This is a genomic window from Citrobacter sp. BIDMC107 (genome assembly GCF_001037575.1).
Taxonomy (GTDB): domain Bacteria; phylum Pseudomonadota; class Gammaproteobacteria; order Enterobacterales; family Enterobacteriaceae; genus Citrobacter; species Citrobacter freundii.
This window is the reverse complement of the sequence record NZ_KQ089848.1, coordinates 2,132,964-2,189,878: the sequence shown is the minus strand read 5'-3', so window position 1 is coordinate 2,189,878 and position 56,915 is coordinate 2,132,964. Positions and strand designations below refer to the sequence as shown.

Annotated in this window: 54 protein-coding genes and 2 pseudogenes (2 of these 56 cut by a window edge); 31 read left to right on the top strand and 25 right to left on the bottom strand. The window is 52.7% G+C overall.

The window, feature by feature from the left end; all coding sequences use genetic code 11:
* Both aceA and aceK read left to right on the top strand, forming a co-directional pair.
* Positions 1 to 1,100 carry the 3' portion of an isocitrate lyase gene (aceA, locus tag SK39_RS10125; protein ID WP_048216974.1) on the top strand. The gene continues 205 nt to the left of window position 1, outside the view, so only the last 1,100 of its 1,305 coding nucleotides appear in the window; the start codon falls outside the window, past its left edge; it ends in the stop codon at positions 1,098 to 1,100.
* 102 nt (positions 1,101 to 1,202) lie between these two features.
* The gene (gene aceK / locus SK39_RS10120; protein ID WP_032938236.1) at positions 1,203 to 2,951 is read left to right on the top strand and encodes a bifunctional isocitrate dehydrogenase kinase/phosphatase; all 1,749 of its coding nucleotides are present in this window, start codon (positions 1,203 to 1,205) and stop codon (positions 2,949 to 2,951) included.
* Between the two features lie 21 nt (positions 2,952 to 2,972).
* On the opposite strand, the gene iclR is transcribed toward aceK, so the two are convergent.
* Positions 2,973 to 3,797, bottom strand: a complete 825-nt coding sequence (gene iclR, locus SK39_RS10115; protein ID WP_003844677.1) for a glyoxylate bypass operon transcriptional repressor IclR — start codon at positions 3,795 to 3,797, stop codon at positions 2,973 to 2,975.
* A gap of 195 nt (positions 3,798 to 3,992) precedes the next feature.
* Between iclR and metH the strand changes: the two genes are divergently transcribed.
* A complete protein-coding gene (metH, locus tag SK39_RS10110; RefSeq protein WP_032938232.1) occupies positions 3,993 to 7,676 on the top strand; it encodes a methionine synthase in 3,684 nt (1,227 codons plus the stop codon).
* A gap of 238 nt (positions 7,677 to 7,914) precedes the next feature.
* On the top strand, positions 7,915 to 9,546 hold the full coding sequence (locus SK39_RS10105) for a Na/Pi cotransporter family protein (RefSeq protein ID WP_003031618.1): 1,632 nt from the start codon (positions 7,915 to 7,917) through the stop codon (positions 9,544 to 9,546).
* Between the two features lie 65 nt (positions 9,547 to 9,611).
* Here SK39_RS10105 and pepE read toward each other — a convergent pair whose 3' ends face one another.
* Positions 9,612 to 10,301, bottom strand: coding sequence for a dipeptidase PepE (pepE, locus tag SK39_RS10100; protein WP_003841421.1), 690 nt, complete (start codon positions 10,299 to 10,301; stop codon positions 9,612 to 9,614).
* Positions 10,302 to 10,514: 213 nt separating this feature from the next.
* On the opposite strand from pepE, the gene SK39_RS10095 reads away from it, so the two are divergent.
* Positions 10,515 to 10,874: a type II toxin-antitoxin system RelE/ParE family toxin gene (locus SK39_RS10095; RefSeq protein WP_048216973.1), complete on the top strand. Its 360-nt coding sequence runs from the start codon at positions 10,515 to 10,517 to the stop codon at positions 10,872 to 10,874.
* Positions 10,864 to 11,181, top strand: coding sequence for a helix-turn-helix domain-containing protein (locus SK39_RS10090; RefSeq protein WP_032938223.1), 318 nt, complete (start codon positions 10,864 to 10,866; stop codon positions 11,179 to 11,181). The genes SK39_RS10095 and SK39_RS10090 overlap by 11 nt, the downstream gene beginning before the upstream one ends.
* A 9-nt stretch (positions 11,182 to 11,190) precedes the next feature.
* Here the strand turns inward: SK39_RS10090 and SK39_RS27825 are convergent.
* The 3 genes and pseudogenes from SK39_RS27825 to SK39_RS27390 all read right to left on the bottom strand — a co-directional run.
* Positions 11,191 to 11,298 (bottom strand): annotated as a pseudogene (locus tag SK39_RS27825) (helix-turn-helix domain-containing transcriptional regulator); the annotation flags it as partial.
* Positions 11,299 to 11,320: 22 nt separating this feature from the next.
* Positions 11,321 to 11,482 (bottom strand): phage protein, encoded by a 162-nt coding sequence (locus tag SK39_RS27105; protein ID WP_003841416.1) that lies wholly within the window; start codon positions 11,480 to 11,482, stop codon positions 11,321 to 11,323.
* Between the two features lie 70 nt (positions 11,483 to 11,552).
* Complete coding sequence (locus tag SK39_RS27390; protein ID WP_032938222.1) at positions 11,553 to 11,726, bottom strand: hypothetical protein; 174 nt, start codon at positions 11,724 to 11,726, stop codon at positions 11,553 to 11,555.
* A gap of 131 nt (positions 11,727 to 11,857) precedes the next feature.
* Between SK39_RS27390 and SK39_RS10075 the strand changes: the two genes are divergently transcribed.
* The gene (locus SK39_RS10075) at positions 11,858 to 12,214 is read left to right on the top strand and encodes a hypothetical protein (RefSeq protein WP_032938220.1); all 357 of its coding nucleotides are present in this window, start codon (positions 11,858 to 11,860) and stop codon (positions 12,212 to 12,214) included.
* A gap of 49 nt (positions 12,215 to 12,263) precedes the next feature.
* Here SK39_RS10075 and SK39_RS10070 read toward each other — a convergent pair whose 3' ends face one another.
* From SK39_RS10070 to SK39_RS10035, 8 genes are all read right to left on the bottom strand, one after another.
* Positions 12,264 to 13,076, bottom strand: coding sequence for a shikimate 5-dehydrogenase (locus SK39_RS10070; protein WP_048216972.1), 813 nt, complete (start codon positions 13,074 to 13,076; stop codon positions 12,264 to 12,266).
* 1 nt (position 13,077) lies between these two features.
* Positions 13,078 to 14,301 (bottom strand): L-sorbose 1-phosphate reductase, encoded by a 1,224-nt coding sequence (gene sorE, locus SK39_RS10065; RefSeq protein ID WP_003031639.1) that lies wholly within the window; start codon positions 14,299 to 14,301, stop codon positions 13,078 to 13,080.
* Between the two features lie 67 nt (positions 14,302 to 14,368).
* Positions 14,369 to 15,193 carry a PTS system mannose/fructose/sorbose family transporter subunit IID gene (locus SK39_RS10060; protein ID WP_048216971.1) on the bottom strand — a complete coding sequence of 275 codons (825 nt, stop codon included), beginning with the start codon at positions 15,191 to 15,193 and terminating at the stop codon, positions 14,369 to 14,371.
* 11 nt (positions 15,194 to 15,204) lie between these two features.
* Entirely contained in the window at positions 15,205 to 16,002 is a 798-nt protein-coding gene (locus tag SK39_RS10055) for a PTS mannose/fructose/sorbose transporter subunit IIC (RefSeq protein ID WP_003841402.1), read from the bottom strand.
* Between the two features lie 65 nt (positions 16,003 to 16,067).
* Entirely contained in the window at positions 16,068 to 16,562 is a 495-nt protein-coding gene (locus tag SK39_RS10050) for a PTS sugar transporter subunit IIB (protein ID WP_003031646.1), read from the bottom strand.
* Entirely contained in the window at positions 16,562 to 16,969 is a 408-nt protein-coding gene (locus SK39_RS10045; RefSeq protein WP_048216970.1) for a mannose/fructose/sorbose PTS transporter subunit IIA, read from the bottom strand. Before SK39_RS10045 ends, SK39_RS10050 begins: the two co-directional genes overlap by 1 nt.
* A gap of 9 nt (positions 16,970 to 16,978) precedes the next feature.
* A complete protein-coding gene (locus SK39_RS10040; protein WP_003031649.1) occupies positions 16,979 to 17,785 on the bottom strand; it encodes an SDR family oxidoreductase in 807 nt (268 codons plus the stop codon).
* A gap of 70 nt (positions 17,786 to 17,855) precedes the next feature.
* Positions 17,856 to 18,809, bottom strand: coding sequence for a sugar-binding transcriptional regulator (locus SK39_RS10035; protein ID WP_003844696.1), 954 nt, complete (start codon positions 18,807 to 18,809; stop codon positions 17,856 to 17,858).
* Positions 18,810 to 19,278: 469 nt separating this feature from the next.
* Between SK39_RS10035 and rluF the strand changes: the two genes are divergently transcribed.
* A complete protein-coding gene (gene rluF, locus SK39_RS10030; RefSeq protein WP_003841400.1) occupies positions 19,279 to 20,154 on the top strand; it encodes a 23S rRNA pseudouridine(2604) synthase RluF in 876 nt (291 codons plus the stop codon).
* On the opposite strand, the gene SK39_RS10025 is transcribed toward rluF, so the two are convergent.
* Positions 20,151 to 20,423, bottom strand: a complete 273-nt coding sequence (locus SK39_RS10025; protein ID WP_003031655.1) for a YjbD family protein — start codon at positions 20,421 to 20,423, stop codon at positions 20,151 to 20,153. The genes rluF and SK39_RS10025 overlap by 4 nt on opposite strands.
* A 191-nt stretch (positions 20,424 to 20,614) precedes the next feature.
* Between SK39_RS10025 and SK39_RS25720 the strand changes: the two are divergent.
* Both SK39_RS25720 and SK39_RS10020 read left to right on the top strand, forming a co-directional pair.
* Positions 20,615 to 20,946, top strand: a pseudogene (locus tag SK39_RS25720) (type II toxin-antitoxin system RelE/ParE family toxin).
* A gap of 17 nt (positions 20,947 to 20,963) precedes the next feature.
* Positions 20,964 to 21,302, top strand: coding sequence for a helix-turn-helix domain-containing protein (locus SK39_RS10020; protein ID WP_003841397.1), 339 nt, complete (start codon positions 20,964 to 20,966; stop codon positions 21,300 to 21,302).
* A gap of 20 nt (positions 21,303 to 21,322) precedes the next feature.
* Here SK39_RS10020 and rtcR read toward each other — a convergent pair whose 3' ends face one another.
* Positions 21,323 to 22,909 carry an RNA repair transcriptional activator RtcR gene (gene rtcR, locus SK39_RS10015; protein ID WP_048216969.1) on the bottom strand — a complete coding sequence of 529 codons (1,587 nt, stop codon included), beginning with the start codon at positions 22,907 to 22,909 and terminating at the stop codon, positions 21,323 to 21,325.
* 448 nt (positions 22,910 to 23,357) lie between these two features.
* Between rtcR and SK39_RS10010 the strand changes: the two genes are divergently transcribed.
* Positions 23,358 to 24,485, top strand: a complete 1,128-nt coding sequence (locus tag SK39_RS10010; protein ID WP_048216968.1) for a slipin family protein — start codon at positions 23,358 to 23,360, stop codon at positions 24,483 to 24,485.
* Positions 24,486 to 24,490: 5 nt separating this feature from the next.
* Entirely contained in the window at positions 24,491 to 25,276 is a 786-nt protein-coding gene (locus tag SK39_RS10005) for a nucleotidyltransferase domain-containing protein (RefSeq protein ID WP_032938213.1), read from the top strand.
* Positions 25,277 to 25,318: 42 nt separating this feature from the next.
* Here SK39_RS10005 and lysC read toward each other — a convergent pair whose 3' ends face one another.
* Positions 25,319 to 26,668 (bottom strand): lysine-sensitive aspartokinase 3, encoded by a 1,350-nt coding sequence (gene lysC, locus SK39_RS10000; RefSeq protein ID WP_003031667.1) that lies wholly within the window; start codon positions 26,666 to 26,668, stop codon positions 25,319 to 25,321.
* Positions 26,669 to 26,982: 314 nt separating this feature from the next.
* Between lysC and pgi the strand changes: the two genes are divergently transcribed.
* The 5 genes from pgi (at position 26,983) to SK39_RS09975 (ending at position 32,882) form a co-directional block, all read left to right on the top strand.
* The gene (gene pgi, locus SK39_RS09995) at positions 26,983 to 28,632 is read left to right on the top strand and encodes a glucose-6-phosphate isomerase (protein ID WP_003031668.1); all 1,650 of its coding nucleotides are present in this window, start codon (positions 26,983 to 26,985) and stop codon (positions 28,630 to 28,632) included.
* 419 nt (positions 28,633 to 29,051) lie between these two features.
* Positions 29,052 to 29,294, top strand: a complete 243-nt coding sequence (gene yjbE, locus SK39_RS09990) for an exopolysaccharide production protein YjbE (protein ID WP_003826562.1) — start codon at positions 29,052 to 29,054, stop codon at positions 29,292 to 29,294.
* Positions 29,295 to 29,413: 119 nt separating this feature from the next.
* Positions 29,414 to 30,052 (top strand): YjbF family lipoprotein, encoded by a 639-nt coding sequence (locus tag SK39_RS09985; protein WP_032938210.1) that lies wholly within the window; start codon positions 29,414 to 29,416, stop codon positions 30,050 to 30,052.
* Complete coding sequence (locus SK39_RS09980) at positions 30,049 to 30,786, top strand: capsule biosynthesis GfcC family protein (protein WP_032938208.1); 738 nt, start codon at positions 30,049 to 30,051, stop codon at positions 30,784 to 30,786. The genes SK39_RS09985 and SK39_RS09980 overlap by 4 nt, the downstream gene beginning before the upstream one ends.
* Complete coding sequence (locus tag SK39_RS09975; protein WP_048216967.1) at positions 30,786 to 32,882, top strand: YjbH domain-containing protein; 2,097 nt, start codon at positions 30,786 to 30,788, stop codon at positions 32,880 to 32,882. The genes SK39_RS09980 and SK39_RS09975 overlap by 1 nt, the downstream gene beginning before the upstream one ends.
* Before the next feature lie 97 nt (positions 32,883 to 32,979).
* Here the strand turns inward: SK39_RS09975 and SK39_RS09970 are convergent, their stop codons facing one another.
* Positions 32,980 to 33,432: an acyltransferase gene (locus SK39_RS09970; RefSeq protein ID WP_032938205.1), complete on the bottom strand. Its 453-nt coding sequence runs from the start codon at positions 33,430 to 33,432 to the stop codon at positions 32,980 to 32,982.
* A 138-nt stretch (positions 33,433 to 33,570) separates the two neighbouring features.
* Here SK39_RS09970 and psiE point away from each other — a divergent pair, with 138 nt between their 5' ends.
* Positions 33,571 to 33,981, top strand: a complete 411-nt coding sequence (gene psiE / locus SK39_RS09965) for a phosphate-starvation-inducible protein PsiE (protein ID WP_003031674.1) — start codon at positions 33,571 to 33,573, stop codon at positions 33,979 to 33,981.
* Positions 33,982 to 34,056: 75 nt separating this feature from the next.
* Here psiE and nhaC read toward each other — a convergent pair whose 3' ends face one another.
* The 5 genes from nhaC to malE form a co-directional block, all read right to left on the bottom strand.
* Positions 34,057 to 35,508: a Na+/H+ antiporter NhaC gene (gene nhaC / locus SK39_RS09960; protein ID WP_032938203.1), complete on the bottom strand. Its 1,452-nt coding sequence runs from the start codon at positions 35,506 to 35,508 to the stop codon at positions 34,057 to 34,059.
* Positions 35,501 to 36,679 carry a MalY/PatB family protein gene (locus SK39_RS09955; protein WP_032948311.1) on the bottom strand — a complete coding sequence of 393 codons (1,179 nt, stop codon included), beginning with the start codon at positions 36,677 to 36,679 and terminating at the stop codon, positions 35,501 to 35,503. The genes nhaC and SK39_RS09955 overlap by 8 nt, the downstream gene beginning before the upstream one ends.
* Before the next feature lie 302 nt (positions 36,680 to 36,981).
* Positions 36,982 to 37,872, bottom strand: a complete 891-nt coding sequence (gene malG / locus SK39_RS09950; protein WP_003031677.1) for a maltose ABC transporter permease MalG — start codon at positions 37,870 to 37,872, stop codon at positions 36,982 to 36,984.
* A gap of 14 nt (positions 37,873 to 37,886) precedes the next feature.
* A complete protein-coding gene (malF, locus tag SK39_RS09945) occupies positions 37,887 to 39,431 on the bottom strand; it encodes a maltose ABC transporter permease MalF (protein ID WP_003031679.1) in 1,545 nt (514 codons plus the stop codon).
* Positions 39,432 to 39,562: 131 nt separating this feature from the next.
* A complete protein-coding gene (gene malE / locus SK39_RS09940; RefSeq protein WP_003031680.1) occupies positions 39,563 to 40,753 on the bottom strand; it encodes a maltose/maltodextrin ABC transporter substrate-binding protein MalE in 1,191 nt (396 codons plus the stop codon).
* Positions 40,754 to 41,113: 360 nt separating this feature from the next.
* Between malE and malK the strand changes: the two genes are divergently transcribed.
* The 5 genes from malK to ubiA all read left to right on the top strand — a co-directional run bounded on the left by malK (position 41,114) and on the right by ubiA (position 46,282).
* Positions 41,114 to 42,223, top strand: a complete 1,110-nt coding sequence (gene malK / locus SK39_RS09935; protein ID WP_003031682.1) for a maltose/maltodextrin ABC transporter ATP-binding protein MalK — start codon at positions 41,114 to 41,116, stop codon at positions 42,221 to 42,223.
* A 78-nt stretch (positions 42,224 to 42,301) separates the two neighbouring features.
* A complete protein-coding gene (locus SK39_RS09930) occupies positions 42,302 to 43,657 on the top strand; it encodes a maltoporin (protein WP_003031683.1) in 1,356 nt (451 codons plus the stop codon).
* Between the two features lie 113 nt (positions 43,658 to 43,770).
* On the top strand, positions 43,771 to 44,718 hold the full coding sequence (gene malM / locus SK39_RS09925) for a maltose operon protein MalM (RefSeq protein ID WP_003841372.1): 948 nt from the start codon (positions 43,771 to 43,773) through the stop codon (positions 44,716 to 44,718).
* Positions 44,719 to 44,898: 180 nt separating this feature from the next.
* Positions 44,899 to 45,396, top strand: a complete 498-nt coding sequence (gene ubiC / locus SK39_RS09920; RefSeq protein WP_003031688.1) for a chorismate lyase — start codon at positions 44,899 to 44,901, stop codon at positions 45,394 to 45,396.
* A gap of 13 nt (positions 45,397 to 45,409) precedes the next feature.
* The gene (gene ubiA, locus SK39_RS09915; RefSeq protein WP_016149402.1) at positions 45,410 to 46,282 is read left to right on the top strand and encodes a 4-hydroxybenzoate octaprenyltransferase; all 873 of its coding nucleotides are present in this window, start codon (positions 45,410 to 45,412) and stop codon (positions 46,280 to 46,282) included.
* A 54-nt stretch (positions 46,283 to 46,336) separates the two neighbouring features.
* On the opposite strand, the gene plsB is transcribed toward ubiA, so the two are convergent.
* Complete coding sequence (plsB, locus tag SK39_RS09910; RefSeq protein ID WP_003841366.1) at positions 46,337 to 48,757, bottom strand: glycerol-3-phosphate 1-O-acyltransferase PlsB; 2,421 nt, start codon at positions 48,755 to 48,757, stop codon at positions 46,337 to 46,339.
* A 171-nt stretch (positions 48,758 to 48,928) separates the two neighbouring features.
* On the opposite strand from plsB, the gene SK39_RS09905 reads away from it, so the two are divergent.
* The 4 genes from SK39_RS09905 (at position 48,929) to SK39_RS09890 (ending at position 51,751) form a co-directional block, all read left to right on the top strand.
* Positions 48,929 to 49,297, top strand: a complete 369-nt coding sequence (locus SK39_RS09905; RefSeq protein WP_003826594.1) for a diacylglycerol kinase — start codon at positions 48,929 to 48,931, stop codon at positions 49,295 to 49,297.
* 109 nt (positions 49,298 to 49,406) lie between these two features.
* Positions 49,407 to 50,015: a transcriptional repressor LexA gene (gene lexA / locus SK39_RS09900; RefSeq protein ID WP_003031703.1), complete on the top strand. Its 609-nt coding sequence runs from the start codon at positions 49,407 to 49,409 to the stop codon at positions 50,013 to 50,015.
* A 70-nt stretch (positions 50,016 to 50,085) separates the two neighbouring features.
* The gene (gene dinF, locus SK39_RS09895; RefSeq protein ID WP_046671363.1) at positions 50,086 to 51,405 is read left to right on the top strand and encodes an MATE family efflux transporter DinF; all 1,320 of its coding nucleotides are present in this window, start codon (positions 50,086 to 50,088) and stop codon (positions 51,403 to 51,405) included.
* Positions 51,406 to 51,541: 136 nt separating this feature from the next.
* Positions 51,542 to 51,751 (top strand): CsbD family protein, encoded by a 210-nt coding sequence (locus SK39_RS09890; protein ID WP_003031706.1) that lies wholly within the window; start codon positions 51,542 to 51,544, stop codon positions 51,749 to 51,751.
* 48 nt (positions 51,752 to 51,799) lie between these two features.
* On the opposite strand, the gene zur is transcribed toward SK39_RS09890, so the two are convergent.
* Positions 51,800 to 52,318 carry a zinc uptake transcriptional repressor Zur gene (gene zur / locus SK39_RS09885; protein ID WP_003031709.1) on the bottom strand — a complete coding sequence of 173 codons (519 nt, stop codon included), beginning with the start codon at positions 52,316 to 52,318 and terminating at the stop codon, positions 51,800 to 51,802.
* Between the two features lie 115 nt (positions 52,319 to 52,433).
* Between zur and SK39_RS09880 the strand changes: the two genes are divergently transcribed.
* The 3 genes from SK39_RS09880 (at position 52,434) to pspG (ending at position 54,404) form a co-directional block, all read left to right on the top strand.
* Entirely contained in the window at positions 52,434 to 52,922 is a 489-nt protein-coding gene (locus SK39_RS09880; RefSeq protein WP_003031710.1) for a cupin domain-containing protein, read from the top strand.
* 107 nt (positions 52,923 to 53,029) lie between these two features.
* On the top strand, positions 53,030 to 54,028 hold the full coding sequence (dusA, locus tag SK39_RS09875; RefSeq protein ID WP_003031712.1) for a tRNA dihydrouridine(20/20a) synthase DusA: 999 nt from the start codon (positions 53,030 to 53,032) through the stop codon (positions 54,026 to 54,028).
* 133 nt (positions 54,029 to 54,161) lie between these two features.
* Entirely contained in the window at positions 54,162 to 54,404 is a 243-nt protein-coding gene (pspG, locus tag SK39_RS09870; RefSeq protein ID WP_003031713.1) for an envelope stress response protein PspG, read from the top strand.
* A 301-nt stretch (positions 54,405 to 54,705) separates the two neighbouring features.
* Here pspG and SK39_RS09865 read toward each other — a convergent pair whose 3' ends face one another.
* Positions 54,706 to 55,689: a quinone oxidoreductase gene (locus SK39_RS09865; protein WP_048217410.1), complete on the bottom strand. Its 984-nt coding sequence runs from the start codon at positions 55,687 to 55,689 to the stop codon at positions 54,706 to 54,708.
* Positions 55,690 to 55,753: 64 nt separating this feature from the next.
* Between SK39_RS09865 and dnaB the strand changes: the two genes are divergently transcribed.
* Positions 55,754 to 56,915, top strand: partial view of a replicative DNA helicase gene (gene dnaB / locus SK39_RS09860; RefSeq protein ID WP_003826610.1) — the 5' portion only. The gene runs 254 nt beyond the window's last position; the window shows 1,162 of its 1,416 coding nt (coding positions 1–1,162); its start codon is at positions 55,754 to 55,756; the stop codon falls past the right edge of the window.

Here is a 56,915-nt window from a genome sequence, read left to right as displayed (position 1 = left end):
TCGGCGCGCTGACTGGCGGTCAGGCGCTGCAGCAGGCGAAAGCCGGTATTGAAGCGGTCTACCTTTCAGGCTGGCAGGTGGCGGCAGATGCCAACCTGGCATCCAGCATGTACCCGGACCAATCGCTGTATCCGGCGAACTCCGTCCCGGCAGTGGTGGATCGGATCAACAACACATTCCGTCGCGCCGATCAGATCCAATGGTCAACCGGTATTGAACCGAACGATCCGCGCTATGTGGATTACTTCCTGCCGATCGTTGCCGATGCGGAAGCGGGTTTTGGCGGCGTACTGAACGCGTTTGAACTGATGAAATCGATGATTGAGGCTGGTGCAGCGGCCGTTCACTTCGAAGATCAGCTCGCATCGGTAAAAAAATGTGGTCACATGGGCGGCAAAGTTCTGGTGCCGACTCAGGAAGCTATCCAGAAACTGGTGGCCGCCCGTCTGGCAGCCGACGTCATGGGTGTTCCGACGCTGGTTATTGCGCGTACTGATGCTGACGCAGCCGATCTGATAACGTCTGACTGCGACCCATACGACAGCGAGTTCATCACCGGCGAACGTACCAGCGAAGGGTTCTACCGTACGCATGCGGGTATTGAGCAGGCGATCAGCCGTGGTCTGGCCTATGCACCTTATGCGGATCTGGTGTGGTGTGAAACCTCCACGCCGGATCTCGAACTGGCGAAGCGCTTTGCCGATGCGATTCACGCGAAATTCCCCGGCAAACTGCTGGCCTACAACTGTTCGCCGTCATTTAACTGGCAGAAAAACCTGGACGACAAAACTATTGCCAGCTTCCAGCAGCAACTGTCGGATATGGGTTACAAATACCAGTTCATTACCCTGGCGGGCATCCACAGCATGTGGTTCAACATGTTCGACCTCGCACACTCCTATGCGCAGGGTGAAGGCATGCGCCACTATGTTGAGAAGGTTCAGCAGCCAGAATTTGCGGCGGCTAAAGACGGTTACACCTTCGTGTCCCATCAGCAGGAAGTGGGTACAGGCTACTTCGACAAAGTAACTACTATCATTCAGGGCGGCGCTTCCTCGGTGACCGCGCTGACCGGCTCGACCGAAGAATCGCAGTTTTGATTAATGCCCGGTGGCGCTGTGCTTACCGGGCCTACGAAGGGATGTAGGCCGGATAAGCGAACGCGCCATCCGGCCTGACGTTGTGCCGGATGGGAGAAGTCGATGACGCGTGGCCTGGAATTACTGATTGCTCAGACGATTTTGCAAGGTTTCGACGCCCAGTACGGGCGTTTTCTGGAAGTCACCTCCGGCGCGCAGCAGCGTTTTGAACATGCCGACTGGCATGCGGTTCAGCAGGCGATGAAAAGCCGTATTCACCTTTACGATCATCACGTAGGTCTGGTGGTGGAGCAGTTGCGCTGCATTACAGACGGCAAAAGTACCGACGCGGATTTTTTACTTCGCGTGAAAGAGCATTACACCCGGCTACTGCCGGATTACCCGCGCTTCGAGATTGCGGAGAGCTTTTTTAACTCCGTTTACTGTCGGTTATTTGACCACCGCTCGCTGACTCCCGAGCGGCTGTTTATTTTCAGTTCTCAGCCAGAGCGTCGTTTCCGCACGATCCCACGCCCGTTGGCGAAAGACTTTTTTCCTGATACCGGCTGGGAGTGGCTGCTAACTCGCGTCCTTAGCGATCTTCCTCTACGTCTTCCATGGCAGAATAAACATCGTGATATCCACTACATCATCGAGCACCTGACCGAAACCTTGGGAGCGGATGTGTTGGCAGGCTGCCATTTACAGGTGGCGAATGAACTGTTTTATCGTAACAAGGCCGCCTGGCTGGTCGGGAAGCTGATTACCCCTTCCGGGACGCTGCCGTTTTTACTGCCAATCCACCGGACAGACGAAGGTGAGTTGTTTGTCGATACCTGCCTGACCACGACGGCGGAGGCGAGCATTGTGTTTGGCTTCGCCCGCTCCTACTTTATGGTGTATGCCCCGCTGCCCGCGGCACTGGTGGAGTGGTTGCGCGAGATCCTGCCCGGTAAAACCACCGCTGAATTGTATATGGCGATTGGCTGTCAGAAGCATGCAAAAACGGAAAGTTATCGGGAGTATCTGCTCTACTTGGCCAACTGTGATGAGCAGTTTATTGAAGCGCCGGGGATCCGCGGTATGGTGATGCTGGTGTTTACCCTGCCGGGCTTTGACCGGGTGTTTAAAATCATTAAAGACAAATTTGCGCCGCAAAAAGAGATGTCTGCCGCCCACGTCCGCGCCTGTTATCAACTGGTCAAAGAGCACGATCGTGTGGGGCGGATGGCTGACACCCAGGAGTTCGAGAATTTTGTGCTGGATAAACGGCAAATTGATCCGGCGCTGATGGCGCTGTTATTGCAGGAAGCCCCGGAAAAAATTACCGATCTTGGCGATCAGATTGTCATTCGCCATCTGTATATCGAACGACGGATGGTGCCGCTGAATATCTGGCTGGAGCAGGTCGAAGGTCAACAACTGCGCGATGCCATTGAAGAGTACGGCAACGCGATTCGTCAGCTGGCCGCCGCCAATATTTTCCCCGGCGATATGCTGTTTAAGAACTTCGGCGTCACCCGTCACGGGCGCGTGGTGTTCTACGATTACGATGAAATCTGCTACATGACGGAGGTTAATTTCCGTCATATCCCGCCGCCACGCTACCCGGAAGATGAGATGAGCGCTGAGCCGTGGTACAGCGTATCGCCTGGAGATGTCTTCCCGGAAGAGTTTCGCCACTGGCTATGTGCCGACCCGCGTATCGGGCCGCTATTTGAAGAGATGCACGCTGACTTGTTCAGCGCCGACTACTGGCGTGGTCTGCAAACGCGGATTAAAAACGGGCATGTGGAAGATGTTTACGCCTACCGACGCAAACAGCGTTTCAGCGTGCGTTATGAAACCGACCGTAGGCCGGGTAAGGCGTAACCGCCACCCGGCAACCCCATCTTAGCGAAATCCGCCGTACGCCAGCGTCACTTCTTTCGCCGCTTTGATCGCCATGGCGCCGAACTCGGTCACGCGATCGTCGGTAATGCGCGAAATGGGTCCGGAGATGGAAATCGCGGCGAACGGCTCGCGGTGCTCGTCATAAATGCACGACGCCACGCAGCGCAGACCCAGCGCATGTTCCTCATCATCAAAGGAATAGCCGCGCTTGCGCGTCTGAGCCAAATCCTCTTTCAGATGCACTGGCGACACCAGCGTGGCGTGGGTATAAGCGTGTAGTCCTTTGCGGTGCAGCAACCCTGTCACCTGTTCTTCGCTCAGTTGGGATAAAAACGCTTTGCCCGCGCCGGAAGCATGCATCGGCAGTTTGCCGCCGATAGGCGCGGACATGCGCATCAGTTGGGTGCACTGCACCTGGTCGATAATAATGGCCTGATGATCGCTTTGATCCAGCACGGCGAGGTTTACCGTCTCACCGGAGTCTTCCATCAGCTTGCGCAGGATCGGATGCACAATCGCCAGCAGATTACGGCTTTGCAAAAAGCTGCTGCCGACGATAAACGCATGTGCACCCACGGCCCAGTGCCCTAATTCACCGACCTGACGAACAAATCCCTGCTGCTGCATGGTGGTCAATAATCGGTGAGTCGTGGAGTTTGGCAGGCCGGCCTGCTGCGCCAGCTCGGTCAGCGCCACGCTGCCGTTGGATTCCGCAATCCACTCCAGTAGCTTCAGGCCGCGTGTCAGGGACTGAACCTGCCCGGTTGCGGGCGCAGTAGTAGCGGCGGGTTTTCTACCGCGTTTCGCGGGAACGGGGGCAACCATGGCAGACTCCTTTTCTGTATCGTGGAAATCATTTTCGTTTTATTCAATTATAATGCAAGAATTCCTGTACTGATCGGATGAGTGAAGCTGAACATGTCTCATGTTGGCCGTTGTTCTCTTTTCCGCCTTTCAGGTTTGTGCCAGTATGGCCTGTTGAGTTTTTTTCGGTCTGGTTGAGCGTTGTCGGGAGCGAGTGTGAGCAGCAAAGTAGAACAATTACGTCAGCAGTTAAATGAACGTATTCTGGTGCTGGACGGCGGTATGGGCACCATGATCCAGGGATATCGTCTGAGCGAAGAGGATTTCCGCGGCGAACGCTTTGCCGAATGGCCGTGCGATCTGAAAGGCAACAACGACCTGTTGGTGCTCAGCAAACCGGAGGTGATCGCCGCGATTCACAACGCCTACTTCGAGGCGGGCGCGGACATCATCGAAACCAACACCTTTAACTCCACGACTATCGCCATGGCGGATTACCAGATGGAATCCCTGTCGGCGGAAATCAACTTTGCGGCAGCCAAACTGGCGCGCGCGGCGGCAGACGAATGGACGGCGCGCACGCCAGACAAACCGCGCTACGTCGCGGGCGTGCTTGGCCCAACCAACCGTACGGCGTCTATCTCGCCCGACGTCAACGACCCGGCTTATCGTAATATTACCTTTGATCAGCTGGTGGCCGCCTACCGCGAATCCACCAAAGCGCTGGTGGAAGGCGGTAGCGACCTAATCCTGATTGAAACCGTTTTCGATACCCTCAACGCCAAAGCCGCTATTTTCGCGGTTAAAACTGAATTCGAAGCGCTGGGCGTTGAGCTGCCAATTATGCTCTCCGGCACCATCACCGACGCTTCCGGGCGTACGCTCTCCGGCCAGACCACTGAAGCATTCTACAACTCCCTGCGCCACGCCGATGCGCTGACTTTTGGTCTGAACTGTGCCTTAGGTCCGGACGAGCTGCGCCAGTACGTGCAGGAACTGTCGCGTATTGCCGAATGCTACGTTACCGCACACCCGAACGCCGGGCTGCCGAACGCCTTTGGTGAGTACGATCTCGATGCCGACACCATGGCGGCGCAAATCCGCGAATGGGCCGAGGCGGGCTTCCTGAATATTGTTGGCGGCTGCTGTGGCACCACGCCGGAACACATCGCTGCCATGAGCCGCGCGGTGGACGGACTGCCGCCACGCCGCTTGCCGAAAATCCCGGTTGCCTGCCGTCTGTCTGGCCTTGAGCCGCTGAACATCGGCGACGACAGCCTGTTTGTGAACGTCGGCGAGCGTACCAACGTTACCGGTTCGGCGAAGTTTAAGCGCCTGATCAAAGAAGAGAAATACAGCGAGGCGCTGGACGTCGCCCGCCAGCAGGTAGAAAGCGGCGCGCAGATCATCGATATCAACATGGATGAGGGGATGCTCGACGCCGAAGCGGCGATGGTTCGTTTCCTCAACCTGATTGCCGGTGAACCGGATATCGCCCGCGTGCCGATTATGATCGACTCCTCGAAATGGGAAGTAATCGAAAAAGGGTTGAAGTGCATTCAGGGTAAAGGCATCGTTAACTCCATCTCGATGAAAGAGGGGGTTGAGACCTTTATCCATCACGCGAAGCTGCTGCGTCGCTACGGTGCTGCAGTGGTGGTGATGGCCTTTGACGAGCAGGGCCAGGCCGACACCCGCGCGCGCAAAATTGAGATCTGCCGTCGGGCGTACAAGATTCTTACCAAAGAGGTGGGCTTCCCGCCGGAAGATATTATCTTTGACCCGAACATCTTTGCGGTGGCGACCGGGATTGATGAACACAACAACTACGCGCAGGACTTTATCGGGGCCTGTGAAGACATCAAACGCGAACTGCCGCATGCGCTGATCTCCGGCGGCGTTTCTAACGTTTCATTCTCGTTCCGTGGCAACGACCCAGTACGTGAAGCCATTCACGCGGTATTCCTCTACTACGCCATTCGCAACGGCATGGACATGGGGATCGTCAACGCCGGACAACTGGCAATTTACGACGACCTGCCCACCGAGCTGCGCGATGCGGTTGAAGATGTGATCCTCAACCGCCGTGACGATGGCACCGAACGACTGCTGGAGCTTGCTGAGAAGTATCGCGGCAGTAAAACCGACGACACGGCGAATGCCCAGATGGCGGAGTGGCGCAGTTGGGACGTGAAAAAGCGCCTCGAATACTCGCTGGTGAAAGGCATAACCGAGTTTATTGAGCTGGATACCGAAGAAGCTCGCCAGCAGGCCGCGCGCCCGATCGAGGTTATTGAAGGGCCGCTGATGGACGGCATGAACGTGGTTGGCGACCTGTTCGGTGAGGGCAAAATGTTCCTGCCGCAGGTGGTGAAATCCGCTCGCGTGATGAAGCAGGCGGTGGCATACCTTGAACCGTACATTGAGGCCAGCAAAGAGAAAGGTTCCAGCAACGGCAAAATGGTCATCGCAACCGTGAAGGGCGATGTGCACGATATCGGTAAAAATATCGTCGGCGTGGTGCTGCAATGTAACAATTACGAAATCGTCGATCTTGGCGTGATGGTGCCCGCGGAGAAAATCCTCAGAACGGCGCGTGAAGTGAATGCCGATCTGATTGGCCTTTCCGGGCTGATTACCCCATCGCTGGACGAAATGGTCAACGTGGCGAAAGAGATGGAGCGTCAGGGCTTCACTATTCCGCTGCTGATTGGCGGCGCGACCACCTCGAAAGCGCACACCGCAGTGAAAATTGAGCAGAACTACAGCGGCCCGACGGTGTACGTGCAGAACGCCTCGCGTACCGTTGGCGTCGTCGCTGCGCTGCTCTCTGACACCCAGCGTGATGACTTTGTCGCCCGTACGCGTAAAGAGTATGAAACCGTGCGTATCCAGCATGCGCGTAAGAAACCGCGTACTCCGCCCGTAACGTTACAGGCTGCCCGCGACAACGATCTGGCCTTTGACTGGGAAAACTACACCCCGCCGGTGGCGCACCGTCTGGGCGTACAGGAAGTGGAAGCCAGCATCGAAACCCTGCGCAACTACATCGACTGGACGCCGTTCTTTATGACCTGGTCGTTGGCCGGGAAATATCCGCGAATCCTCGAAGATGAAGTAGTGGGCGAAGAGGCGAAGCGCCTGTTCAAAGATGCCAACGACATGCTGGATAAACTCAGCGCTGAGAAGACGCTGAATCCGCGTGGCGTGGTGGGTTTATTCCCGGCCAACCGCGTGGGTGACGACATCGAGATTTACCGTGACGAGACGCGTACGCACGTCATCAACGTGAGTCATCACCTGCGCCAGCAGACGGAAAAAGTCGGTTTCGCCAACTACTGCTTGTCTGACTTTGTTGCGCCGAAACTGAGCGGTAAAGCGGATTATATCGGTGCTTTTGCGGTCACTGGTGGTCTGGAAGAAGACGCGCTGGCAGATGCTTTCGAAGCCCAGCATGACGACTACAACAAGATCATGGTGAAAGCGATCGCTGACCGTCTGGCGGAAGCGTTCGCAGAATATCTGCATGAGCGCGTACGTAAAGTCTACTGGGGCTATGCGGCGAATGAGAATCTCAGTAACGAGGAGCTGATCCGCGAAAACTACCAGGGGATTCGCCCGGCACCGGGCTATCCGGCGTGTCCGGAACACACCGAAAAAGCCACCATTTGGGAACTGCTGGACGTGGAGGCGCATACCGGGATGAAGCTCACCGAATCCTTCGCCATGTGGCCAGGTGCGTCGGTTTCCGGCTGGTATTTCAGTCATCCGGACAGCAAGTACTACGCTGTGGCGCAAATCCAGCGCGATCAGGTTGAAGATTATGCCTTTCGTAAAGGGATGAGCGTGGCAGAAGTGGAGCGCTGGTTAGCGCCGAACCTCGGCTACGACGCCGACTGATTCACAAACTGTCATCTTTCTTTACAACAAACAGGGCGCTCAATGAGTGCCCTGTCTCTTTATTACGTTTAAACCCTTATACTGAAAGAAGGTTCGCGAGCGCTGTTTGCCGGATGGCGGCGTAAACGCCTTATCCGGCCTACGAGGGACATTCTGTAGGCCTGATAAGCGCAGCGCCATCAGGCACGCTATCTGCGCCGAGCCCAGGAACATATAACGATAAGGAGTACCTGATTCCGTGTTAACTCTGTTACACCTGCTTTCTGCCGTCGCGATGCTGGTTTGGGGTACGCATATTGTGCGTACCGGCGTGATGCGCGTCTTCGGCGCCCGCTTGCGTACCGTGCTCAGCCGTAGCGTTGAAAAGAAGCCGCTCGCCTTTTGTGCGGGTATCGGCGTGACGGCGCTGGTGCAAAGCAGCAACGCCACCACCATGCTGGTGACCTCGTTTGTTGCACAAGATCTCGTGGCGCTCACCCCGGCGCTGGTGATTGTGCTCGGTGCCGACGTGGGGACCGCGCTGATGGCGCGTATCCTGACCTTCGATCTCTCCTGGCTGTCGCCACTGCTGATTTTTATCGGCGTGATCTTCTTTCTCGGCCGTAAGCAGTCCCGTGTGGGGCAACTGGGGCGGGTCGGTATTGGACTGGGGCTGATTTTACTGGCGCTGGAGCTGATTGTGCAGGCAGTAACGCCGATCACTCAGGCTAATGGCGTACAGGTTATTTTCGCCTCACTTACCGGCGATATCATGCTGGATGCGCTGATTGGCGCCATGTTTGCGATTATCAGTTACTCCAGCCTGGCGGCGGTACTGTTGACGGCAACGCTGACCGCGGCGGGCATTATCTCGTTCCCGGTAGCGTTGTGTCTGGTGATTGGCGCCAACCTCGGCTCTGGTCTGTTGGCGATGCTCAACAACAGTGCTGCGAATGCTGCTGCTCGTCGTGTGGCGCTCGGCAGCCTGCTGTTTAAGCTGGTGGGCAGCCTGATTATCCTGCCGTTTGTTCATCCGCTGGCCAATCTGATGGATGAACTGCCGCTGCCGAAATCTGAACTGGTTATCTACTTCCACGTCTTCTACAACCTGGTTCGCTGCGTGGCGATGGTGCCGTTCGCCGAACCGATGGCGCGTTTTTGTAAGCGCATCATCCGCGATGAGCCGGAGCTGGATGCACATCTGAAGCCCAAACATCTGGACGTCAGTGCGCTGGATACGCCGACGCTCGCTCTGGCTAATGCCGCCCGCGAAGCGCTGCGTATTGGCGACGCAATGGAGCAGATGATGGACGGGTTGAAGAAGGTGATGCACGGCGAGCCGCGCGAAGAGAAAGAGTTGCGCAGGATGGCGGATGACATCAACGTGCTGTACACGGCGATTAAGCTCTATCTGGCGCGGATGCCAAAGGATGAACTGGCGGAAGAGGAATCACGCCGTTGGGCGGAGATTATCGAAATGTCGCTCAACCTCGAACAGGCTTCCGATATCGTTGAACGTATGGGCAGCGAGATTGCCGATAAGTCGCTGGCCGCCCGTCGGGCATTCTCGGTAGAAGGGCTGAAAGAGCTGGATGCACTTTACGATCAGCTGCTCAGCAATCTGCAGCTGGCGATGTCGGTGTTCTTCTCGGGCGATGTGACCAGTGCCCGTCGTCTACGCCGCAGCAAGCACCGTTTCCGTATTCTCAACCGTCGTTATTCGCACGCGCACGTTGACCGTCTGCATCAGCAGAACGTGCAAAGCATCGAGACCAGCTCCTTGCACCTGGCACTGTTGGGTGATATGCAGCGTCTGAACTCGCTGTTTTGCTCCGTGGCCTACAGCGTGCTGGAACAGCCGGATGAAGACGATGAGCGGGATGATTATTGAGTGAGGTGAAGCGGTAGGCCGGATAAGGCATTTATGCCGCCATCCGGCATCAGACAACCAATCAACTAAAAGCAGTGGCCTGCTTCAACAGCAACCGCCTCTTCACCCGCTTTAAAGATATACGTGGTGTTCGGACCGCCGAGCACGGACTTACCGTTACTCACTTTGATCCAGTTACCTTCCGGCAAGCCAATCACCGTCAGCTCCGGTGCCACAACCAGCAGTTCGCGGATACGCTGTTCACGCGTTTCGCCTTTGTGGCCTTCCGGCAGCGCGTTGGTGAAATGTGGGTTAATCTGCAGCGGGAACAGACCCAGCGCATCAAAACCTTTGGGATCGACAATCGGCATGTCGTTGGTGGTGCGGATGGTCTGGCAGGCAAGGTTGGAACCCGCGCTCCAGCCGATGTACAGCGCACCGCGTTTGACGACATCCACGATCGGCGCCAGCAACCCGCGCTCACGACTCTCTTTCAGCAACTGGAAGGTATTCCCGCCGCCGACAATCACCAGCTCGGCGTTTTCAATGGCTGCAATTGGATCGGCAACGGTATGAATACCCGTAACATTGACGCCCATTGGCGCAAAGATGGCTGCCGTTTTCGCCGTGTACTCATCCCAGGTTTGCGTCACGCCGGCGAACGGAATAAACACCGCCGTACGGCGACCATTCAGTTGCTCTGCGATCAGCGGCAGCGCATGTTCCATCCAGCCTTTGCCCGGCAGCGTCGAGTTACTCAATAAAAGCAGTTCCATCATTTCTCCATGTAATCAGAAAATTACAAACCGCGGTCATGCTACCACTATCAGTCTAACGCCTCACTGATATGGCTCACGATGTTGGAAGTGAGGTTCTGGAAAGCGCCTCGCAGACTGGCGTTTTATTTCGACTGAAAGGGCGATTGTTGATTTATTCTTCTGGTGGGTAATGGCGTTTTATACCTAAATGGGTATAATTAAGGAGAAAGGATGACGAAACCACTTTACTGGGTTGGGCAGGCCAGAAAAGACTTGCTTGCAATGCCAGAACACGTTCGGGATACGTTTGGTTTTGCTCTTTGGCTTGCGCAGCAGGGTAAACAGCATTCACAGACTAAACCATTAAAAGGATTTGGTGGAGCAGGGGTTCTGGAGGTCGTTGAGGATTACCACGGTAGCGCCTGGCGGGCGGTTTACACCATCCAGTTGAAAAATGCGGTTTATGTTCTCCATGTTTTTCAGAAGAAATCCGTTTCCGGGAAGGCAACCCCGAAACCTGAAATTGACCTGATTTATCAGCGGCTCAAGGCTGCACAGCGCCATGCGCAGGAGAGTGGATATGTCACATGAAGTGGAAGCTAGTAGCGGTAATGTTTACGCCGATTTAGGCGCGTATGACGCAGAACAGATGCAGTTGAAAGCGCAACTGGCAATGGTGATTGGTGAGATTTTGCAACGCAAAGGGTTAACGCAGCAGCAGGCTGCGCAGCTACTGGGAATGACGCAGCCTAAACTTTCCAACCTGCTACGTGGTCAGTTTCGTGGTATCAGTGAAGCAAAGATGCTCGAATGCCTGGTGAGACTGGGCCGTGATGTAGAGATTGTTGTCGGGGAAGAGGGCAATATGTCAGGAAAGCTGAAAGTGAAATTTGGCTGATATCCAACTTTAAACCTTAACCGTCAATCCAATACCGAGCGCCTTCATCACTGCCAGCGTGGTTTTCAGCGTCGGGTTTCCTTTCTCACTAAACGAGCGGTAGAGGTGTTCTTCAGAAAACGATACATAATTCTGATCGCTAGACTTCGATCCCTTTCTGCTTCAGCTCTTTTCTAATCACACGTTTAATCCAGGCTGCCAACGATTCATCGCCATCCTGCCGCTGTGCTTCTTCCATCGCTTTGCGCAGTTCCGGATCCAGACGGAATTGAAACGGGGGATTGCCTCTTCTTTCGTTCATGTGTGTTGGCACCTTGATTATACGAGATGTGTGATGACACACTACTCTTACAAGCCAGAAATACCAACTTCTATACTTCAATCCCTTTCTGCTTCAGTTCTTTCCTAATAATTCGCTTAATCCATGCGGATATTGACGCGTCACCATCCATTGAAAGCGCTTTCTGGATCCCTGCTTCCAGTTCCGGCTCGACACGTAACGCGATTTGTTTGTTACCTTTCTTTTTGAATTCTACCGTTGACATGTGTCTGACACCTGATTTACATTGATGATCGTAAGACAAGTGTAAGTCAATTGTCTTACAGAAACAACGAAGCCCGGCAGTGCGCGAACACATACCGAGCTTCTAACCACAACATTATACGAGGTAATGCTATGGCTGATGCTAATAGTACCACTAACGCCTGTTTTGCGTCTTCTTCTCTCATACCGCAAGCTGACTTGCTTTATTTTCCACTCGCCGAGGCGTTCCGCCATCTTGATTGTCGCCATCTCACCACCGAAGAAAATCTGGCGCTATCGTTTGGTTGTGAAGAGGCGCTGGCAGGGTTGTACCATACGCTGAATTTTATGGGCGAGAGCCTGCTGACTATGTCAGGTGAAGGTCAGGAACATTTTGCCTATGAGAGCGTATGCCAGTTAGGACACAGTCTGGTAAACATCAGCCAGTTGATTCCCGCTTTGGCGCAGTTGGAAGCGAAAGCTGACCAGCAATTGTTTGCTGTTGCATAGTACCTAAAATAAACAGAGCGCCCATCCCTGGCGCTCTGTTCCTGCTTCGTTACCCCGCCCGCGCAAATTCTGCGGCTTCGGCAATCAGCGCGTCATCCGGGCGCATGCCGGTGTACATGGCGAATTGCTCTACAGCCTGTAAGGCAATCACCTCTGCACCGCTGATGGTCTTTTTACCCAACTGCTGTGCCAGCTTAATCACCGGTGTTTCTGGCGGCAGGGCGACGACGTCAAACACTACGCTGGCGGCAGCGACCATCGCTTCGCTGTAGGCCAGCTCATGGCTTTCTTTACCACCCGCCATGCCGACGGGCGTCACGTTGACCAGAATATCGCAGGCAATTCCATCCGACTGCGGCTGCCACTGGAAACCGTACTGTTTTGCCAGCGTCGGGCCGCTCTCGCGATTACGTGCGGCAATAATCACATTGCGAAAACCGGCATCGCGAAACGCGGCGATGACGGCTTTGCCCATGCCGCCGCTGCCGCGAATCATGACGCGAGCTCTGCTATCGAGCTGGTGGCTGGCAATCAGGCTTTTTACCGCAATATAGTCGGTGTTAAATCCTGTCAGCGTACCGTTGTCATTGACGATGGTATTGACGGAATCAATGACGCTTGCGGAAGGATCGATGGCATCCAGAAACGGCATGCAGCTCTCTTTAAACGGCATTGATACCGCGCAACCGCGGATACCCAGCGCGCGAACGCCTTTCACTGCGGCCTCAATATCCTGCGTGGTAAAGGCTTTGTAGATAAAATTTAACCCTAATTTTTCATACAGATAGTTGTGAAAGCGAGTGCCAAAGTTGCCGGGGCGACCGGCAAGCGACATGCACAACTGGGTGTCGCGGTTAATCATGTTAAATTTCCTCGGCGTGAGACAATATGTACTGTTCGGCTTCCTGCGACCAGACCCCCTGATGACGCTCCAGGATATCGCGCAAGGCTGGATCATCAATCTGCGTGAGCGCGGTTAATGGTAAGGCTTTGCCGGTATAAACCAGTTTTTTCCCGCCGCCGATTTTTGGCAGTTCCAGCGTTGTTTCACCTGCCGCATTTAACCCCAGAATGTGCGTCACCACTTTTGCCGCCTGGACTTTCTTCTCTTCGATCAGTTTTACCGCCGCGCGCATGTCGTCGGTATTGCCGCCAGACGTCCCAACATAATGGGTGAAGGCGTAGTGTACGTCGTAGAAGTTAATCGGCGCGCTAAACTGCTTATCCTGCGGACCAGCAAAGAAGTTCATGCAACCATCGGCAGCCAGCAGGGAAGAGGCCAGCGTAACCAGTTGTTCGTTGGGCACAAACACAAAGATGTCATCAAACCCGTGCCCGCCGCTCAGCGCCATCAAGGTGTCATAACTCGCATCCTGGGCGTGGAGATAATGGATCAACGTTTGTGGTTCTGATGGATAGTGCTTGCGGGCGTAGCTCAACTTGTCGTTATTGGTGTCGGTTACCACCAGCAGCGCCGGGTTAACCGGGCCATGCAGTGCATAGTCGATCGCCAGTAGTCCCATCGGACCGGTGCCGCCGAGTATCAGTGTATGTCCCTGCGGACGAATGCCCATCTTATGGTTATAAGAGCCTTCCTGCAGGTGATAGTTGGCGTTGAATGCGCCAATCACGCAGGATAGCGGCTCAACCAGCGAACCTTCAAAATAGGTTTCACCTTCGTAGGCCAACAGGCAGTCCTGCTCCATGACTTCATCAGGAATGATGACGTGCGTGGCTTCACCGCCCACCCACGGGAAGGAGTAGCCGGGACAGTCCGGGCGATCCGGCAGTTGCAGGTTAGCCTGAATGACATAGCGCTGGCCGGGCTGAAACTTATGCTGCCATTTTTTGCCTACGGCAATAATGTCGCCGCAAAACTCATGACCGATGATGATCGGGTTGGTGGCCACATCGTCCGGCACCTTTTTGTGGTTCTCGCCCTGGTTAGCCTCTTTCCAGGAAGAAAGGCACAGGCTGTCGGTTACGACTGAGGCCAGAATTTCGTCATCCCGCATTTCAGGAAGGTCGAAAGTTTCCAGGCGCAGATCGCGTTTACCATAAAGACGTAAAGCTGTTGTTGTTTGCATTGTTACCACCTCTTCCTCTTTCGAGGACTATTTGTTGAAGTTGCCCCGGCATTGCCGGAGCGAAAAATCAGGACAGGAAGCCCAGTGCGTTACCGATAATTCCCAGCGCAAACAGGGCGAAGATTAGCCATACCGGATTAATTTTCTTGTTGAGCAGACGCACCATCAGCAGCGTCAGACCCAACGCCAGCAGGCCGGGGCAGAGTTGGTCGAGAATGTTCTGCACGGTCATGGTGACGGTGGCGCCGTCTGCGCCAGGCGTTTGCGATACCACCAGCGGCACGTTGATGCTGGTCCATTTGGTGACCAATACTCCCATCACAAACAGGCCGAGAATCGATGCGCCTTCGGTCAGTTTCTGCAGCAGGTTGCCGCCCATGTCGCTGACGATGTTGACCCCTTTACGAAAGCCAAGCTGTAAGCCGTACCACTTCATTGCCAGACGTACTGCATTGAAAATAAAGAAGAACAATAGTGGGCCGAGAATGTTACCGGACAGCGCCAGCGATGCGCCGAGCGCGGCGGTAATCGGGCGCAGCGTTCCCCATACCAGCGGATCGCCGACGCCGGCCAGCGGACCCATCAGCCCAACTTTGATACCGTTGATGGCACCGTCGTCAATTTCCGCACCGTTGGCGCGAGCTTCTTCCATCGCGGCTGTCACGCCAATCACCGGGCCGCAAACGGCAGGTGTGGTATTGAAGAACACCAGGTGCCGTTTGAGTGCTGCAACCTGGTCTTCTTTCAGCGGATACAGGCGCTTGATGGCAGGGATCATGTCGTAGCAAAAGCCCAGCCCATGAATGCGTTCAAAGTTGAATGACGCCTGTTGCAGGTTGGAGCGAACGAACATGCTAAACAGGTCGGATTTGGTCAGTTTTTTCTGTTCCATGGCTGGCTCCATTAGTCATCAAGCTGATCGATAGCTTGAGAAGAGGCGGGTTGCGCCTGCGGTTCGGCTTTACGCCACTGTGGGTTCAACTGGATGTAGACCAGCGCGATAATCACGCCAACCCCACCGAAAGCCAGCAGGCTCAAATCGAGATAACCCCCAGCGATAAACCCGAGGAAGAAGAAGGGCATCAGGTATTTCACCCCCATCATGCGCAGCACCATGGCGTAGCCGACCACCACGATAAAGCCACCGGCAATCTGCAATCCGCGGGTGACGAATTCCGGAATGGCGTTGAGCATATTGCTGACCATATCGGCGCTGACAAACAGCGAGACGATTAATGCAGGAATGGCAACGCGCAGCGCCTGTACACCGAGAGCGGAAACGTGCAGCATGTCGATGGTACGAAAGCGGGCGTCTTCGGCGGCTTTATCCGCCGCGTGCTGGAACACCACGGTGATAGTACGGGCGAATACCGTCAGTACCTGGCCTGCCGCCGCCACCGGCAGGGCGATGGCGATACCGGTAGCAATGCTTTGCTGACCGACGATAACCAGAATGGCGGAGATAATACTGGCGAGCGCCGAATCGGGAGACTGGGCTGCGCCGACGTTCATCCAGCCAAGAGCGATTAACTCCAGCGTGCCGCCGAGCATAATCCCGGTTTTTAAATCACCGAGGATCAGGCCGATAACGGTACAAGCAATTAGCGGACGGTGGGTCTGGAACTCATCCAGCACGCTGCCCATTCCTGCAATACAGGAAAATAGAAATATGGCGATAATTTGTAGGGTACTTATTTCCATAATATGTCACCTTGTGAATGTGATCATCCCTGCCTGTTAAAGCATAAGTACACAGGCATTTTTATTTATTCAGCGAACGATTGTTCTTCTATTTTTTCGAGAATATTAATAGATGGATCGGATGCGACGACGCGTAAATCCAGCGTGACACCCAGTTTATCTAACTCACGAAACGCATGAATATCGTCGTTATCTAAAGAAACGGCTTTGGTTAATTGTTTTTTACCTGGTCGCCAGGCCATGCCGCCAATATTTAATGTGGTAATTTTTACCCCTTGTTTTACCATTGCTAATGCATCCTGCGGGCGGGTAAATAGATAAAAAACGGTTTCGTTCTGGTATTGCGGATTATGGTAAACTGCGACCGCCTTTTCGATATTAACAACGTTCACTTTCATTCCCGGCGGGGCGGCCTGACGTAATAATGTACGACGTACTTCATCGTTATAAACGTCGTCATTACAGATAATAATCCGTTGGGCATTTGCCACCTTCGACCAGACGGTGGTGACCTGACCGTGGATCAGGCGGTCATCAATACGAGCAAGGGTAATGTTCATCAGAAATCCTCTTCGGCCGTTTCCAGATGTTTCCAGACGACACAGGTTTGTTGAGCAATGGTCGTCAGGTGTTCGCACAGTTCATCCACATTCATACTGCTTTGGTTGTCTACCAGCTCCAGCGCCAACGGCAGTGATAACCCGCTAATGACCCGTATCGCCGGATTGTGCAACGCCAGCGTCGCGGCAGCATTCCAGGGACTGCCACACTGCAAATCGACGGCAATCAGCCATTCATCGACAGTGTGAATACTTACTAACTTTTTCAGCTTTTCCACGATGTCGCTGGCGTTCTCTCCGGGGACAAATGCCACGGCTTCAACGTTGGCATCACCGTAGACCATCTGTACCGATTCCAGCATGGCGCAGGCCAGTTTGCCGTGAGCACAGAAGATTGCATTGACCATAAAACCTCCTTAGCCGCGGGTTTTTCCGCCCGCAATGTTAGTGGTTACTCCGGTTATGTAACTGGCGCGCTCAGACAAAAGATAACAAACAAAATCAGCGACTTCGCTTAAGCGCCCTGAGCGACCAATTGGGATCGCGTTCTTGGTGTAGCCCTCGCGCAGCTGTTCGACGGTAATGTTGCGAGTCCAGGCCAGCGCTTCTTCATATTCGGGGGTCCGCAGTCCGGTTTTTTCCAGAATGCCAGGTGCAATGCCCACCACACGAATGCCGTGTTTGCCCAACTCTTTCGACCAGGAACGGGTAAAGCTATTCAATGCGGCTTTGGTGGCGGCATAGCAACTTTGGCCCTCTGAACCTTCCAGCCCGCTTTCTGAAGAGACATTCACAATCACGCCGTTACGCTGTTTTACCATTTGGCGTGCCGCTGCTTGCGACATTAAGAACACACCTTTTTGGTTGATATTCACCATTTTTTCAAAAGCGGCTTCGTTGAGTTCATATTGCCCGGCGGGTGCTTTTTCATCGACCAGCAGCCGCGGAAAATTAACGCCTGCGTTATTCACCAAACCATCGATACGCCCATAGCGGTGGATAATTTCGGTAACGGTATGATTAACTTCTTTGGCGCTGGAAATATCTGTCGGCCAGAAATGATATCCATTGTGGCCTTCATATTTACCGTCACCACCGTGAATATCCGCCATTTGCACATTAGCGCCCTGCGCTAATAACTCTTCAACAATCGCCAGCCCAATTCCGGATGCACCACCGGTAACAATAATGACTTTGCCCTGCAAGTTTAACCACGTTTGCATAATTAACTCCCGATTTCAGATAAGGGGATCCCACATAAAATTAATTATGGCAGGACCAATTAGAATTTATTTACTTCAACAATAATTCAGCGGTATGGCTGTTGGTGACTAAACAGTTAATATAATTCCCACGTAATGCGCCTAATATCCCACTGTATTTTTCTTCACCCATTGCAATGCCAATGGAGTAACGCGTCTGTTTTAATTTATTGGTTTCGATGGAGAGCGTCTTTTCACTCATATTGGTTTCTACGGTTGCACCGTTGATATCGTAAAAGCGCGAGCAAATGTCTCCGGCGACCTGGCGAGCATGCAGGTCATCACTCTCTTCACTGCCGTAAAAAGCGTGCCAGTTGGCGCCATCACGTATTGCCGGAGATCCAATCCCAACCAGCGCGATGTCCAGATTATCCCAATAAGCGGAAATCGATTTAAAATGTCGTGACTGCATGATCCCGTTACGGATCAGCGGGTTTTCCAGCAGTGCCGGGAAATCTGCCAGGTGTGATTCCCCTTTAAGCTTTGCCGCAGCGCCGTAGGTCAACGTATTGACGTGGTAACGGCTTTCAAGCTTGCCGGACGGTCCGCCGATAATCGGCACGCAGATCAGCTGGCGCGACTGGCTGGCAGGGGATAACCCTTCCACCAGTCCCCGCACCGCGCGGCCCCATGAGAACCCGATAATGTCCCCAGGTTCCAGTAAGCGTTCCAGCAACTGTGCACCGTGCACACCCATCATGGTGAGTTGTTCGTCTTCCTGTTCACTGTCGCAGGAGACCACCACCGCTTCTTTCAGGCCAAATTTCTGTTTTAGCTGCTGTTCCAGCCACAGATTTTCGTTGTAGTCGTAATTAATGGCGATGGTGACGATACCCTGCTCGCGTCCACGTTTTAGCAAACGGCTGATCGTGGTGCGGTAAATACCCAGCTCGCGGGCGATTTGCGCTTGTGTCATATCCTGTTCGTAATACAGCTGCGCTATCTTTACGATTAGGCGGATATCATCGCTGTTTTCCGTCGCCATTTTTGGACTCCTGCACATTTGTGCAAATCACGAAATTGTCTTCTTGATCTGATATAACCCCAACTGTTCTCCATCTCAAAGCTATTTTCACTTATTTCAGTGCCCTGTAATGACCGATTGTGTTGCACATTTGATGTGGTGATGGCGTGCTGTCGGCACATATGTGCTTGTCTCTCTAATGTATTGATTCTGCTTGTTTTCACCCAACAAAATTGCAGGGATGGATCGCTGACACTTTTGTGTCAAAAGGTGTGACGGATCACAAATAGCGCGTGGGCAGTCGAACACGATTATTTTTTATCGTCCGCAAGGTAGGGTATATTTCGCTTTTAATACACAAAAGTATTCAAGTTGTATCAAGGCGGCAAGGGAACGAATTCCTGGGAGCATAGATAACTATGTGACCAGGGTAAGTGAGGGCAGCCAACGCAGAGACGGCTTGAAGGATGAAGTGTATACAGGAGAAATTATGCTGCCCGACTCATCCATCCGATTAAATAAATACATCAGTGAAAGCGGAATCTGCTCGCGTCGCGAGGCGGATCGCTTTATCGAACAAGGGAATGTCTTCCTGAATGGTAAACGCGCCACCATCGGCGATCAGGTGATGCCTGGCGACGTCGTAAAAGTGAATGGTCGGTTGATTGAGCCGCGTGAAGCGGAAGATCTGGTTTTTATCGCGCTGAACAAGCCGGTAGGAATTGTCAGCACCACCGAAGACAGCGAACGCGACAACATTGTTGATTTCGTGAATCACAGCAAGCGCGTGTTCCCCATTGGCCGTCTGGATAAAGATTCCCAGGGGCTAATCTTTCTGACCAACCACGGCGACCTGGTGAATAAAATCCTGCGTGCCGGTAACGATCACGAAAAAGAGTATCTGGTGACGGTAGATAAGCCGGTCACTGATGACTTTATCCGTGGTATGGGGGCTGGTGTGCCAATCCTCGGTACCGTCACCAAGAAATGTAAGGTGAAGAAAGAAGCGCCGTTTGTGTTTCGCATCACGCTGATTCAGGGGCTGAACCGTCAGATCCGTCGTATGTGCGAACACTTTGGCTATGAAGTTACCAAACTTGAGCGTACGCGTATCATGAACGTTGGCTTGTCCGGCCTGCCGCTTGGTGAATGGCGCGACCTGACGGATGACGAACTGATCGATCTGTTCAAGTTGATTGAGAACTCGTCCTCAGAGGCCAAACCGAAGGCGAAAGCGAAGCCAAAAACCGCAGGCATTAAGCGCCCGGTAGTGAAAATTGAAAAATCGGCGGAGAAAGAGAAATCGCGCCCGGCGGCAAACGGCAAGCGTTTTATCTCACCGGGGCGTAAGAAGAAAGGACGTTAACGTCTGCCGCGCGTTGGTGTATTCGCCGACCAGGAAAATGACGCCTCTGAATCCGGTTTATAAGCCTGCTTTTTCTTCAATTGGCGGGCTTTTTTAGCTTCTGCTTCGCGCAAGGCCATCAGTTTATCGATGTACTCTTTCTTGATGCTGTTTGTTTCAGCGTTGGTCAGCAGGCGACCATGTGCAATGCGCGCGCGGTCAAGCAGCGTTTTCAGTTCACGCTGTTCGCGCTCGGTCATCTCTTTTTGGGTAATGCGGGGGAGTGCCATACGGGTGCCCTCTGTTAGCCGATATCCTCAGTGTACGGTAATTCGTGCAGAATAAAACTAATCCTGAAAGAGCCTCGCAAAATATAGCTTGTTGAAGTGACGGAATTTCTATTCTGATTTAGCGTAATGACAGGAAAACGTGTGGGTTACACATTTTATTGTTTGTATAAAATTTTATACAAGGATGTGTTATGCTTTCAATAAGGCGAGCCTTAAAGCCCATTGTCTGGATTGGCAGTTCATTTGATGATTTACGAAGCTTTCCTGAAGATATACGTAAAACCGCTGGTTTTCACATCGTTTACAGGCGGGATTAGAAGCTGCTGACTGGAAGCCGATGCCAGAGATAGGTCGCGGTGTTGAGGAGGTAAGGCTCAGGTATGAATCTGGCGCATACCGAATCATCTACATTGCTCGCTATGCTAACGCGGTCTATGTATTGCATTGCTTCAATAAAAAGACAAAACGTACTTCTGAGCACGATAACCACATTGCTAAAGTTAGATATCGAACGGCTTTGTAAGAAGACAGGAATCAGAAATGAACAATACCGTTGATAATAAGGTTCGCCATGTAACCTCTCCGGATGTCAATATTTTTGCCGAACTGGGATTTGCAGAAGCGGAAGCGAAGAGCCTAAAGCATGATGCTGAATGTGAGGTAGAACAACTCATTCTCCTGAAGCAGCAGTTGATGCAAGAAATTTCCGGATGGATTCATGAAAACCATCTGAAACAAGCGGAAGCTGCTGTGAAACTGAATATTTCCCGGCCCCGTGTTTCAGATGTTGTTAATCAGAAAACCAACAAATTTACCCTTGATGCGCTGGTCATGATGCTGGTGAAGTTAGGAAAACCAGTAACAGTTCAGATTGGGTAATATTAGATCTAGATATTGTTTCATTGTATCTGATCGCTGCGAGCGCTTTCCCAGCTTAGCCCGAAACGAGCGAGATATTTGCGCAGGCGGTCTGCATCGTTAGGATTGGCTTTTTTCTGCCGTGAGACGGCAAACAGTTCGCGTCCGGCTTCCGACAGCGACGCGCAGCGGCGGCACACTTCCAGTACCGTTTCTAACTGGCGGCGATCGAACAGGTCAATGTCCATATTCAGTTCAGGCTGCGGAGTTGCTATCTGCCAACTCTCCTTTAGCAGCGCAATCTCTTCTTCGACAAGGGATAAGGTGATGCGACCTTGTTCGGCAAGCGTCGCCATGCGCGCGATGGATGAACTGAGTTCGCGAAAGTTGCCGCGCCATTGCGCCTGTGGGGAGCAGGCAAATGCCAGATAGGAAGCGCGGGCTTCTTTATCGAAACGGATTTGCGTCTGTTTGCTGTTGGAGAAACGTTGCAGCTCATACTCGACGTTCGGCGCGATATCTTCCCGCCGCTGCGCCAGACCGGGCAGGGCGAAGCACCACATGTTGATACGCGCGTAGAGATCCTCGCGAAAACGGCCTTCAGCGACCCATTGCCGCATGTCGCGATGGGTGCCGGCAATCAGCTGAAAATCGCTGCGTACTTCTTTGTCTGACCCAAACGGGAAAAAGGTTTTTTCTTCAATTGCTTTGAGTAGCATGGCCTGCTCGTCCAGCCCTAATTCGGCTATCTCATCGAGAAACAGCACGCCGCCATCGGCCTCTCGCAGTAATCCGCTACGCGCCGTGAGCGCACCGGTAAACGCCCCTTTCACATGACCGAACAGCGTGGACATTGCATTATCGCCGCGCAAGGTCGCGCAGTTAACCGCCACCAGTTTTCCCGCCACCAGATGCCGCGACTGGCGTAGCTGAAAAATACGTTTCGCCAGGAAGGATTTACCCGCGCCGGTAGGGCCGGTGAGCAGGATCGGGTCGGTCGAACGCAGAGCGACCCGCTCAATGCGATCGATCAGTTTATTGAAGGTGGCGTTGTGCGTATCAATCCCGGCTTTCAGAAAAGAGACCGACTGCTGCTGTTCGCGCTGAAAACGACTGGTGAGCGTGGCGTAGCGGCTTAAATCGAGATCGATAACCGAGCAGACGCCAGCGGCGATGGCCTCATCTGATGAACCGCGTGGCGCGGGGCCGGTTTGCAGCAGGCTGGCGGGCAGGTAGCGCGCTTCTGTCAGCAAAAACCAGCAGATTTGTGCCACGTGAGTGCCGGTGGTGATGTGCACCAGATACTCTTCGTTTTCCGTATCAAATTCATAATGCGTGGCAAAGTCGAGAAACGCGGCGTAGACCTCTTCAAAGTCCCACGGATCGTTAATGGTGACGGCATGCGGGCGAACCTGGGTGTGCGGCGAAAGCAGCGCGACGTCTTCAATCAACCTTTGCGCCATGCTCTCATCGCGTGGTTGGTGGAGGAGTTCCAGCCTGTAGACAGGGAAATCGGGTTGTTGGCATAGCCCAACCGTGGGTCGCCACTTCTTAAACCGATTGGCCCGCTTGCCGCGCTTATCGAGCACCGTACCCAGTACGCCAATCACTACCCGTCGCTTTTTCATGGTTTATCCAAAAAGATAAATAAGAGAATAAAAGATAAAAAAATTAACCCGTCGAGACAACCGCCATTATTGGTGTTAATAATTAAAATAATAAAAATCAATTAATTAAAAATTAAATATGCCTGTTTTAATTCCTGGCACGCTTCTGGCAATAACACTTTCGTCAATCACGCTGAAAGCGCAGGGGGTTAAACCCCGCCGGCACGTCAGGAACGGCACAGGCTGTTTTCCGGGAGTGTTCCGTCAGCCGATGACACACAGTGGGTTCGATTCCCAATTTCATCCCCGAATGAAAACTGGTTGTTAATCATAGAAATAAAGCGGAGTGATGCGCAGTTAGCACGCTCCAGAACAGGCTGCCGGTAATGATGCCGTGTGACAGGCAAAAAGGAATTCCCCTGTCGCTTCGCCCCTGCACCCGCACCTGACTCACAATAAGGAATAAAAAATGATGAAAAAAATCACTATTCGTAAAGGCCAGCTTGGCCTGTTATCCCGACAGGGTGATTACTATCAGGTACTGAATGCAGGTGAGCACCGTTTGCCATGGTTTAACACTCCGGACGTTCTGGTAATCAATACCGATGGCAGCGAAATTCCGGAAGCGCTCGCGGAGTATTTACGTCGCTTCCAGCCTGCATGGGTGGAGCAGTACTGTGTGGTGGCTGATTTAACCGATACTGAAGCAGGTGCGCTGTATGTGAACGGCGTCTTGCAGGAAATTTTGCCACCGGCAACGCGCCGTCTGTACTGGCAGGCCGATGAAGCGCTGAAGCTGGTACGGATGGATACACGTCAGGTTTTGGTTCCTGTTGACGTGATGAACGCAGTATTACAGCCACGTCGCAGCGGTGCGGTGAAAGGTCGTGAAGCTATCTTAACGGTGCAGGTCCCGGCGTGGCACGTCGGTGTACTGAAAATTGATGGTGAAACTCAGGCGCTGTTGCTGCCGGGGTTAACCGCATACTGGAAGGTAAACCATCTGATTGAAGCGGAAGTGGTGGATACCCGTTTGCAGGTGCTGGAGGTTGGCGGCCAGGAGATACTGACCAAAGATAAGGCCAACCTGCGTTTAAACCTGGCGGCGAACTGGCGTTATAGCGATGTGTTGCTGGCATTTGGTCAACTGACTAAACCGCTGGATCACCTTTACCGTGAATTGCAGTTTGCGCTGCGTGAAGCGGTGGGAACGCGCACGCTGGACGAATTGCTGGAAGATAAGCAGGTGATCGATGAAGTGGTGAGCGCGCAGGTGAAAGCCCGTATGACGCCGTTTGGTATTGAGGTGGCTTCACTGGGGGTGAAGGATATTGTCCTGCCCGGCGATATGAAGGCTATTTTATCGCAACTGGTTGAAGCGGAAAAATCCGCCCAGGCCAACGTGATCCGACGTCGTGAAGAGACTGCCGCCACGCGATCGCTGTTAAATACGGCAAAAGTGATGGAAAACAACCCGGTAGCGCTGCGCTTAAAAGAACTGGAAACCCTCGAAAGAGTTGCTGAGCGTATCGATAAAATCTCGGTGTTCGGGGGCCTGGATCAGGTGCTGCACGGTCTTGTGAACATAAAAGGATAAGAATAATGAGCTACAACACAGTGGACGGCGCAATGCGTGAAAGGGTATTGCGCCAGCTAAAAGAGGTTGAGCAGCGCTATGGCGTCAGGGTGCTGTATGCCTGTGAATCCGGCAGCCGTGGCTGGGGATTTGCCTCGCCGGACAGCGACTACGACGTGCGATTTCTCTATGTTCATCCCCCTGAATGGTATCTGCGGGTCGAAGCGCCTCGCGATGTTATCGAGCTGCCGATAGATGATGAGCTGGACGTGTGCGGCTGGGAATGGCGCAAGGCGCTGGGGTTACTCAAAGGCGCAAACCCGACGCTTATCGAGTGGCTGGATTCGCCAGTTGTCTATCAGCAGGATGAAGTGACCGTTTCGGCGCTGAAAGCGTTGGTGCCCAAATGGTTTTCTCCGCTACGTGCCCGCTGGCACTACTACTCGATGGCGCGGAAAAACTTCCGTGGCTATCTGCAAGGTGACGACGTGCGATTGAAGAAGTACTTCTACGTTCTGCGACCCCTGTTGGCGGTGCGTTGGGTGGAAGCGGGCAAGGGCGTACCGCCGATGCGTTTTGCCGACCTGCTGGCGGGAAGTGAACTGGATGCGCCATTGCGTCAGGAAATCGACGAATTGCTGGCGCGCAAACAGCGGTCAGGTGAGGCTGAGTATGGTCCGCGTCGTCCATTGTTACATGCGTTTATCCGCGCCGAACTGGAGAGAGGAGAAATCCCGCCAACCTTACCAGACAGCCGGGAAGGGGATGTGAGGGAATTGGACAGGCTGCTATATGGCACGGTGATGCGGTGAAAATGCCCGATGGCCTAAGAACCATCGGGCGTTGACGTCTACTTATTCAAACAAATTATGGTGTAGCTTCTGTACCACCTGCTCGGCTTCAGTACCGGGTACCAGGAAGCACAGGTTATGGCTGGACGCGCCGTAGCAAATCATTCGAATGTTGAATGGCTCCAGTACGCCGAACACCTCTTTACCCACGCCACAGGCTTTGGACAGGTCATTGCCAATCAACGCCACCAGCGCCAGGCCTTCTTCCACTTCAACCCGACACAGGGCAGACAGTTCCATCAGCAGAGACTGTGTTAACAGTGTATCGCCGGTGGACGTTGAACCAGTGGTATCCAGCGTCAGCGCCACGCTGACTTCGGATGTGGTAATTAAATCGACCGAGATATTGTGGCGTGCCAGGATGCCGAACACTTCCGCCAAAAAGCCGCGAGAGTGCAGCATATTCAGGCTATGCAGTGTCAGCAGCGTCTGCTTACGGCGTAATGCCAGCGCCCGGAACAGCGGTGGATTCGCGGTTTTATTACATACCAGCGTACCGCCTGCTTTTGGATCCTTACTGGAGCCCACAAACACAGGAATATCGCTACGTACGGCTGGCAACAGGGTTGCCGGATGCAGCACTTTCGCGCCAAAGGTCGCCATTTCCGCGGCCTCTTCAAAGGCGATTTCATCAATACGCTGTGCAGCCGGAACTACGCGTGGATCGGTAGTGTAGATGCCGGGAACGTCGGTCCAGATATCAACGCGCGTTGCGTGTAGGGCTTCTGCCAGTAAGGCGGCGGTATAATCGCTGCCGCCACGTCCCAGCGTGGTGGTGCGGCCCTTGCCTTCACTGCCGATAAAGCCCTGAGTAATCACCAGACCTTCGCTCAGACGCGGGGCCAACTGGAGCGTTGCCAGTTCAGCCAGCGCCGTGACGTCGGGTTCTGCACGACCAAAACGATCGTTGGTGCGCATCACTTTACGCACGTCAAACCACTGCGCTTGCACGTTGCGTTCACGCAGGATCTCGACGAACAGCAGGGTAGACATCAGTTCACCGTGGCTGACCAGTTCGTCGGTCAGCGCGGTTGAGGTCGCCAGTGACGCCGCTTCTGCCAGTGTGGTGATGTTTTCCAGCAGACGTTCGATCTCTTCACGGATCACGTTTGGATAACGCAGGCGTTCCAGAATATTGAACTGAATTTGACGAATGGCATCGAGTTTTTCGAAGCGCGCGGTTGGCTCCAGCCCTTCAGCCAGTGCGACCAGCAGGTTGGTGATTCCCGCAGAAGCGGAAAGTACCACCACACGGACGTTAGCATCAGAAAGCACTACATCAGCGCTGCGATTCATGGCATCAAAATCCGCCACGCTGGTACCACCAAACTTGGAGACAACTACATCAGTCATAACTACCTCGTGTCAGGGAATGAATAGAGCGACCATGGCACATAAGGCAGAACGAAAACCGGTGCAGGCGCAAATGCAAATACCGTATTTATAAATAAAATGTGTAGCTTGCACTGTCAACGCTGGGATTATGCGGATTTTTCATGCTGCAACTGCGTTGAGTAACGGTACTAATAACAACGCTGATAACCGCTATACTTTTTAGCCACGTTTGGCGGATGCCCTGGCAATGGCATTAAAACAATCACACTTTTCTGTGACTGGCGTTACAATCGATCTCAGTCACAATTCTCAAAATCAGAAGAGTATTGCTAATGAAAAACATCAATCCAACGCAGACCTCAGCCTGGCAGGCACTACAAAAACACTTTGAAGAAATGAAAGACGTTACTATCGCGGATCTTTTCGCGAAAGATAGCGATCGTTTCACTAAGTTTTCCGCGACGTTTGACGATCTGATGCTGGTGGATTTCTCCAAAAACCGCATCACTGAAGAGACGCTGGCTAAACTGCAGGATCTGGCGAAAGAAACCGATTTGGCGGGTGCCATCAAGTCCATGTTCTCCGGTGAGAAAATCAACCGTACTGAAGACCGTGCCGTGCTGCACGTGGCGCTGCGTAACCGTAGCAATACGCCGATCATCGTTGACGGCAAAGATGTGATGCCGGAAGTGAATGCGGTACTGGAGAAGATGAAATCTTTCTCTGAAGCGATCATCTCCGGAAGCTGGAAAGGCTATACCGGCAAAGCCATCACTGATGTAGTAAACATCGGTATCGGCGGTTCTGACCTTGGCCCGTTCATGGTGACCGAAGCGCTGCGTCCGTATAAAAATCACCTGAACATGCACTTTGTGTCGAACGTCGATGGTACGCACATCGCCGAAGTGCTGAAAAAAGTGAACCCGGAAACCACGCTGTTCCTGGTCGCTTCCAAAACCTTCACCACCCAGGAAACCATGACCAACGCCCACAGCGCGCGCGACTGGTTCCTGGCGACCGCTGGCGACAACAAGCACGTAGCCAAACACTTCGCAGCGCTTTCCACTAACGGTAAAGCGGTTGGCGAGTTTGGTATTGATACAGCCAATATGTTCGAGTTCTGGGACTGGGTTGGCGGTCGTTACTCCCTGTGGTCTGCAATCGGCCTGTCCATCATCCTGTCCGTAGGCTTCGACAATTTTGTTGAGCTGCTCTCCGGCGCGCATGCGATGGACAAACACTTCTCCACCACCCCGGCTGAGAAAAACCTGCCGGTGCTGCTGGCGCTGATCGGTATCTGGTACAACAACTTCTTCGGTGCCGAAACCGAAGCGATTCTGCCGTATGACCAGTATATGCACCGTTTCGCGGCCTACTTCCAGCAGGGCAACATGGAATCCAACGGTAAATACGTTGACCGTAACGGCAATGCGGTGGATTACCAGACTGGCCCAATCATCTGGGGTGAGCCGGGTACTAACGGCCAGCATGCGTTCTACCAGCTGATCCACCAGGGTACCAAAATGGTGCCGTGCGATTTCATCGCGCCGGCAATCACCCACAATCCGCTGTCGGATCACCATCCGAAACTGCTGTCTAATTTCTTCGCGCAAACCGAAGCGCTGGCTTTTGGTAAATCTCGTGAAGTGGTTGAGCAGGAATATCGCGACCAGGGTAAAGATCCGGCTACGCTTGAGCACGTTGTGCCGTTCAAAGTGTTCGAAGGTAACCGTCCAACGAACTCCATTCTGCTGCGCGAAATCACGCCGTTCAGCCTGGGTGCGCTGATTGCGCTGTACGAACACAAAATCTTCACTCAGGGCGCGATCCTGAACATCTTCACCTTTGACCAGTGGGGCGTTGAGCTGGGCAAACAGCTGGCGAACCGCATTCTGCCAGAGCTGAACGATGATAAAACTGTTTCTTCCCATGATGTTTCTACTAATGGGTTGATTAACCGTTACAAAGCCTGGCGCGCCTGATGGCGCTGCGCTTATCCGGCCTACTGGCACATATCCTGTAGGCCGGATAATGCGTTTCGCCGCCATCCGGCATTAATGAAATAAAAAAGCCGATATTAATATCGGCTTTTTTATAAGATTACTCCAGGATATCTACGTTTTTACTTCACTCTTTAATTGAGCTTAATCCTAAAATAATTCAATCAACGTTATCCTGCCTCTGATATTTTCAGATTTACCGGGTATTGTGTTTTTATTATTATATTTTAACTCTTTGAATTAAGTTGTTTTTATTATTTGTTGTTAATCATATTTTCTCTCGTTATCTAATTATCCTAAATTCCCTCTCGATCTAATTTACAAACTTCGCTTGTGTATACTCGATCTCGCCCGAAATTCTTTTGGGTAAATCTCCATTCATACAATGAAGGGAATTTGTGATGAAAAAAGTTCTGTATGGCCTTTGGGCTATATCTGCGCTTGCGGCGACCTCTGTCTATGCCGCCCCCGTTCAGGTGGGTGAGGCTGCAGGGTCGGCTGCCGCGTCGGTTTCGGCAGGAAGTTCCTCCGCAACCAGCGTGAGCACCGTAAGTTCTGCGGTGGGGGTTGCCCTGGCGGCGACCGGCGGCGGCGATGGTTCTAATACCGGAACCACAACCACCACAACCACCAGTACCCAGTAATAAAGGTACGTTTAATTCTAACCACACTTCGGTGTGGTTATTTTGGAATTGCCAAAAGTCTGTGGGATTTGTAGGCCGGGTAAGCGTCGCGCCACCCGGCAATAATGCGGAGAAACGTCGTGAAGCGACCAGCGATCATAATGGTTTGCCTGCTACTGCAGGCGTGCTCAGCCACTACCGAAGGGCTGGGTCATTCGCTGTGGGATAGCGTGTTTGGTACTCCCGGCGTACAGATGACGGACGATGAAATTCAAAACATGCCTTACGCCAGCCAGTACATGCAGCTCAACGGCGGTCCCCAACTGTTTGTGGTACTCGCGTTTGCAGAAAACGGACAGCAGAAATGGGTGACTCAGGATCGGGCTATTCTCGTCACGCAGCATGGGCGCATTGTGAAAACGCACCTTGGCGGGGACAACCTAATCGAGGTGAATAATCTGGCGACAGACCCGCTCATCAAGCCAAATCAGATAGTCGACGGCACAACGTGGACCCGCACGATGGGCTGGACTGAACATCAGCAGGTACGCTATGCCACCGCGCGCTCGGTTTTCACATGGGATGGCGCAGACACCATCAAAGTCGGCAGCGATAACACGCCGGTACGGATCCTTGATGAAGAGGTCACCACCGATCAAACGCGCTGGCATAACCGCTACTGGGTAGACAGTGACGGCATGATTCGCCAGTCGGAACAGTATCTTGGCGCAGGTTTCTTCCCGGTGAAAACCACGCTGATTAAGGCGGCAAAACCATGATGAAACAAATGATTACTGCGCTGACATTCAGCCTGTGCGCGGCATCTGTTTTTGCTGCGGGCAGCGTAAAAGTGATTACGACAGGTAGCACAGAAGCAAAAATGCTGACCGGGGCTGAACATCTGCTCGACCTGGTTGGACAGCCGCGGTTAAGCAATAGCTGGTGGCCAGGCGCGGTTATCAGCGAAGAGCGGGCAACAACTGAGGCACAACGTCAGCAGCAGGCATTACTGGCTCGTCTGGCGACGTTGAGCGCTGAAGCAAGCGGTGAGGATGCTGGCGCTATCAACGCATTACGCCAGCAAATTCAGGCGCTGAAGGTGGCCGGTAGACAGACGATTAATCTCGACCCGGATGTAGTGCGTACCAGTGAGCCAGGCAACCCGCCGTTGCAGGGTAATTACACACTGTGGGTCGGACCGCAGCCCACGGATATCACGCTGTTGGGTTTGCTAAGCCACACAGGTAAACAGCCGTTTATACCCGGACGTGATGTTGCCAGCTATCTCGATGGGCAGCATCGGCTCAGCGGCGCGGATCGTAGCTACGCCTGGGTTGTCTATCCCGACGGACGCACACAAAAAGTACCGGTCGCCTACTGGAACAAACGTCACATTGAGCCGATGCCCGGCAGCATCATTTTTGTCGGGTTGTCGGACTCTGTCTGGAGCAGCACCCCGGATGAAATCAATGCCGACATTCTTCGCACCCTTACCCAGCGGATACCCGAATAATGAGAAAAACTTATCTGCTCAGCCTGTTGGCGCTGGGTATCAGTGCGGCCTGTCACGGTGAAACGTATCCTGCGCCGATTGGTCCTTCCCAGTCCGATTTTGGCGGCGTGGGGCTGCTGCAAACCCCAACCGCACGCATGGCGCGTGAGGGCGAAATGAGCCTTAACTACCGCGATAACGATCAGTACCGCTATTACTCTGCGTCGGTACAACTGTTCCCGTGGCTGGAAACCACGCTGCGCTACACCGATGTGCGTACTAAAAAATACAGCAGCGTCGAGTCGTTTTCTGGCGATCAGACATACAAGGATAAAGCTTTTGATCTCAAACTACGTCTGTGGGAAGAGAGCTACTGGATGCCGCAGGTGGCGGTAGGTGCGCGCGATATTGGCGGAACGGGCCTGTTCGATGCGGAGTATATTGTGGCAAACAAAGCCTGGGGACCGTTTGATTTCTCACTCGGTCTTGGCTGGGGATACCTCGGGACCAGCGGCAACGTCAGCAATCCGTTTTGCTCATACAGCGATAAATTCTGTCATCGCGATAACAGTTACAAGCAGGCGGGTTCCATTGACGGCAGCCAGATGTTCCACGGCCCGGCGTCGCTGTTTGGCGGCGTGGAATATCAGACACCCTGGCAGCCGCTGCGTCTGAAACTGGAGTATGAGGGTAATAATTACCAGCAGGATTTTGCGGGCAAGCTGGATCAGAAGAGCAAGTTTAACGTCGGCGCTATTTATCGCGTCACCGATTGGGCCGACGTTAACCTCAGCTATGAGCGCGGGAACACCTTTATGTTTGGGTTCACGCTGCGGACTAACTTCAACGATTTGCGACCAAACTATAACGATAACGCCCGTCCGAAGTATCAGCCGCAGCCGCAGGATGCGATCCTGCAACATTCGGTAGTGGCGAATCAGCTAACGCTGCTGAAATACAATGCCGGGCTGGTGGATCCTAAAATCCAGGTGCAGGGCGATACGCTGTATGTAACAGGCGAACAGGTGAAATACCGTGATTCGCGCGAGGGGATCGAGCGTGCCAACCGGATCGTGATGAACGATCTTCCTGACGGGATCCGCACGATCCGTATTACGGAAAATCGCCTTAACTTGCCGCAGGTGACGACCGAAACAGAGGTTTCCAGCCTCAAGCGCCATCTGGAAGGCGAGCCCTTGGGCCATGAGACTCAACTGGCGCAAAAACGCGTGGAGCCCATGGTGCCGAAAACGACCGAGCAGGGCTGGTATATTGATAAGTCGCGCTTCGATTTCCATATCGATCCGGTGCTAAACCAGTCGGTGGGTGGCCCGGAAAATTTCTATATGTATCAGTTGGGCGTGATGGGTACGGCGGATTGGTGGGTGACCGATCATCTGCTGACCACCGGGAGTTTGTTCGCCAACCTCGCCAATAACTATGACAAGTTTAACTACACCAACCCGCCGCAGGATTCGCATTTGCCGCGTGTGCGTACCCATGTACGTGATTACGTGCAAAACGATGTTTACGTGAATAACCTGCAGGCCAACTACTTCCAGTCACTCGGCAACGGCTTTTACGGACAGGTGTACGGCGGCTATCTGGAGACCATGTACGGCGGCGCGGGGGCAGAAGTGCTGTATCGTCCGCTGGACAGCAACTGGGCGTTTGGTGTTGATGCCAACTACGTGAAACAGCGTGACTGGCGTAGCGCGCAGGACATGATGAAATTCACCGACTACAGCGTGAAGACCGGGCATTTGACCGCGTACTGGAATCCTTCTTTCGCCCAGGATGTGCTGGTGAAAGCCAGCGTGGGTCAGTATCTGGCCGGGGATAAGGGCGGAACGTTGGAGATCGCCAAACGCTTCGACAGCGGTGTCGTGGTGGGTGGTTATGCGACTATCACTAACGCCTCGCCGGATGAGTATGGCGAGGGTGATTTTACTAAAGGGGTGTACGTTTCCGTGCCGCTGGATCTGTTCTCGTCTGGTCCGACCCGCAGCCGTGCGGCGATTGGCTGGACGCCGTTAACACGTGATGGCGGTCAGCAGCTTGGGCGTAAGTTTGGTCTGTACGATATGACCAGCGATCGCAGCGTGAATTTTCGGTAATCGAGCCGTTTGCCAGCCGGATGGCGCTACGCTTATCCGGCCTACAAAGAGCCTGTATTGCAGGCCGGATAAGGTATTTACGCCGTCATCAGGGAAGTTACAGGCGACGCAATAATTTTGCCGGGTTTCCCGCGTACACGCCTTTCTCGGTGATTGATTTGGTCACTACGCTTCCTGCGCCGATGACCGCGCCATCGCAGACAGTGACCGCCAGAATGGTCGCCCCGCTGCCGATCGAAACATCGTCGCCAATCGTAATTCTTCCCCAACTGTTGCGGTCGGCGTTGGGTTTTCCTTCGCGGAACATATCGTTGGCGAACATCACGCCATGCCCGATAAAACAGCGGGAACCGATGGTGACATATTCGCAGATGAAGGTGTGCGACTGAATTTTGCTGTCTGCGCCAATCTGCGTGCTGCCCTGGATTTCAACAAATGGTCCGACAAAAACGTTGTCTCCCAATGTGCAATCGTAGAGATTGGCAGGTTCATAAATCACCACGTTCTCACCGCAGGTAACGTTGCGGACAGCGGATTGTCTTAGCTGCATAATTCATCCTGTGAAATGTATCGTGGCATTCATCATTCTCCGTTGACCTTTCTTGCACAAAATATAAACAAAAAATGTAGATCTCTGTCACATTTTTGCGTTATACAGGAACCTCGCCACTGAGTAAGAGGTGCTGCTATGACGTCGCTATCTCGTCCGCGCGTGGAGTTTATCTCCACTATTTTACAGACCGTGTTGAATCTGGGACTGCTGAGTCTGGGCCTGATCCTGGTTGTATTCCTCGGGAAAGAAACGCTGCATCTGGCGGACGTGCTGTTCGCCCCGGAACAAACCAGCAAGTATGAGTTGGTGGAAGGGCTGGTGGTTTACTTCCTCTACTTTGAATTTATCGCGTTGATTGTGAAGTACTTTCAGTCAGGGTTTCACTTTCCGTTGCGCTACTTTGTCTATATCGGGATCACCGCGATTGTGCGGTTGATCATCGTCGATCATAAAGCGCCGATGGATGTGCTGATCTATTCTGCAGCGATCCTGCTGCTGGTGATCACCCTGTGGCTGTGTAATTCCAAACGGCTGAAGCGAGAGTAAAAGACAACACGCCGCAATCGGGCTGCGGCGTGTAGACGTAGTTAATTATTGGCAAATATCTTAATCAGGCTGGTACTACTTGCTTTCATTTGCTGCTTCCATCATGAGCTGTTGCTGCTTTTCTTTGGATAAGCGAGCAATGCCAAAACCAGTGAAACCCCATAACGTCGCAAAGAAAATGCCACTCCAGCAGAGAATCGCCCACGGAAGATAGCTTAATGTTGCAACACCAAGCGTACCTGCCATGTAGGCTCCCGCCGCAGTCCAGGGCAGAATCGGCTCGAATATGGTGGCAGAGTCTTCTACTGTCCTTGCCAGATTTTTTGGGTGTAGCCCACGCTCAATATAAGCGCTTCGTAGCATTTCAATCGGAATCAGGATTGAGATCTGACCATTACAGGTCACGCTAATCATTGTTAAACCACAGGCAATAGTCGCAAGAATCATGGTTCCTGTGGAATGAACTAGTTTAAGTAGGTTGTGGACAATGACTTCTAAAGCACCGCTCAGAGCCAATGTTCCCGCAAATGAAAGGGCGCAGAAACAAATCAGCAGCGTACTCATCATCGAGTTCATGCCACCACGGTTAAGCAAATTACCCAGTAGAGGATTAACATCTTTATCGGCAAGCATTGAAACGTTAAATCCGTCTACGGCGCTTTTTACAATATCGTGCAGAGTGAAACCCTGAATGACGCTGGCGTTGATCATGGCAACCAGTGCCGAAACTAACATAATTGGAATGGTTGGTTTCTTGGTAATCGAGCCGTACAGGACAATAGCAATGGGTAACAGTAACAACAAATTAAAATGGTAAATACCCTTTAATCCCTCTGTAATTAACTGAACTTTATCGGGAACGGTTGAGCCGCCGAGATCGCCATTCATACCATAGAGAGTCATGACAACAGCAGAAAGGATCAAGGAAGGAAGGGTTGTGTAAAGTAAATGAGCGATATGTTCATAGAGATCTATCTGGGCGGCCATCGCTGCCAGGTTTGTGTCACCAGAAAGGGGAGACAGTTTGTCCCCGAAGTAAGCTCCTGCCACAATAGCGCCAGCAGTTGCTGCCAGATTAGCCTCCATTCCGATGGCCACGCCCATAAACGCTACACCGACTGTGCCCGCTGAGCCCCAGGATGTTCCTGTGCACACAGAGACGACTGCAGTGACAAGCAGGGCTGTCACATAGATCATTGAAGGGTTTATCAGATTAAGGCCGTAATAAATCATCAGCGGAATAGTGCCGCCTATCATCCATGTCCCAATCAGTAGGCCCACGCTGATCAAAATTAAGAGAGCGGGCATCGTTTTGGCGATTTTCTGCGAAATTGATTCAAGGATTGCGTTGTAGCCGTACCCCAAACGCTTAACCAATAGTGCCGCAATGACGGTCGAAAGGACCATTAATGGCTCAGGTGGTAGATCGAAAGCCGCATAACCGACCCCCAGCAATAAGACCATCGCCAGTATCGGTAACATTGATTCCACCAGAGTTGGTGTTCTTGGAGTATTGTTATTATTCATGGAGGGAAACTCCTTTAGTGTAGGGTATGCTCTGATAAATCCGTTCAAATGCTTCTTTAAGAATGGTTCTCGGCGTGGCAATGTTCACACGGAAAAAACCAAGTCCTTCATCGCCAAAATCTGATCCCCAACTCATCTCAACACCTGCGAGCGAAACAAACCAATGGCGTAGCTGTTCTTCGCTGATGTTCATCGCTCGGTAGTCAATCCACAACATGTAAGTTCCGCCACCAGAGGCTAAAACCCAGTCTGGAAAATGAGTCTGGCAAAAGGATTGAACCCAGCTCCTGTTTTCGGCTAAATAATCTTTTAATGCTGCTAACCAAGAATCACCATGGCGGTAAGCACAGAGAAATGCAGGAACAGAGAAATAACCAGGATTATGGATACCTGCTGCAATAAGAGCTGATTTAAACTTTTCTCGACACTTATCATTAGCAATAACAATATTGGCGATTTCAAGTCCGGCCATATTGAATGTTTTTGCCGGAGATGTACAAATAAATGAGTTTTGTGCAACGTATGAACTTATCGAAGAAATTGTTTGATGTTGTTTTTTGATGAAATTGAAGTCTGCATGAACATCATCAGAAATAATAAAAACGTTGTATTTCTCTGCTAATGAAGCTATTTTTCTTAGATTATCTTCTGACCAGATTGTTCCTGTTGGATTATGCGGCGATATTAGAATGAAACAACAAGCCGTTTTAAACTTATCTTCGAGATCCGCAAAGTCTATTTCATAGGAGCGGTCACGATAAAGCAACGCACTTTCCAGCAATACTCTATGGTTGACTTCAACTGCATGGCTAATAGGATGATAGGCTGGTGCCAGGCTGACAATAGCATCTCCCGGTTGGGTAAAATTCTGGATATATAATGAAACGGCTTGTACCACTCGTGGGCAAAAAACAATGTGTTCAGGGTTGACCTTCCACGAGTAATGGCGTTGATACCACTGTGCTGTCACTTGCTGCCAGTCATCACTTAATAATGTATAACCGTAGATACCTTTCTGATTTGCGACTGATAATTCAGAAACCATAAAATCAGCTACCGGGATATCCATATCAGCTACAGATAGAGGGATGATTTCACGCCCCTTGTTATTATATTTAGCGCTATAGGTTCCGTCGCGTGAAATAACTTTATCAAAATTATATACTTTCATATTTGTTACTCGCCCGATTTCATCTTTAGAGTAATGTAATATTTCGAGGGTGGGAGTGTTATTCTGTATTTTGTTTTCGTCATTATGAAAATTTGCATATGTGATGCTTATCACAAAGATGTTAACTATCTGTCAATAAAAATAATCCGGCGAGTGTAAACGTTTTACATCGCTTAACCGCCTGTAATTTACATAAAAAAAGGGCGCTCCGTAGAGCGCCGAATAACAGTCACAGGTTGGGATAACATAAGTTGAGGGTTGCAGTGGCATTGCCCGTTGCCGGGCAGTTACTTCGGTAAAACTTAACCTTTCACACCACCTGCCGTCAGTCCGTTGACCAGCCAGCGCTGCGCCAGCAAGAACACCAGAGTGATCGGAATGGCTGAAAGTACAGCTGCGGCGGCAAAGTCGCCCCACAAATAGTTCTGTGGATTGAGGTACTGCTGCATACCTACCGCGAGGGTATAGCTGTTCACATCACGCAGCAGCAGTGACGCGACCGGTACTTCGGTAATAGCGGCAATGAAAGACAGAATAAACACGACCGCCAGAATCGGAACGGAAAGTGGTAGCAGCACCAGGCGGAATGCCTGCCACGGCGTTGCGCCATCCAGCGCGGCCGCTTCTTCCAGCGAACCGTCGATGGTTTCGAAATAACCCTTAATCGTCCATACATGCAGCGCAATACCGCCAAGATAGGCGAAGATCACGCCGCCGTGCGTGTTCAGGCCGATAAACGGAATGTACTGACCCAGGCGGTCAAACAAAGCATATAACGCGACCAGAGACAGCACCGCCGGGAACATCTGGAAAATCAGCATCCCTTTCAGCAGGGTTGCTTTGCCCGGGAAACGCATACGGGCAAAGGCGTAAGCACAGGTGGTGGAAAGCGTCACGATACCGATCGCGGTAATGCTGGCCACTTTCACAGAGTTCCACAGCCACAGCAGTACCGGGAACGGCGGCGGCGTCACACGGCCATCCGCGTGTTCAACGCTAAAGCCCAGTGCCAGTTTCCAGTGTTCCCAGGAGATGTTTTCCGGGATCAAACTGCCGGTGGCAAAGTTGCCTTCGCGCAGCGAGATAGCGATAACCATCAGCAACGGGAACATGATCGCCGCGATGAAAATCAGCAGCAGCAGGTGCGTTGTTAAGAGACGCAGTTTCTGAGATTTGGGTTGTACCATAGCCATGTTCGTTGTCTCCCTTAATCAAACTTCATACGTGTGGCTTTCAGGTTCACAATCGCCAGCGCACCCACCAGCAGGAAGATCAGCGTGGCAATCGCCGCCGCCAGACCGAAGTCCTGACCACCGCCGCCTTCAAAGGCAATACGGTAGGTGTAGCTCACGAGCAGGTCGGTATAACCGGCTGGCGTGGTGGTGCCGAGTCGGTCCGGGCCACCGTTGGTCAACAGCTGAATCAGCACGAAGTTGTTAAAGTTAAAGGCGAAGCTGGCGATCATCAGCGGTGTCAGCGGCTTAATCAGCAGCGGTAGCGTTATCTTAAAGAAGTTCTGGAACGGACCTGCACCATCCATCGCCGAGGCTTCATACAGATCGTCAGGAATCGCTTTCAGCAGACCCATGCACAGGATCATCATGTATGGATAACCGAGCCAGGTGTTGACGATAATAATCATCGAGCGTGCGGTGGTTGGGTCGCTGAACCAGGCCGGTTTGATACCAAACAGTGCGCTCAGCATCATGTTGATTTCACCAAAGCTCTGGTTGAATAAGCCCTTGAAAATCAGAATCGAGATAAACGACGGTACGGCATACGGAAGAATCAGCAGGACACGGTAAATCGCTTTGCCTTTGAGAGACTCCCACTGTACGAGACAGGCCAGCACCATCCCCACAGCAACGGTGAGGATCACCGTCAGAACGGAGAAGACCACCGTCCAGACAAAGATGGCGAAGAACGGTTTCTGGATGCCTTCGTCGGTAAACACGCGAGTGAAGTTATCCCAGCCGATGGCAACGGTATAGCCTGGACTGAGTTTTTCGCTACCCCAGCTACCGTCAGCGTTAATCGCCTGATAATAACCAATATCGTTATTGGCGCGGTATTTTACGCCGCTCTGGCTGTTGGTGAGCGTACCGTCATCAGCGAGCGTATAAAGTGGCTGCGTGCCGGAAAACTGGCGCAACGAGCTCATAATCACTTTGCTTTCATCCGGCAGGATGGCGGTCAATTGGGTTAATGCCTGGCGATTTTGCGTGATGATGCGCAGCGTTGCACGCTCGCCCGCTGGCAGCGCTTCGGCTTCTTTCAACTGCAGTTTCTGTTCGCCGCCAAATTTAAAGGCGTCGGAGAGATAATTCTTGCCGGTTTCACCGTCGGTGAGAGCCAGTTGCCACTCATCACCCGCCGGATACAGGCCAAAGTTGTAGGTTTTCCCAGCCTGATACGAACGATCCATCAGGACTTCCTGAGCACGTTCAAAGGTCAGCTGGTTGGTACTGCTGTAGTTGGTAAAGGCAATGGCGATCGTACAAATCAGCGGAAACAGGACAAACAGCCCCATACCGGCAACGCCCGGATAAACATAGCGCCAGGCATAGGCTTTACGGTTAGCGAAAATATACAGGCCAGCAGAGCTTAAAATCAGCGTCATGATGGCAAACAGGTACTCCCCCTGAGCGTACATCAAAACAACAAGGTAACCGACCAGCAGCCCAAGCAGACCCATCACTGACCATTTCAGCGTGTCGCTTTGCCACCAGTGTTTCTTTTTAATGACATCCATGGGGTTCAATCCTCAACAACAATGAAAACCTGTTGGTCAGCGTGCCTGATGGCGCTGCGCTTATCAGGCCTACGGTGTGTTGTAGGCCGGATAAGGCATTTATGCCGCCATCCGGCACGTGTGCTACAGCATTACTTGGTGATACGACCTTGTGCATCTTTCAGCGCGGCATCGACGGTCTGACGGCCGCTGGCTGCGTTGATCACTGCGGTACGAACGGCATACCAGAATGCGGACATCTGTGGGATGTTCGGCATGATTTCGCCTTTCTGGGCGTTATCCATGGTGGCGGCGATGCGTGGGTCTTTTGCTAACTGATCCTGGAAGGATTTCAGCGCAACGGCGCCCAGCGGCTTGTCCTTGTTCACTTCATCCAGACCCTGATCGGTCAGCAGGTAGTTTTCGAGGAACTCTTTCGCCAGTTCTTTGTTCGGGCTGGCGGCGTTGATACCGGCGCTCAGAACGCCAACAAATGGTTTAGACGCTTTGCCTTTGAAGGTTGGCAGCAGCGTGACGCCGTAGTTGATTTTGCTCTTGTCGATATTGGACCACGCCCACGGACCGTTGATGGTCATCGCGGTATCGCCCTTGTTAAAGGCCGCTTCGGCGATGGAGTAATCGGTATCCGCGTTCATGTGTTTGTTCTTGATCAGGTCAACCAGGAAGGTCAGGCCCGCTTTCGCGCCGGCGTTATCCACGCCCACGTCTTTCACATCGTACTTGCCGTTTTCAAACTTGAATGCGTAACCGCCGTCGGCGGCAATCAGCGGCCAGGTGAAGTACGGCTCTTGCAGGTTGAACATCAGCGCGGATTTACCTTTCGCCTTCAGCTCTTTATCCAGTGCAGGAATTTCTTCCCAGGTTTTCGGTGGGTTTGGCACGAGGTCTTTGTTGTAAATCAGCGACAGCGCTTCAACCGCGATCGGGTAGGCAATCAGTTTGCCGTTATAGCGTACGGCATCCCAGGTGAACGGATAGAGTTTGTCCTGGAACGCTTTGTCAGGCGTGATTTCAGCCAGCAGGCCAGACTGAGCGTAACCGCCAAAACGGTCATGAGCCCAGAAGATGATGTCCGGGCCGTCGCCGGTCGCGGCAACCTGCGGGAATTTCTCTTCCAGTTTGTCCGGGTGCTCAATAGTGACTTTGATCCCGGTGTCTTTCTCGAATTTTTTGCCCACTTCAGCGAGGCCGTTATAGCCTTTGTCGCCGTTAATCCAGATAACCAGCTTACCTTCTTCAATCTTGGCGAGAGCCGAGGCGGAAAACATCATCGTCGTTAATGCAGACAATGCGAGGATGCGTGCGCCAGTTTTGATTTTCATAGTTCCCATCCTGTTTGGTGATTTTGCAGAGGTGACTTAACGGTTACTAGTTTCTTTATACGACAACCTCTTTCCATCCTCCTTACCCCTACGCCCCACCCGCTCTTTATGTGATCTGTGTTACATAAATGTGAGTATTGCGTACTGGCGCACATAAAAACCCACCGATTTTTGCAGGCTGCATCACGAAATTCCTCTGAGGCGGGTAGCCCGGGTCTCAGACGCTGCTCTCTCATCCTCCCGCCTCCTCCCCCATAAAAAAGCCGGGGGGTGGAGGATTCACGCAGTCAAGTGATCGCGCATAGTCAGCCCATCATGAATGTTGCTGTCGATGACAGGTTGTAACGAAGGGAGAAGGGCATGGCGAGCGTACAGCTGCGAAATGTAACAAAAGCCTGGGGTGACGTGGTGGTATCGAAAGATATCAATCTCGACATTCACGAAGGGGAATTCGTGGTGTTTGTCGGACCGTCAGGCTGCGGTAAGTCGACCTTGCTGCGTATGATCGCCGGGCTTGAAACCATCACCAGTGGTGACTTGTTTATCGGGGAGACCCGGATGAACGACATTCCGCCCGCCGAACGCGGTGTGGGTATGGTCTTTCAGTCCTACGCGTTATATCCCCATTTATCTGTCGCGGAAAACATGTCATTCGGCCTCAAACTGGCCGGGGCGAAAAAAGAGGTGATGAACCAACGTGTGAACCAAGTTGCGGAAGTTCTGCAACTGGCACACCTGCTGGAGCGTAAACCAAAAGCGCTTTCCGGCGGACAACGTCAGCGTGTGGCGATTGGCCGTACGCTGGTCGCCGAACCGCGTGTATTCCTGCTGGACGAACCGCTGTCAAACCTCGACGCCGCGCTGCGCGTCCAGATGCGAATTGAAATCTCCCGCCTGCATAAACGTCTTGGTCGCACGATGATTTACGTCACCCACGATCAGGTCGAAGCGATGACCCTGGCTGACAAAATTGTGGTGCTGGATGCCGGTCGCGTAGCGCAGGTCGGTAAACCGCTGGAGCTATACCACTACCCGGCTGACCGCTTTGTTGCCGGGTTTATTGGCTCGCCGAAGATGAACTTCCTGCCGGTGAAAGTCACCGGGACGGCCATCGATCAGGTGCAGGTTGAACTGCCTAACCGCCAGCAAATATGGCTCCCGGTAGACAGCCATGCGGTGCAGGTTGGCGCCAACATGTCTTTAGGTATCCGCCCGGAACATCTGCTGCCCAGCGATATCGCCGATGTCACCCTCGAAGGTGAAGTGCAGGTGGTCGAGCAGCTTGGTCACGAAACACAAATTCATATCCAGATCCCCGCCATCCGTCAAAACCTGGTTTACCGCCAGAACGACGTGGTGTTGGTAGAAGAGGGTGCCACATTCGCTATCGGCCTGCCGCCAGAGCGTTGCCATCTGTTCCGTGAGGATGGCAGTGCATGTCGTCGGTTGCATCAAGAGCCGGGTGTTTAAGGTATCCCATTAAAAAAAAGCGCAAAACCGTCAAGGTGAAGCGTTTAAAGAAAAGCAATGATCTCAGGAGATAGAACGATGATTACTCTGCGCAAACTCCCTCTGGCGGTTGCTGTGGCGGCAGGCATTATGTCTGTTCAGGCAATGGCTGTGGATTTCCATGGCTATGCACGTTCCGGTATTGGCTGGACGGGTAGCGGCGGTGAACAACAGTGTTTCCAGGCAACCGGCGCCCAAAGTAAATACCGTCTTGGTAACGAATGTGAAACCTATGCGGAAATTAAATTAGGTCAGGAAGTGTGGAAAGAGGGCGATAAGAGCTTCTACTTCGACACTAACGTTGCCTATTCCGTCGCACAGCAGAATGACTGGGAAGGGACTGACCCGGCCTTCCGTGAAGCCAACGTGCAGGGTAAAAACCTGATTGAATGGCTGCCAGGCTCCACTATCTGGGCAGGTAAGCGCTTCTATCAGCGTCATGATGTTCACATGATCGACTTCTACTACTGGGATATTTCAGGTCCTGGTGCTGGTATTGAAAACATCGATCTGGGCTTCGGTAAACTGTCTCTGGCCGCGAGCCGTTCACAGGAAGCGGGTGGTTCATATGCTTTCAGCAGCCAGAATATCTATGATCGTACCAAAGACACCGCCAACGACGTATTTGACGTTCGTTTAGCACAGTTGGCAACTAACCCGGATGGGATGTTGGAACTGGGCGTTGACTATGGCCGTGCGAATACCACCGATGATTACCACCTGGCAGACGGCGCATCTAAAGATGGTTGGATGTTCACCGCTGAACATACCCAGAGCATGCTGAAGGGCTACAACAAGTTTGTTGTTCAGTACGCGACAGATTCTATGACCACTCAGGGTAAAGGTCTGAACCAAGGGTCTTACGGTTCATCCTCCTTCACCGTTACTAACCCAGACGGTAGTAAAACGAATTACGCCAATAACGTTATTAATAACAACGGTAGCCTGTTCCGCGTACTTGACCACGGTGCAATCTCCCTGGGCGACAAATGGGATCTGATGTACGTCGGTATGTACCAGAACCTCGATATGGATAACGACCTGGGGACCGAATGGTACACCGTCGGTATTCGTCCGATGTACAAATGGACACCGATCATGAGCACCCTGCTGGAAGTCGGTTACGACAACGTCAAATCTCAGCAAACTGGCGATCGCAACAGCCAGTACAAAATCACCCTGGCGCAACAGTGGCAGGCTGGTGACAGCATCTGGTCCCGCCCGGCAATTCGTGTCTTTGCAACCTATGCCAAATGGGATGAAGAGTGGGGCTACGTTAAAAATGGTAACGACGTAACCAAATACGCCGCTGCAACCAACTCTGGTATCAGCACAACCAGCCGTGGCGACAGCGATGAGTGGTCCTTCGGTGCCCAGATGGAAATCTGGTGGTAATTCAGCACTAACCTGACGTAAAGACCGAAAGAGGGGCGCCAGCCCCTCTTGATTACGGTTTAGCGCGCTATTGCCTGGCCACCGCTGAACCCATGCTATCTGAGGTGATAACAATGAAAATGAAGAAAAGTCTCGTTGCCCTTTGTTTATCTGCAGGGTTATTTGCCAGCGCGCCTGGCATCAGCCTGGCCGATGTAAATATTGTTCCGCAGAACACCACCGCGGCTCCAGCTATTCCCACTGCTGCGCTACAACAGTTAACCTGGACGCCGGTTGATCAATCCAAAACCCAGTCGACACAGCTAGCGACAGCGGGTCAGCGTCTTGATGTTGCTGGTATTACTGGCCCAGTCGCTGCGTACAGCGTACCCGCGAATATTGGTGAGTTAACCCTGACGCTGACCAGTGAAGTCAACAAACAAACCAGCGTATTTGCACCAAACGTTTTAATTCTTGATCAGAACATGACGCCATCTGCGTTCTTCCCCAGCAGCTATTTCACCTACCAGGAACCCGGCGTGATGAGTGCCGATCGTCTGGAAGGCGTAATGCGTCTGACGCCAGCGCTGGGCCAGCAAAAGCTCTATGTTCTGGTCTTTACCACAGATAAAGATCTCCAGCAGACCACCACCCTGCTTGACCCGGCAAAAGCCTATGCCAAAGGGGTGGGTAACGCTGTTCCGGATATTCCTGACCCGATCGCCCGTCATACCACCGACGGTCTGCTGAAGCTGAAAGTCAAAACCAGTTCCTCCTCCAGCGTGCTGGTAGGGCCGCTGTTTGGCTCATCCGGCCCTGGCCCTGTCACGGTGGGTAATACCGCAGCGCCTGCAGTTACTTATGCGGCTCCGGCGGCAGCCGTTGCTGCTCCAGCGCCACAACCGGTGAAGAAAAGTGAGCCGATGTTAAATGACACGGAAAGTTATTTTAACCAGGGCATTAAGGATGCCGTGGCGAAAGGCGATGTCGATAAAGCGCTGAAGCTGCTTGATGAAGCTGAACGTCTGGGATCCAAATCTGCCCGATCCACCTTTATCAGCAGTGTAAAAGGCAAGGGGTAAACGTCTCCCCGCAGTGCTGATTTTGCAACAACTGGTGCGTCTCCTGGCGCACCTTTTTTTATCCTTCGGTGCTAATTGTTACACTTATGTTGCTCTGACGATCACTTAATTGTGTTTGCTCACCCCGTAATGCATTTTCTGCGATACAATGCCTTCAGGTTATAAATCGGAGAGTAAGGCATGCCACACCCTGCGTTAACGCAACTGCGTGCGCTGCGTTATTTTGATGCGATCCCGGCGCTGGACCCCCAACTGCTCGACTGGTTGTTACTGGAAGATTCCATGACCAAACGTTTTGAGCAGCAGGGGAAAAAGGTCACCGTAACGTTGATTCGCGAAGAATTCGTTGGGCAAAATGAGGTGGCTGAAGAACTGACGCTGCTGCCTAAAGAGTCTCGCTATTGGTTACGTGAAATCCTGTTATGTGCGGATGGTGAACCCTGGCTTGCCGGACGGACCGTGGTGCCTGAATCAACCTTGTGCGGCCCTGAACTGGCCTTACAGAACCTGGGGAAAACCCCGCTCGGACGCTACCTGTTTACGTCATCGACATTGACCCGAGATTTTATTGAGATTGGCCGCGATGCAGCGCTATGGGGGCGTCGTTCCCGCCTACGGCTGAGCGGTAAGCCGCTGATGCTTACCGAGCTTTTTCTGCCTGCATCGCCGTTGTACTGAGAGGAAGATAAAGATGGAGTGGAGTCTGACGCAGAATAAGCTGCTGGCGTTTCACCGCTTGATGCGTACGGATAAGCCGATCGGCGCCTTACTGCTGCTCTGGCCAACGCTATGGGCATTGTGGGTGGCGACCCCAGGCATGCCGCAACTGTGGATCCTGGCGGTATTTGTCGCCGGCGTTTGGTTAATGCGCGCCGCTGGATGCGTGGTAAATGATTATGCTGACAGGAAATTTGACGGACACGTTAAACGCACCGCGAATCGACCGCTGCCGAGCGGTGCCGTCACCGAAAAAGAAGCCCGAACGCTGTTCGTCGTATTGGTGTTGCTGGCCTTCCTGCTGGTTTTGACGCTCAACACGATGACCATTTTGTTGTCCGTTGCGGCGCTAGCGCTGGCGTGGGTCTATCCCTTCATGAAACGCTACACGCATCTGCCGCAGGTGGTGCTGGGCGCGGCGTTTGGCTGGTCTATACCGATGGCGTTTGCCGCCGTGAGCGAGTCTGTACCACTGAGCTGCTGGCTGATGTTCCTCGCCAACATTCTCTGGGCGGTGGCCTATGACACACAGTATGCGATGGTTGATCGGGATGATGACCTGAAGATTGGTATTAAATCGACCGCAATTTTGTTCGGTCAAAACGACAAGCTGATCATTGGTATTCTGCAGGTCGGTGTACTGGTGCTGATGGCGCTGGTTGGGTGGCTGAACGGGCTGGGACCGGGCTATTACTGGTCTCTGCTGGTGGCGGGGGCGCTGTTTGTGTATCAGCAGAAGCTGATCGTTAATCGTGAGCGTGATGCCTGTTTTAAAGCGTTTATGAACAATAACTATGTAGGCCTGGTACTGTTCTTAGGACTGGCGATGAGCTACTGGCACTTTTGAGTTTGGCTTAGCCTGCAAAATAAAAACCGGTCATTTCGACCGGTTTTTTTATGCTTACTCGCCCTGTGTGGCACTCTCGATGGTCAGACGGACATCCGACGTCACCAGTTCGGCCAGCATCTGATAGATCTTCATCGTCTCTTCCGGCTCGGCATCCCCGGTGTCGCTGATGAATCCCTCGTCACGCAGCGTCAGCACCAGAGAGCTGAACACCGCTTTATCGAAGAATTCCGGCGCGTTAATGCCGTGCAGCACTGAGAGGCGTTGTGCCACGGTGCGGCTCTCTTTCTCCAGCGTGCCACGGTTGATCGACGGGTTGGCGCTCAGTAGCCAGAAGGTGATAGCGTAGCGTTGCAACGTCTCGCGAGCACCCGCAGCCAACAGCTGCAGCGTACGGGAGCGGGCAGGGTTAATATGCAGCTCGCCATCCTGTAGAGTAATCAGCCCCTGGCGCTGCATTTCGCTGGCCAGTTCGTCAATCACCCCGGCAAGCTCATCGCGCTCCCAGCGCAGGAACAACTCGGCTTTCAGCATCGGGTACAACGCATCAATATGCTGCTGTAGCGCGACGCGTGAAATACGACGATGCTGAGTCACAATGGCTGCCATCAACGAAGGCAGAACCAGCATATGCGCAATGTTATTGCGGTAGTACGTCATCAAGACCGCCTGCTCGCGCGGCAGAATAATGATGTCACCGATGGTGTCTTTCTCGACCTCAAACTTGTTCATCTGCAAGGCGTGGTCGATCAGTTCACTGGCACTTTGCGCAGGAACGGTTGAGTCCGCCGCGTACGGCACGTTGCGCAGCAGGCTCAGGTAGCAGTCGAGCTGCTCGGTTAACTGTTCACGGGTCAGAGAGCGCTGGCGGGAAGCCAACAGCGCGGTACAACACAGGTTCATGGCGTTGGCCGCGCCAGCGTTGTTAATGCGCACCATCAGATCGGCGGCAATGTTATTCACCGTCGGCGTCAGCCAGGCCGGACGGATAGACTCGATAGGATCGATAGATTCACGCCATTCTGGCACATGCTGGTTGAGGTAAGTCATCAATGGCATTGGTTCACCAAAGTTGACGTAGCCCTGACCCAGGTTGCGCAGCTTGCTTAAGCCACGCAGCATTTGTGGCAGACTTTCTTTCTCTTTCGTCGCGCCACGCAGCTCTTTGGCGTAGGTGCCCACTTCCATTACGTGCTCGTAGCCGATGTAGATCGGTACGAGAGTAATAGGACGCGTACCGCCGCGCAGCATCGCCTGAATAGTCATCGACAGGGTGCCGGTTTTCGGGTCGAGCAAACGACCAGTACGTGAACGTCCACCCTCGACAAAGTACTCAACCGAGTAGCCGCGGCTGAACAATTCGCCCAGGTATTCACGGAATACGGTGGAGTAGAGCTTGTTGCCCTTGAAGGTACGACGAATAAAGAATGCGCCCAGACGACGGAAAATCGGACCCGCTGGCCAGAAATTCAGGTTGATACCGGCTGCGATGTGCGGCGGAACCAGACCCTGGTGGTACAGAACGTACGACAGCAGCATATAGTCCATATGGCTGCGGTGGCACGGAACGTACACGATTTCATGCCCATCGTGCGCCAACTGGCGTACACGCTCCGCATTATGAACGTTAATCCCCTGATACAGACGGTTCCAGGTAAAGCCCAGGATACGGTCCGTCAAACGGATCATTTCGTAGGAGAAGTTGGCGGCAATCTCTTCCATCAGCGCAATGGCATTTTGCTGCGCTTTTTCGTGGGAGATTTTTTTACTGCGCGCTTCATCTTCTACCGCGCGAGCGATCGCTTTTGAAGCTAACAGTTTATTAAACAGATCCTGGCGGGCAGGGAGGCGCGGGCCGACAGCGGCCAGACGCTGGCGAGCAAAGTGCATACGCGCCACGCGTGCCAGCTTCTGGGCAATGATCTTATCCGTACCGTGTTCATCCGCCATACGACGCAGAGAGACCGACGGGGAGAAGCGGACAAAACTGTCGCGACCCAGCCATGAAACCGCAAAGAATTTCTGTACGCCGTTTAGCATACGTAACGGCGGATTAACTTCACCTTTTTCACGCCCTGGCGCACGGCCAAACATCACCGAAACCGGCACCATCTGCACATCCAGGTCTGGATTGCTGCGATGTAAGTCGAGATAGTTATGGAACAGCTTGATGGACTCTTCTTTTGGCGTGTAATAGGTGAACACACGCGGGCCGCCGTGAATAAACACGTAGCGCGGCAGTAAAGTCCCGTCTATCTCCAGCGGTTCCAGGGGATCGGGGAGATCGTGCACCAGACATTGGGCACGCAGCGTCAGCAAGTCTGCTTTTGAATTGTACGGTAGGACGTACATAATGGGACGAGACGTATCGAGTCCCAATTCCGGGGCAGGTTCTGCCGGAATAGACTTGCTTTTTACCAGGACGCTTAATGGTAAATTCAGTAATTTGTAGTAAATTCGTGGCCAGCCGGACATAAACGATGTAAAGCCTCTGGTTAATAATGCAAATGCGCTGCAAGGATATCAGAAAGTTTAGTGAATTTCTGTGGTATCCCGTCATACTTCGCGCTGCTTTGCCACACCCTGAAACAAACGGGGTAACGTTACAATGACATTGACGCTAATAATGTAAAAAGGTTCTTTTTGATGGCCAATAATACCACTGGATTCACCCGAATTATCAAAGCTGCAGGCTATTCCTGGAAAGGTTTTCGCGCCGCATGGATCAATGAGGCGGCATTCCGCCAGGAAAGCGTTGCCGTACTGCTGGGCGTAGCTATCGCCTGCTGGCTGGACGTCGATGCGATTACTCGCGTGCTGTTGATTGGTTCCGTGATGCTGGTGATGATCGTTGAAATCCTCAACAGTGCGATTGAGGCGGTAGTTGATCGTATAGGCTCTGAGTATCACGAACTTTCCGGCCGGGCGAAAGATATGGGGTCGGCGGCGGTATTGTTGTCTATTTTTGTCGCTCTGATTACCTGGGGCATCCTGTTGTGGTCGCATTTGCGATAAGGATTCCACATCTTCATAAATCTCCTGCTTTTTGTGCAGTTTGCGGTTCCAAAATCACCTTTAGCTGTATATACTCACAGCATAACTGTATATACACCCAGGGGGCGGAATGAAAGCGTTAACGGCCAGGCAGCAAGAGGTGTTTGATCTCATTAGAGATCACATCAGCCAGACAGGTATGCCACCGACGCGTGCGGAGATCGCGCAGCGTTTGGGGTTCCGTTCCCCAAATGCCGCTGAAGAACATCTGAAAGCGCTGGCGCGTAAAGGTGTGCTGGAAATTGTCTCCGGCGCATCGCGCGGTATTAGACTGCTGCAGGAAGAAGAAGAGGGATTACCGCTTGTCGGTCGTGTGGCGGCAGGCGAGCCACTTCTGGCGCAGCAGCACATCGAAGGCCATTATCAGGTCGATCCTTCACTGTTCAAACCGAACGCCGATTTTCTGCTGCGCGTCAGCGGTATGTCTATGAAAGATATTGGTATTATGGACGGTGATTTACTCGCTGTGCATAAAACTCAGGACGTGCGTAACGGTCAGGTTGTTGTTGCCCGTATTGATGACGAAGTTACGGTTAAACGCCTGAAAAAGCAGGGAAACAAGGTTGAACTTCTGCCAGAAAATAGCGAATTTAAACCTATCGTTGTCGACCTGCGTGAGCAAAGCTTCACCATTGAAGGGCTGGCGGTAGGTGTCATTCGTAACGGTGAATGGCTGTAATCATGTATTAATACTGTGGCGCATTCTGCGCCACAGTTAGTTTTCACTTCTTTTCATCAGGCTTTCCTGTATGCCTTTCTTTACCTCTTCTGATAAAGCACTCTGGCACCTCGCCTTACCGATGATCTTCTCCAATATCACCGTTCCCCTGCTGGGACTGGTGGACACCGCGGTGATTGGTCATCTGGATAGTCCGGTCTATCTTGGCGGTGTTGCGGTTGGTGCTACGGCAACCAGTTTTCTCTTTATGCTGCTGCTTTTCCTGCGCATGAGCACCACGGGTCTTACTGCCCAGGCATTTGGTGCGAAAAATCCACAGGCGCTGGCGCGCGCACTGGTGCAGCCGCTAATGCTGGCGCTGGGCGCGGGGTTGCTTATCGCACTGTTTCGTACGCCGATTATCGATGTAGCGCTGCATATTGTCGGGGGAAGTGAAGCGGTACTGGAACAAGCCCGGCGTTTCCTTGAAATCCGCTGGCTCAGCGCACCCGCCTCGCTGGCTAATCTGGTGCTGCTCGGCTGGCTGCTTGGCGTTCAGTATGCGCGTGCGCCGGTTATCCTGTTGATTGTTGGCAATATTCTTAACATTGTGCTCGATTTATGGCTGGTGATTGGCCTGCATATGAACGTGCAAGGTGCGGCACTGGCGACGGTGATTGCTGAATATGCCACCTTACTGATCGGCCTGATGATGGTGCGCAAAGTCCTGCATATGCGCGGAATATCGCTGGCAATGCTGAAGCAGGCGTGGCGTGGCAACTTCCGTCGTTTGCTGGCGCTTAATCGTGACATCATGTTGCGCTCGCTGCTGCTGCAGCTCTGTTTTGGCGCTATCACGGTGCTGGGTGCGCGTCTGGGAGGCGATATTATTGCGGTTAATGCCGTTCTGATGACCCTGCTAACCTTTACCGCCTACGCGCTGGATGGATTTGCCTATGCCGTGGAAGCGCATTCGGGCCAGGCCTATGGGGCGCGAGATGGTAGCCAGTTACTGGACGTCTGGCGGGCGGCCTGTCGGCAGTCCGGTATTGTGGCTATTCTGTTTTCGCTGGTTTATGCCCTGTTTGGCGAGCAGATTGTTGCGCTACTGACCTCGCTGCCGCAAATCCAACTACTGGCCGATCGCTATCTCTTCTGGCAGGTGGTGTTACCGCTGGTGGGTGTCTGGTGTTATCTGCTCGACGGAATGTTTATTGGCGCGACGCGGGCTGCAGAAATGCGCAACAGTATGGCCGTTGCCGCAGTGGGATTCGCCTTAACGCTCCTGACGTTGCCGTGGCTGGGAAATCATGGTTTGTGGCTGGCGTTAACCGTTTTCCTCGCGTTGCGCGGGCTGTCGCTGGCCTTTATCTGGCGGCGTCACTGGCGTAATGGAACCTGGTTTGCCTAATCTGGATGGTTAAAAATTCCGAATAATAAATAAAACCCAGAATCAGTGACTACACTTATTTTCACGTCCAGCAAAAACAGCATGTGTCTGGACATGGCACTCTCGCTATTCACAACCTAACGATGAGGACTTGATGATGAATAAAGACGAAGTCGGCGGCAACTGGAAGCAGTTTAAAGGTAAAGTGAAAGAGCAATGGGGCAAACTGACCGATGATGATATGACGGTCATTGAAGGTAAACGTGACCAACTGGTCGGTAAAGTCCAGGAGCGTTACGGTTACGCGAAAGATCAGGCGGAGAAAGAAGTTAACGATTGGGAAAAACGTAATGATTACCGCTGGTAATTAACCCCTCCCTCCTGAGAGTACAAGGATGTACGCTCTCCCGCTTACCTAGCGCCCCACTTTCTTCTTCACCTGAATCGTATGGTCATGCTGGCACTCGCCAGGATGGCGGCATGACTCAACTTCTACACAGGCCGGACACAGCCCGTGTGCTTCAATAACATTATGTCGCAGAGCAAAGCCCATTTTGGCCGCCAGCGTATGCATGATGTCTTCCACACCTTCTGCGCACTCTTCTTTTACCACACCACAGCGGTCACAAATGAACATCGCGGAACTGTGGGTTGGCTGATCGAACAGATGGCAAAGGACATAGCTGTTGGTGGATTCCACCTTATGCACAAACCCTTGTTCCAGCAGAAAATCGAGCGCACGATACACGGTTGGCGGCTTGGCCTGCGGCTCAGTTTCCCGCAACAGGTCGAGCAGGTCATAGGCGCTGATAGCCCCTTCCTGCAGGCTCATCAGGCGCAACACTTCGAGACGCTGTGGCGTAAGCCGCACGTTGCGTTGCGCACAGAGTTTTTCAGCTTGAGCCAATAACTCTTGCGTAGTGGTTTTGTCCATTTGGCGCCTCGATTTGCGTGGAAGGTTAATCCCTTACTTTAACATGTTCTGCTTAAAACGCCGAGATCCACCGCGGTGTGCTATACCTGACGCATCGCAATACTGGAAAATAACCATGAAAAGACCCGATTGTATTCGCCACTGGCGTGAGGTTGAGGGGGCTGATGACTCCACTTATCCCGACAGCGATGAGCTATTTGCTATTGGCGCGCCGCTTGCCCGCAAGTTGGGGTTAGGACGACTCGGCATTCATCATGAACGCCTGCCGCCGGGTCGGCGCACGTCGTACCCGCACGCTGAAAGCGATGAGGAAGAGTTTATCTATGTGCTGGAAGGTTATCCTGAGGCCTGGATTAACGGGTATTTATGGAAGCTAGAGCCGGGCGACAGCGTCGGTTTCCCGGCAGGTACAGGCGTGTGCCATACCTTTATCAATAACACCAGTGAAGAGGTGCGTCTGTTAGTCGTGGGTGAGGCGAACAAAAAATATAACCGCATTTATTATCCGCTTAACCCGGTCTATGCCGCTACACGTGAGGATCGCTGGGTCGACCATCCGCCGCAGTTTTTCGGATCACACGACGGAAAACCGGGGCGTAAATAGCGTTTGTTGATGGGCAGGGGGAGTGAGCCGCGAGGATGTGGCTCACTATCGTAACGGTCTATGCTATAGTAGCGCCCCTTTTTTAACCGGATGCTTGAATATTCGCCATGCTGCCTGAATCTCAGTCTACCGCTTTTCCCGCTCATCGTTTTTCTATCGCGCCGATGCTCGACTGGACGGACAGACACTGCCGCTACTTTTTGCGCTTACTGTCCAGCCAGACGTTGCTCTATACGGAGATGGTAACCACCGGCGCGATCATTCATGGTAAAGGCGATTATCTGGCGTATAGCGAAGAAGAACATCCGGTCGCATTGCAACTGGGCGGGAGCGATCCTGCGGCGCTGGCGCAGTGCGCGAAGCTCGCTGAACAGCGGGGTTATGACGAAATCAATCTCAACGTGGGTTGTCCTTCCGACCGCGTGCAGAATGGCATGTTTGGCGCTTGCCTGATGGGGAATGCGCAACTGGTCGCCGATTGCGTCAAAGCAATGCGCGACGTGGTGTCGATTCCGGTAACGGTGAAAACGCGTATCGGCATTGATGACCAGGACAGTTACGAATTCCTGTGCGATTTCATCAACACGGTATCTGGCAACGGCGAATGTGAGATGTTTATCATTCACGCCCGCAAGGCCTGGCTGTCCGGGTTAAGCCCGAAAGAAAACCGCGAAATTCCACCGCTGGATTATGACCGTGTTTATCAGCTAAAGCGTGATTTCCCGCATCTGACGATGTCGATCAACGGCGGCATTAAATCGTTGGAAGAAGCGAAAATTCATCTGCAACATATGGATGGCGTGATGGTAGGGCGCGAAGCTTATCAAAACCCAGGAATTCTGGCGTCCGTTGACCGTGAGATTTTTGCAGCTACCACCGAAGATACAGATCCGGTTACCGTGGTGCGCGCCATGTACCCGTACATTGAGCGTGAACTGAGTAAGGGAACCTATTTGGGACATGTGACGCGCCATATGTTGGGGCTGTTTCAGGGGATCCCTGGGGCTCGTCAGTGGCGTCGCTATCTGAGCGAAAATGCGCATAAAGCCGGGGCAGATATTAACGTACTGGAGCACGCGCTGAAGCTGGTGGCAGACAAGCGTTAAGTTTTCACCAAAAGTTAGTTAATTTCACCACGCCCTGCGCTTTGTCGCGGGGCGTTTTCTTTATAAATCAATGCATTATTTTTGGCATGTTTCTTGTAAAGCAATGGAGGGAATTTCATTTCGGGAGAGAGCCATGCTGGAACTACTTTTTGTGATTGGATTTTTTATCATGCTGATGGTCACCGGCGTATCTTTGCTGGGCGTTCTGGCCGCATTGGTCGTAGCCACCGCAGTGATGTTTCTGGGCGGACTATTTGCCTTGATGATTAAACTGTTGCCCTGGCTGCTACTGGCTGTTGCCGTGGTGTGGGTTATCAAGGCGATAAAAGCGCCAAAAGTCCCACAGTATCAGCGCAATAACCGTCGATTTTACTAAGGTATTGAGCGGTGCGTCACAACCTGCAACATTGCCTTTAGAACCAAATAGGAATTGATTATCAAATCTGTCACTATTGCCAGGTTAACGAATTCATCGAGCTGTACCCTACATACAGCCGAACTAAAAAAAGAAAGGGCTTCCCACGGGAAGCCCTAATTCTTTACTTCCCCGTCATAATTCAAACCGCAGGTGTGTTGGCTGCTTTCATTCACCCCAGTCACTTACTCCAGTAAGCTCCTGGGGATTCATTCAATTGCCGCCTTCCTGCAATTTGAATTATTTAGGGGAAGTCGAAGCATTATGGGATTAGCAAACTCGATCCCTGCGTTGCCCGGCTTTCCAGTATTTCATGAGCACGCTGTGCATCGTGCAGTGCGAACGTCTGACCAGGCGCGACATCCACTTTGATTACTCCGCTGGCAATTAGCGAGAATAGCTCATTGCTGGCTTCGGTTAATTCGCGGTGATTGGTGATATACCCCTGGAGTGAAGGACGGGTCACGTACAGCGAACCTTTCTGGTTCAGAATACCTAAGTTCACGCCAGTCACCGGCCCGGAAGCATTACCAAAGCTGACCATTAGTCCCCGGCGCTGCAAACAATCCAGCGAGGCTTCCCAGGTATCTTTCCCCACCGAGTCATACACCACCCGTACTTTTTTTCCACCGGTTATCTCTTTCACTCGCTCAACTATGCTTTCTTCACGATAGTTAATGACCTGCCATGCGCCGGCCTGCAGCGCAATTTGCGCTTTTTGCGCACTGCCGACGGTACCAATCAGCTTCGCGCCCAATGCTTTTGCCCACTGGCAGGCAATCATCCCGACGCCGCCCGCAGCCGCATGGAACAAAAACGGCTCATCAGGCTGAATTTCATAGGTTTTACGCAGCAGATAAAAAACGGTTAACCCTTTCAGGAATGAGGCTGCGGCTTGTTCAAATGAGATAGCGTTGGGTAGGATGGCGGCTTTATCGGCCGGAACGTTATGCACTGAGCTGTAGGCACCAAGGGCAGACTGGGCGTACACCACGCGATCGCCAGCTTTAATGTGTGTCACTTTGCTGCCGACTTTGCTGACTACGCCGGCAGCTTCGGTACCCAGGCCGCTGGGCATAGATGGCGGCGGATAAAGACCACTGCGGATGTAGGTGTCGATATAGTTGATCCCAATAGCTTTGTTCTCGACCTGGATTTCGTTTTCCGCCGGGTCTACGGGGGTAAACTCCACCGCCTTGAGTACATCAGGGCCACCATGCTTGTGAAATTCAATACGTGTTGCCATGCTTCCTCCAAAAGAAATGTGGTAATCTTTCGACCCAATCATTATCTCGGTAACTCCATTCACTATGGCAGGAAATAAACCCTTCAACAAACAACAGACTGATGCTCGTGAGCGCGATCCCCAGGTCGCCGGGCTGAAAGTACCGCCGCACTCGATTGAAGCGGAACAGTCGGTGTTGGGCGGTTTAATGCTGGATAACGAACGCTGGGACGATGTCGCCGAGCGTGTGGTGGCGGAAGATTTTTATACCCGGCCGCACCGGCATATCTTCACGGAAATGCATCGCCTGCAGGAGATGGGGAAACCCATCGATCTGATTACGCTGGCAGAGTCGCTGGAGGTTCAGGGACAACTGGACAGCGTCGGCGGTTTTGCTTACCTGGCTGAGTTGTCTAAAAATACGCCAAGTGCGGCGAATATTAGCGCTTATGCGGATATCGTCCGCGAACGTGCCGTTGTTCGCGACATGATTTCGGTTGCGAACGAAATCGCGGAAGCCGGGTTTGATCCGCAAGGCCGTTCCAGTGAAGATCTGTTGGACCTTGCTGAATCCCGTGTCTTTAAAATCGCGGAAAGCCGCGCAAATAAAGACGAAGGGCCGAAAAATATTACTGATGTGCTCGACGCCACCGTCGCGCGTATCGAGCAGCTGTTCCAGCAGCCGCACGACGGCGTCACCGGGGTGAACACCGGTTATGACGACCTCAATAAAAAGACGGCGGGTTTGCAGCCGTCAGACTTAATTATCGTCGCCGCGCGTCCGTCGATGGGTAAAACAACATTTGCGATGAACCTCGTCGAAAATGCGGCGATGTTGCAGGATAAGCCGGTTCTTATCTTTAGTCTTGAAATGCCCTCGGAACAGATCATGATGCGTTCCCTGGCCTCGCTCTCACGCGTAGACCAAACCAAAATCCGTACCGGTCAACTGGATGATGAAGACTGGGCACGAATTTCCGGAACAATGGGTATTTTGCTGGAGAAACGAAACATCTATATTGATGACTCCTCCGGCCTGACGCCAACGGAAGTGCGCTCGCGTGCCCGTCGTATCGCCCGTGAACATGGTGGTATCGGACTTATCATGATCGACTACCTGCAGCTGATGCGCGTGCCGTCACTCTCCGACAACCGTACGCTGGAAATTGCAGAAATCTCCCGCTCGCTGAAAGCGTTAGCGAAAGAATTGCATGTGCCGGTGGTGGCGCTGTCGCAGCTTAACCGCT

Excerpts from the sequence above, each read along its gene's own strand:
- aceK (WP_032938236.1), top strand. The coding sequence starts at position 1,203 with ATGACGCGTGGCCTGGAATTACTGATTGCTCAGACGATTTTGCAAGGT.
- iclR (WP_003844677.1), bottom strand. The coding sequence starts at position 3,797 with ATGGTTGCCCCCGTTCCCGCGAAACGCGGTAGAAAACCCGCCGCTACT.
- pepE (WP_003841421.1), bottom strand. The coding sequence starts at position 10,301 with ATGGAACTGCTTTTATTGAGTAACTCGACGCTGCCGGGCAAAGGCTGG.
- SK39_RS10095 (WP_048216973.1), top strand. The coding sequence starts at position 10,515 with ATGACGAAACCACTTTACTGGGTTGGGCAGGCCAGAAAAGACTTGCTT.
- SK39_RS10090 (WP_032938223.1), top strand. The coding sequence starts at position 10,864 with ATGTCACATGAAGTGGAAGCTAGTAGCGGTAATGTTTACGCCGATTTA.
- SK39_RS27105 (WP_003841416.1), bottom strand. The coding sequence starts at position 11,482 with ATGAACGAAAGAAGAGGCAATCCCCCGTTTCAATTCCGTCTGGATCCG.
- SK39_RS27390 (WP_032938222.1), bottom strand. The coding sequence starts at position 11,726 with ATGTCAACGGTAGAATTCAAAAAGAAAGGTAACAAACAAATCGCGTTA.
- SK39_RS10075 (WP_032938220.1), top strand. The coding sequence starts at position 11,858 with ATGGCTGATGCTAATAGTACCACTAACGCCTGTTTTGCGTCTTCTTCT.
- SK39_RS10070 (WP_048216972.1), bottom strand. The coding sequence starts at position 13,076 with ATGATTAACCGCGACACCCAGTTGTGCATGTCGCTTGCCGGTCGCCCC.
- sorE (WP_003031639.1), bottom strand. The coding sequence starts at position 14,301 with ATGCAAACAACAACAGCTTTACGTCTTTATGGTAAACGCGATCTGCGC.
- SK39_RS10060 (WP_048216971.1), bottom strand. The coding sequence starts at position 15,193 with ATGGAACAGAAAAAACTGACCAAATCCGACCTGTTTAGCATGTTCGTT.
- SK39_RS10055 (WP_003841402.1), bottom strand. The coding sequence starts at position 16,002 with ATGGAAATAAGTACCCTACAAATTATCGCCATATTTCTATTTTCCTGT.
- SK39_RS10050 (WP_003031646.1), bottom strand. The coding sequence starts at position 16,562 with ATGAACATTACCCTTGCTCGTATTGATGACCGCCTGATCCACGGTCAG.
- SK39_RS10045 (WP_048216970.1), bottom strand. The coding sequence starts at position 16,969 with ATGGTCAATGCAATCTTCTGTGCTCACGGCAAACTGGCCTGCGCCATG.
- SK39_RS10040 (WP_003031649.1), bottom strand. The coding sequence starts at position 17,785 with ATGCAAACGTGGTTAAACTTGCAGGGCAAAGTCATTATTGTTACCGGT.
- SK39_RS10035 (WP_003844696.1), bottom strand. The coding sequence starts at position 18,809 with ATGGCGACGGAAAACAGCGATGATATCCGCCTAATCGTAAAGATAGCG.
- rluF (WP_003841400.1), top strand. The coding sequence starts at position 19,279 with ATGCTGCCCGACTCATCCATCCGATTAAATAAATACATCAGTGAAAGC.
- SK39_RS10025 (WP_003031655.1), bottom strand. The coding sequence starts at position 20,423 with ATGGCACTCCCCCGCATTACCCAAAAAGAGATGACCGAGCGCGAACAG.
- SK39_RS10020 (WP_003841397.1), top strand. The coding sequence starts at position 20,964 with ATGAACAATACCGTTGATAATAAGGTTCGCCATGTAACCTCTCCGGAT.
- rtcR (WP_048216969.1), bottom strand. The coding sequence starts at position 22,909 with ATGAAAAAGCGACGGGTAGTGATTGGCGTACTGGGTACGGTGCTCGAT.
- SK39_RS10010 (WP_048216968.1), top strand. The coding sequence starts at position 23,358 with ATGATGAAAAAAATCACTATTCGTAAAGGCCAGCTTGGCCTGTTATCC.
- SK39_RS10005 (WP_032938213.1), top strand. The coding sequence starts at position 24,491 with ATGAGCTACAACACAGTGGACGGCGCAATGCGTGAAAGGGTATTGCGC.
- lysC (WP_003031667.1), bottom strand. The coding sequence starts at position 26,668 with ATGACTGATGTAGTTGTCTCCAAGTTTGGTGGTACCAGCGTGGCGGAT.
- pgi (WP_003031668.1), top strand. The coding sequence starts at position 26,983 with ATGAAAAACATCAATCCAACGCAGACCTCAGCCTGGCAGGCACTACAA.
- yjbE (WP_003826562.1), top strand. The coding sequence starts at position 29,052 with ATGAAAAAAGTTCTGTATGGCCTTTGGGCTATATCTGCGCTTGCGGCG.
- SK39_RS09980 (WP_032938208.1), top strand. The coding sequence starts at position 30,049 with ATGATGAAACAAATGATTACTGCGCTGACATTCAGCCTGTGCGCGGCA.
- SK39_RS09975 (WP_048216967.1), top strand. The coding sequence starts at position 30,786 with ATGAGAAAAACTTATCTGCTCAGCCTGTTGGCGCTGGGTATCAGTGCG.
- SK39_RS09970 (WP_032938205.1), bottom strand. The coding sequence starts at position 33,432 with ATGCAGCTAAGACAATCCGCTGTCCGCAACGTTACCTGCGGTGAGAAC.
- psiE (WP_003031674.1), top strand. The coding sequence starts at position 33,571 with ATGACGTCGCTATCTCGTCCGCGCGTGGAGTTTATCTCCACTATTTTA.
- nhaC (WP_032938203.1), bottom strand. The coding sequence starts at position 35,508 with ATGAATAATAACAATACTCCAAGAACACCAACTCTGGTGGAATCAATG.
- SK39_RS09955 (WP_032948311.1), bottom strand. The coding sequence starts at position 36,679 with ATGAAAGTATATAATTTTGATAAAGTTATTTCACGCGACGGAACCTAT.
- malG (WP_003031677.1), bottom strand. The coding sequence starts at position 37,872 with ATGGCTATGGTACAACCCAAATCTCAGAAACTGCGTCTCTTAACAACG.
- malF (WP_003031679.1), bottom strand. The coding sequence starts at position 39,431 with ATGGATGTCATTAAAAAGAAACACTGGTGGCAAAGCGACACGCTGAAA.
- malE (WP_003031680.1), bottom strand. The coding sequence starts at position 40,753 with ATGAAAATCAAAACTGGCGCACGCATCCTCGCATTGTCTGCATTAACG.
- malK (WP_003031682.1), top strand. The coding sequence starts at position 41,114 with ATGGCGAGCGTACAGCTGCGAAATGTAACAAAAGCCTGGGGTGACGTG.
- SK39_RS09930 (WP_003031683.1), top strand. The coding sequence starts at position 42,302 with ATGATTACTCTGCGCAAACTCCCTCTGGCGGTTGCTGTGGCGGCAGGC.
- malM (WP_003841372.1), top strand. The coding sequence starts at position 43,771 with ATGAAAATGAAGAAAAGTCTCGTTGCCCTTTGTTTATCTGCAGGGTTA.
- ubiC (WP_003031688.1), top strand. The coding sequence starts at position 44,899 with ATGCCACACCCTGCGTTAACGCAACTGCGTGCGCTGCGTTATTTTGAT.
- ubiA (WP_016149402.1), top strand. The coding sequence starts at position 45,410 with ATGGAGTGGAGTCTGACGCAGAATAAGCTGCTGGCGTTTCACCGCTTG.
- plsB (WP_003841366.1), bottom strand. The coding sequence starts at position 48,757 with ATGTCCGGCTGGCCACGAATTTACTACAAATTACTGAATTTACCATTA.
- SK39_RS09905 (WP_003826594.1), top strand. The coding sequence starts at position 48,929 with ATGGCCAATAATACCACTGGATTCACCCGAATTATCAAAGCTGCAGGC.
- lexA (WP_003031703.1), top strand. The coding sequence starts at position 49,407 with ATGAAAGCGTTAACGGCCAGGCAGCAAGAGGTGTTTGATCTCATTAGA.
- dinF (WP_046671363.1), top strand. The coding sequence starts at position 50,086 with ATGCCTTTCTTTACCTCTTCTGATAAAGCACTCTGGCACCTCGCCTTA.
- SK39_RS09890 (WP_003031706.1), top strand. The coding sequence starts at position 51,542 with ATGAATAAAGACGAAGTCGGCGGCAACTGGAAGCAGTTTAAAGGTAAA.
- zur (WP_003031709.1), bottom strand. The coding sequence starts at position 52,318 with ATGGACAAAACCACTACGCAAGAGTTATTGGCTCAAGCTGAAAAACTC.
- SK39_RS09880 (WP_003031710.1), top strand. The coding sequence starts at position 52,434 with ATGAAAAGACCCGATTGTATTCGCCACTGGCGTGAGGTTGAGGGGGCT.
- dusA (WP_003031712.1), top strand. The coding sequence starts at position 53,030 with ATGCTGCCTGAATCTCAGTCTACCGCTTTTCCCGCTCATCGTTTTTCT.
- pspG (WP_003031713.1), top strand. The coding sequence starts at position 54,162 with ATGCTGGAACTACTTTTTGTGATTGGATTTTTTATCATGCTGATGGTC.
- SK39_RS09865 (WP_048217410.1), bottom strand. The coding sequence starts at position 55,689 with ATGGCAACACGTATTGAATTTCACAAGCATGGTGGCCCTGATGTACTC.